49 protein-coding genes and 1 tRNA gene are annotated in these 57671 nt (G+C 37.3%); 20 read left to right on the plus strand and 30 right to left on the minus strand.

Annotated features, from left to right (window positions below):
• Positions 1-245: 245 nt before the first annotated feature.
• The 8 genes from ACFSQJ_RS15205 to ACFSQJ_RS15240 all read right to left on the minus strand — a co-directional run bounded on the left by ACFSQJ_RS15205 (position 246) and on the right by ACFSQJ_RS15240 (position 9313).
• Positions 246-683, minus strand: coding sequence for an SMI1/KNR4 family protein (locus ACFSQJ_RS15205; RefSeq protein ID WP_377767815.1), 438 nt, complete (start codon positions 681-683; stop codon positions 246-248).
• 9 nt (positions 684-692) lie between these two features.
• A complete protein-coding gene (locus ACFSQJ_RS15210) occupies positions 693-1085 on the minus strand; it encodes a hypothetical protein (protein WP_377767816.1) in 393 nt (130 codons plus the stop codon).
• Between the two features lie 99 nt (positions 1086-1184).
• Positions 1185-2477: an amidohydrolase family protein gene (locus ACFSQJ_RS15215; RefSeq protein ID WP_377767817.1), complete on the minus strand. Its 1293-nt coding sequence runs from the start codon at positions 2475-2477 to the stop codon at positions 1185-1187.
• Between the two features lie 44 nt (positions 2478-2521).
• A complete protein-coding gene (locus tag ACFSQJ_RS15220; protein WP_377767818.1) occupies positions 2522-5476 on the minus strand; it encodes an amidohydrolase family protein in 2955 nt (984 codons plus the stop codon).
• Between the two features lie 45 nt (positions 5477-5521).
• The gene (locus ACFSQJ_RS15225) at positions 5522-6625 is read right to left on the minus strand and encodes a DUF3810 domain-containing protein (protein ID WP_377767819.1); all 1104 of its coding nucleotides are present in this window, start codon (positions 6623-6625) and stop codon (positions 5522-5524) included.
• Positions 6626-6630: 5 nt separating this feature from the next.
• Positions 6631-7740, minus strand: coding sequence for a peptidylprolyl isomerase (locus ACFSQJ_RS15230; protein WP_377767820.1), 1110 nt, complete (start codon positions 7738-7740; stop codon positions 6631-6633).
• Positions 7741-7745: 5 nt separating this feature from the next.
• Entirely contained in the window at positions 7746-8300 is a 555-nt protein-coding gene (gene gldI, locus ACFSQJ_RS15235; RefSeq protein WP_377767821.1) for a gliding motility-associated peptidyl-prolyl isomerase GldI, read from the minus strand.
• Entirely contained in the window at positions 8300-9313 is a 1014-nt protein-coding gene (locus tag ACFSQJ_RS15240) for a DHH family phosphoesterase (RefSeq protein ID WP_377767822.1), read from the minus strand. The genes gldI and ACFSQJ_RS15240 overlap by 1 nt, the downstream gene beginning before the upstream one ends.
• A 247-nt stretch (positions 9314-9560) precedes the next feature.
• On the opposite strand from ACFSQJ_RS15240, the gene ACFSQJ_RS15245 reads away from it, so the two are divergent.
• Positions 9561-9980, plus strand: a complete 420-nt coding sequence (locus ACFSQJ_RS15245; protein ID WP_377767823.1) for a nucleoside-diphosphate kinase — start codon at positions 9561-9563, stop codon at positions 9978-9980.
• Between the two features lie 54 nt (positions 9981-10034).
• Here ACFSQJ_RS15245 and ACFSQJ_RS15250 read toward each other — a convergent pair whose 3' ends face one another.
• The 3 genes from ACFSQJ_RS15250 to recF are packed head-to-tail and all read right to left on the minus strand — an operon-like array spanning position 10035 to position 11828.
• The gene (locus ACFSQJ_RS15250) at positions 10035-10331 is read right to left on the minus strand and encodes a DUF721 domain-containing protein (protein WP_377767824.1); all 297 of its coding nucleotides are present in this window, start codon (positions 10329-10331) and stop codon (positions 10035-10037) included.
• The gene (locus ACFSQJ_RS15255; RefSeq protein ID WP_377767825.1) at positions 10331-10747 is read right to left on the minus strand and encodes a hypothetical protein; all 417 of its coding nucleotides are present in this window, start codon (positions 10745-10747) and stop codon (positions 10331-10333) included. Before ACFSQJ_RS15255 ends, ACFSQJ_RS15250 begins: the two co-directional genes overlap by 1 nt.
• Before the next feature lies 1 nt (position 10748).
• A complete protein-coding gene (gene recF / locus ACFSQJ_RS15260; RefSeq protein WP_377767826.1) occupies positions 10749-11828 on the minus strand; it encodes a DNA replication/repair protein RecF in 1080 nt (359 codons plus the stop codon).
• Positions 11829-11942: 114 nt separating this feature from the next.
• Here recF and ACFSQJ_RS15265 point away from each other — a divergent pair, with 114 nt between their 5' ends.
• The 7 genes from ACFSQJ_RS15265 to ACFSQJ_RS15295 all read left to right on the plus strand — a co-directional run bounded on the left by ACFSQJ_RS15265 (position 11943) and on the right by ACFSQJ_RS15295 (position 18054).
• A complete protein-coding gene (locus tag ACFSQJ_RS15265) occupies positions 11943-12704 on the plus strand; it encodes a tetratricopeptide repeat protein (protein WP_377767827.1) in 762 nt (253 codons plus the stop codon).
• 3 nt (positions 12705-12707) lie between these two features.
• Positions 12708-13190 (plus strand): 6,7-dimethyl-8-ribityllumazine synthase, encoded by a 483-nt coding sequence (gene ribH, locus ACFSQJ_RS15270; RefSeq protein ID WP_377767828.1) that lies wholly within the window; start codon positions 12708-12710, stop codon positions 13188-13190.
• Between the two features lie 105 nt (positions 13191-13295).
• On the plus strand, positions 13296-13580 hold the full coding sequence (locus ACFSQJ_RS15275) for a riboflavin synthase subunit beta (RefSeq protein ID WP_377767829.1): 285 nt from the start codon (positions 13296-13298) through the stop codon (positions 13578-13580).
• Positions 13580-15412, plus strand: coding sequence for a DNA mismatch repair endonuclease MutL (gene mutL / locus ACFSQJ_RS15280; RefSeq protein WP_377767830.1), 1833 nt, complete (start codon positions 13580-13582; stop codon positions 15410-15412). The genes ACFSQJ_RS15275 and mutL overlap by 1 nt, the downstream gene beginning before the upstream one ends.
• Positions 15413-16147, plus strand: a complete 735-nt coding sequence (locus ACFSQJ_RS15285) for a rhomboid family intramembrane serine protease (RefSeq protein WP_377767831.1) — start codon at positions 15413-15415, stop codon at positions 16145-16147.
• Position 16148: 1 nt separating this feature from the next.
• The gene (locus tag ACFSQJ_RS15290; RefSeq protein ID WP_377767832.1) at positions 16149-17024 is read left to right on the plus strand and encodes a rhomboid family intramembrane serine protease; all 876 of its coding nucleotides are present in this window, start codon (positions 16149-16151) and stop codon (positions 17022-17024) included.
• A gap of 4 nt (positions 17025-17028) precedes the next feature.
• A complete protein-coding gene (locus ACFSQJ_RS15295) occupies positions 17029-18054 on the plus strand; it encodes an endonuclease/exonuclease/phosphatase family protein (protein ID WP_377767833.1) in 1026 nt (341 codons plus the stop codon).
• A gap of 7 nt (positions 18055-18061) precedes the next feature.
• Here ACFSQJ_RS15295 and ACFSQJ_RS15300 read toward each other — a convergent pair whose 3' ends face one another.
• From ACFSQJ_RS15300 to udk, 8 genes are all read right to left on the minus strand, one after another.
• On the minus strand, positions 18062-18685 hold the full coding sequence (locus ACFSQJ_RS15300; RefSeq protein WP_377767834.1) for a WbqC family protein: 624 nt from the start codon (positions 18683-18685) through the stop codon (positions 18062-18064).
• 2 nt (positions 18686-18687) lie between these two features.
• A complete protein-coding gene (gene lepB, locus ACFSQJ_RS15305; RefSeq protein WP_377767835.1) occupies positions 18688-20391 on the minus strand; it encodes a signal peptidase I in 1704 nt (567 codons plus the stop codon).
• A gap of 109 nt (positions 20392-20500) precedes the next feature.
• Entirely contained in the window at positions 20501-21202 is a 702-nt protein-coding gene (gene dapB, locus ACFSQJ_RS15310; RefSeq protein WP_377767836.1) for a 4-hydroxy-tetrahydrodipicolinate reductase, read from the minus strand.
• Between the two features lie 3 nt (positions 21203-21205).
• On the minus strand, positions 21206-21820 hold the full coding sequence (locus ACFSQJ_RS15315; RefSeq protein WP_377767837.1) for a DUF5683 domain-containing protein: 615 nt from the start codon (positions 21818-21820) through the stop codon (positions 21206-21208).
• Positions 21813-22721, minus strand: coding sequence for a ParB/RepB/Spo0J family partition protein (locus ACFSQJ_RS15320; protein WP_377767838.1), 909 nt, complete (start codon positions 22719-22721; stop codon positions 21813-21815). Before ACFSQJ_RS15320 ends, ACFSQJ_RS15315 begins: the two co-directional genes overlap by 8 nt.
• Positions 22722-23495 (minus strand): ParA family protein, encoded by a 774-nt coding sequence (locus ACFSQJ_RS15325; RefSeq protein WP_377767839.1) that lies wholly within the window; start codon positions 23493-23495, stop codon positions 22722-22724.
• A 174-nt stretch (positions 23496-23669) separates the two neighbouring features.
• On the minus strand, positions 23670-23999 hold the full coding sequence (locus tag ACFSQJ_RS15330) for an FtsB family cell division protein (RefSeq protein WP_377767840.1): 330 nt from the start codon (positions 23997-23999) through the stop codon (positions 23670-23672).
• A gap of 3 nt (positions 24000-24002) precedes the next feature.
• Positions 24003-24611 carry a uridine kinase gene (udk, locus tag ACFSQJ_RS15335; RefSeq protein WP_377767841.1) on the minus strand — a complete coding sequence of 203 codons (609 nt, stop codon included), beginning with the start codon at positions 24609-24611 and terminating at the stop codon, positions 24003-24005.
• Between the two features lie 137 nt (positions 24612-24748).
• Here udk and ACFSQJ_RS15340 point away from each other — a divergent pair, with 137 nt between their 5' ends.
• Positions 24749-25948, plus strand: coding sequence for a multidrug effflux MFS transporter (locus ACFSQJ_RS15340; protein WP_377767842.1), 1200 nt, complete (start codon positions 24749-24751; stop codon positions 25946-25948).
• On the opposite strand, the gene ACFSQJ_RS15345 is transcribed toward ACFSQJ_RS15340, so the two are convergent.
• Genes ACFSQJ_RS15345 through nagB form a run of 3 tightly spaced genes read right to left on the minus strand, consistent with a single transcriptional unit; the run spans position 25949 to position 30165 of the window.
• Complete coding sequence (locus ACFSQJ_RS15345) at positions 25949-27034, minus strand: anhydro-N-acetylmuramic acid kinase (RefSeq protein WP_377767843.1); 1086 nt, start codon at positions 27032-27034, stop codon at positions 25949-25951.
• Positions 27035-27038: 4 nt separating this feature from the next.
• Complete coding sequence (locus ACFSQJ_RS15350) at positions 27039-28196, minus strand: glycoside hydrolase family 3 protein (RefSeq protein ID WP_377767844.1); 1158 nt, start codon at positions 28194-28196, stop codon at positions 27039-27041.
• Between the two features lie 28 nt (positions 28197-28224).
• Positions 28225-30165: a glucosamine-6-phosphate deaminase gene (gene nagB / locus ACFSQJ_RS15355; RefSeq protein ID WP_377767845.1), complete on the minus strand. Its 1941-nt coding sequence runs from the start codon at positions 30163-30165 to the stop codon at positions 28225-28227.
• A 181-nt stretch (positions 30166-30346) separates the two neighbouring features.
• Here nagB and ACFSQJ_RS15360 point away from each other — a divergent pair, with 181 nt between their 5' ends.
• Positions 30347-31096, plus strand: a complete 750-nt coding sequence (locus ACFSQJ_RS15360) for a DeoR/GlpR family DNA-binding transcription regulator (RefSeq protein WP_377767846.1) — start codon at positions 30347-30349, stop codon at positions 31094-31096.
• Between the two features lies 1 nt (position 31097).
• A complete protein-coding gene (gene murQ / locus ACFSQJ_RS15365) occupies positions 31098-31910 on the plus strand; it encodes an N-acetylmuramic acid 6-phosphate etherase (RefSeq protein WP_377767847.1) in 813 nt (270 codons plus the stop codon).
• On the opposite strand, the gene ACFSQJ_RS15370 is transcribed toward murQ, so the two are convergent.
• Complete coding sequence (locus ACFSQJ_RS15370) at positions 31907-32302, minus strand: c-type cytochrome (RefSeq protein ID WP_377767848.1); 396 nt, start codon at positions 32300-32302, stop codon at positions 31907-31909. The genes murQ and ACFSQJ_RS15370 overlap by 4 nt on opposite strands.
• Complete coding sequence (locus ACFSQJ_RS15375) at positions 32299-33423, minus strand: PQQ-dependent sugar dehydrogenase (RefSeq protein WP_377767849.1); 1125 nt, start codon at positions 33421-33423, stop codon at positions 32299-32301. The genes ACFSQJ_RS15370 and ACFSQJ_RS15375 overlap by 4 nt, the downstream gene beginning before the upstream one ends.
• Before the next feature lie 160 nt (positions 33424-33583).
• Between ACFSQJ_RS15375 and ACFSQJ_RS15380 the strand changes: the two genes are divergently transcribed.
• Positions 33584-42070, plus strand: coding sequence for a T9SS type B sorting domain-containing protein (locus ACFSQJ_RS15380; protein WP_377767850.1), 8487 nt, complete (start codon positions 33584-33586; stop codon positions 42068-42070).
• 131 nt (positions 42071-42201) lie between these two features.
• On the opposite strand, the gene ACFSQJ_RS15385 is transcribed toward ACFSQJ_RS15380, so the two are convergent.
• A complete protein-coding gene (locus tag ACFSQJ_RS15385) occupies positions 42202-42417 on the minus strand; it encodes a hypothetical protein (RefSeq protein WP_377767851.1) in 216 nt (71 codons plus the stop codon).
• A gap of 293 nt (positions 42418-42710) precedes the next feature.
• On the opposite strand from ACFSQJ_RS15385, the gene ACFSQJ_RS15390 reads away from it, so the two are divergent.
• The 3 genes from ACFSQJ_RS15390 (at position 42711) to ACFSQJ_RS15400 (ending at position 44936) form a co-directional block, all read left to right on the plus strand.
• Positions 42711-42785 (plus strand) — tRNA-Pro (locus ACFSQJ_RS15390).
• Positions 42786-43012: 227 nt separating this feature from the next.
• Positions 43013-44260 (plus strand): site-specific integrase, encoded by a 1248-nt coding sequence (locus ACFSQJ_RS15395; protein WP_377767852.1) that lies wholly within the window; start codon positions 43013-43015, stop codon positions 44258-44260.
• A gap of 217 nt (positions 44261-44477) precedes the next feature.
• Positions 44478-44936: a ParB N-terminal domain-containing protein gene (locus tag ACFSQJ_RS15400; protein WP_377767853.1), complete on the plus strand. Its 459-nt coding sequence runs from the start codon at positions 44478-44480 to the stop codon at positions 44934-44936.
• Between the two features lie 53 nt (positions 44937-44989).
• Here ACFSQJ_RS15400 and ACFSQJ_RS15405 read toward each other — a convergent pair whose 3' ends face one another.
• Positions 44990-45193, minus strand: coding sequence for a hypothetical protein (locus ACFSQJ_RS15405; protein ID WP_377767854.1), 204 nt, complete (start codon positions 45191-45193; stop codon positions 44990-44992).
• 403 nt (positions 45194-45596) lie between these two features.
• On the opposite strand from ACFSQJ_RS15405, the gene ACFSQJ_RS15410 reads away from it, so the two are divergent.
• The gene (locus ACFSQJ_RS15410) at positions 45597-49307 is read left to right on the plus strand and encodes an nSTAND3 domain-containing NTPase (protein WP_377767855.1); all 3711 of its coding nucleotides are present in this window, start codon (positions 45597-45599) and stop codon (positions 49305-49307) included.
• A gap of 276 nt (positions 49308-49583) precedes the next feature.
• Here ACFSQJ_RS15410 and ACFSQJ_RS15415 read toward each other — a convergent pair whose 3' ends face one another.
• On the minus strand, positions 49584-50396 hold the full coding sequence (locus ACFSQJ_RS15415; RefSeq protein ID WP_377767856.1) for a hypothetical protein: 813 nt from the start codon (positions 50394-50396) through the stop codon (positions 49584-49586).
• A gap of 1035 nt (positions 50397-51431) precedes the next feature.
• On the opposite strand from ACFSQJ_RS15415, the gene ACFSQJ_RS15420 reads away from it, so the two are divergent.
• From ACFSQJ_RS15420 to ACFSQJ_RS15435, 4 genes are all read left to right on the plus strand, one after another.
• A complete protein-coding gene (locus ACFSQJ_RS15420) occupies positions 51432-51758 on the plus strand; it encodes a helix-turn-helix transcriptional regulator (protein ID WP_377767857.1) in 327 nt (108 codons plus the stop codon).
• Positions 51759-51907: 149 nt separating this feature from the next.
• On the plus strand, positions 51908-52204 hold the full coding sequence (mbpA, locus tag ACFSQJ_RS15425) for a mobilization protein MbpA (RefSeq protein WP_377767858.1): 297 nt from the start codon (positions 51908-51910) through the stop codon (positions 52202-52204).
• Positions 52201-53070 carry a relaxase/mobilization nuclease domain-containing protein gene (locus tag ACFSQJ_RS15430; protein ID WP_377767859.1) on the plus strand — a complete coding sequence of 290 codons (870 nt, stop codon included), beginning with the start codon at positions 52201-52203 and terminating at the stop codon, positions 53068-53070. Before mbpA ends, ACFSQJ_RS15430 begins: the two co-directional genes overlap by 4 nt.
• A gap of 19 nt (positions 53071-53089) precedes the next feature.
• Entirely contained in the window at positions 53090-53557 is a 468-nt protein-coding gene (locus tag ACFSQJ_RS15435) for a DUF6730 family protein (protein ID WP_377767860.1), read from the plus strand.
• A 126-nt stretch (positions 53558-53683) separates the two neighbouring features.
• Here ACFSQJ_RS15435 and ACFSQJ_RS15440 read toward each other — a convergent pair whose 3' ends face one another.
• The 3 genes from ACFSQJ_RS15440 to ACFSQJ_RS15450 form a co-directional block, all read right to left on the minus strand.
• A complete protein-coding gene (locus ACFSQJ_RS15440; protein ID WP_377767861.1) occupies positions 53684-54586 on the minus strand; it encodes a nucleotidyl transferase AbiEii/AbiGii toxin family protein in 903 nt (300 codons plus the stop codon).
• Positions 54573-55346, minus strand: coding sequence for a type IV toxin-antitoxin system AbiEi family antitoxin (locus ACFSQJ_RS15445; RefSeq protein WP_377767862.1), 774 nt, complete (start codon positions 55344-55346; stop codon positions 54573-54575). The genes ACFSQJ_RS15440 and ACFSQJ_RS15445 overlap by 14 nt, the downstream gene beginning before the upstream one ends.
• Positions 55347-55901: 555 nt before the next feature.
• On the minus strand, positions 55902-57515 hold the full coding sequence (locus tag ACFSQJ_RS15450) for a carboxypeptidase-like regulatory domain-containing protein (protein ID WP_377767863.1): 1614 nt from the start codon (positions 57513-57515) through the stop codon (positions 55902-55904).
• Positions 57516-57671 lie beyond the last annotated feature (156 nt).

The following is a 57671-nucleotide window of genomic DNA, read 5'->3' on the forward strand; positions in this document are numbered from 1 at the left end:
TGCCGAGTTTGAAATAAAAAAGCAGCAAAAGCATGAAGCCCTTGCTGCGCGGGATAACAAATTGATTACTCAACTTGTTTCCTAATATTTTAAAGAAAAAACTTGTTTTTTGACACAGTACCTATGAACAGTTGCGTGGGTTAGCACGGACTTTTGCAAGTACACGACAAGCTGAAAATTCCGCAGAAATTTTCAGGACAAGCCTGTAATAGCAATTGTTTATAGCCAATGTTGTGCATAGTTTTTTAGTTAAATTTTAATTTTATTTTACTCCAGAATGAGTCTTTTTCAACGTAAAGTTTATTAATGGATTCAGCTATTTTTTCCACCTGTCTTGTCTCGTGATTCCAGAAGTATAATTCATCAGTTAAATTTCCATTTCCGTTATGAGTCAAGATTAGTTGATTTCCGTATCCGTCCGCTCCAATTGCGATACCATTGTTAGGAAACCCATTCCATTCACGAGCGTTTTTTGTTTCAAGCCCGATGTGATTACAAGTCCGACTTATTCTTTTTCGGTCACTCTTATCGAAAAATGGATACAGTTCGAATTCAAACTCGTCCGAAATCAATAATTCTCCGCCATTTGATTTTATCATTCGATTTTTAAATTCAGACGGAAATTTCACGTTCAATTCCGATTCAGTTTCTGTTATATATTTTTTATCTAAAGGAAAAGGCATTTTCTTTTTTTATTCTTTTACTACTCCGATGAACATTAAATATTCAATTTCAGTATTATAGATTTCCATTAACTCTTCTTTTGTTAAGTCAATTTTCTCCTCATTTAGAGCATATTTTACCATTTCATTAATGTCCATTTCTACATTCGATTCCGTTTCGCTTTCTGTATTTGGGTTTTCGGAAATCAGTCCGATTTTATTCATATAGTTTTCTTCCGCAACCAGAGCACTACGAATCAAATTCAAGTGCGATTTTTCCTTATTAAGCTTCAATGCAATGAAACAAGTCGCTTCGTCCAAATCATAAATTTCTTTTCCAGCGTTATTTTCATTTACAGTACAGATTGGTTCGTTTTTACAACCGAAAAATGAGAGTAGAGTCAAGATGAATATTTTTTTCACGTTTTTGTTTGGTTAAATTATGCACAACTTGTTTATATGAATGTAAAATATGCTTATATACAGCCATATAGGTTATTTAACTTACATAAAAACAAAGTTTTATTCCCCCTCATACTTCCCTAGATAGCGCTTCCAGAGTTTGGTTTGGTGGGTTTCTAATGAAATGTTTCTGCCATCTATAAAAGCATGGGTCAACTGATTGCCTCTCATATCTAAAGCATCGCCTTCCGAAATAAATAAAGTAGCACTTTTGCCTACTTCTAGGGTGCCGTAGTCATCTGCTATCCCTAATATTTCTGCCGTATTACCTGTAATCAATTGCAAGGCTTTTTCTTTATCTAGCCCTTGCTGACCTACTTGCCCAGCGTAAAAAGGCAGGTTCCTTGTCTGAAAATTGGAGGCGTTTGTGTTCTGTATGCCCACCAATAGACCACCATCTACCAAAAGTTTAGGCAGTTTAAATGGTAAATCATAATCCTCGTCATCAAATACCGGATTGTTATGGGTAAACTGCACAAGCACAGGAATGTTATTTTTCTTTAGAAAATCAGTAATCTTATAGGCATGGTATCCACCTACAAGTACAACTTCCTTAGCCCCATTTGCTTTTGTAGTATTAACGGCATCAATAATTTCTTTTTCGCCATCAGCATAGATATATAACTTCTGGGTTCCATTGAAAATTCCCTGCATTGCCGCGAATGCCGGATTCACCTCCTTTGTAGTACTCTTGCCATAGGCCATGGCATTTTTCATAAAACTTACCACATCATCTAGCTGTTTTTGATACTCTTTATTAGGTCTATATCCCCGGTCTTCTCCCATCCACCATCTTCCTTGCCTAAAGCTTCTCGGCCAGTTTAAATGCACCCCATCATCTGTTTTTATGGCTGCGTCTTCCCAGTTCCATGCATCAAACTGAACGATGGATGAGGTACCTGAAATGCGTCCTCCAGTAGGTGCTATTTGACCCAATAAAACTCCGTTGGGCCGCATACTTTCCACCACTTTGGACTCTGCGTTATAGGCAATGATGCTGCGCACATGTGGTATAATATCCCCAATTTCATCTTGATCGTTACTGGCACGTACCGCATTGATTTCAATAAGCCCCAAAGTTTTGGCAGGAGCTATAAAACCTGGATAGATATGTTTGCCCCCTGCATTTACAACTTTTCCTTTTCTGGCAATTTTGTTCGTGGCACTACCTACAAAAGTAAGTTTGCCATTTTCGAAAATTACCAAAGAATTTTCTATAAGTTCCCCATTACCCAAATGCGCGGTCGCCCCTTCTATAGTAATGGCTTCAGTCTGAGCAGGAGCTGGTGTTTGTTGTGCTTGAAGCCCAATAAAAAAAGCAAATGCTATAATTGAAAATAATTTCGTTTTCATTGTATTCGTTTTAAATACCTTGTTTTCTTTTAGATTTTTCATACTTACAAAGTTTCACAAGTGAAATTCTTTTTTACACTCTGCTTAGGACCTTTCATTTTGCCACCCCCAGATTTTTCTTTGAGCATCATGTCTATCAACTCGGTCCGTTCTTTTTTAATGGCCAACCGTTTCTGTCTGTCCTGTTCCAAATCAAAATAAGTAGCACCTTCAATCAAGGTTTTTTCGGCTTTGCTATAAATGGACATGGGGTGACCTGACCAAAGCACAACATCTGCATCTTTTCCTTCTTTGATGCTACCGACCCTATCATCTAAATGTAAAAGTTTAGCAGGGTTTATGGTTACCATTTTCCAAGCTTCTTGTTCCGTCATACCACCATATTTTACTGTTTTTGCCGCTTCTTGGTTCAATCTTCGAATCATTTCCCTGTCATCGCTGTTTATGGCAACGGTAACCCCTTGTTTTTGCATAATTGCCGCATTGTAGGGTATGGCATCGTTTACTTCGTATTTGTAGGCCCACCAATCACTAAATGTTCCCGCGCCGGCACCATGGGCCGCCATTTTATCCGCTACTTTGTAACCTTCCAAGATATGAGTGAAGGTATTTAATCGAAACCCAAACTTTTCGGCAACTTTCATCATCATATTGATTTCACTTTGCACATAAGAGTGACAGCTGATGAAACGCTCACCGTTTAAAATTTCCGCCAGTACTTCCATTTCTTCATCGTAACGGTAGGGTTGACCTGCCTTTTTCTTAGCATCATATTCTTTGGCTCTTTGAAAGTAGTTCATAAAAACCTGTTCCACACCCATTCTGGTTTGCGGGAATCGTGAAAAACTTTGCCAGTTGGATTGCTTGACGTTTTCACCAAGGGCGAACTTGATGAACTTCGGAGAATTATCGTAAATGAGTCCGTCCGCTTCCTCTCCCCATTTTAATTTTATAATCGCGGACCTTCCTCCGATAGGATTTGCCGAACCATGAAGTAGTTGTAAAGAAGTAACCCCGCCAGCTAAAGAGCGATAGATTTTTATATCTTCAGCATCGACTACATCTTCCATTTTTACTTCTGCGGTACTATTGTGTCCAGCTTCATTAACGGCTAGGGCCGCAATATGGCTATGTTCGTCTATGATTCCTGCAGTCAAGTGTTTGCCTGTCGCATCGACTACTTTGGCACTTCCTGAACTTAGATCCTTCCCAATTTTAGCAATCTTACCATTTTTAATGAGCACGTCGGTATTTTCAAGAATACCGTCATCTTCGCTCGTCCAGACTGTAGTATTTTTAAATAATATATTTTCAGGTTTTGGTTTTTGAGCGTATCCATAACCTAAATTAGGGTAGGTAACAGGCATTATTTTTGGTGCTTGTAAGGCATCCTTATTTTGGTCTTTCTTTTCTTCAAAATCCGATTTTTTAATTGCCGTAAATGAACTTTCTGTGCCATCTGGCAATATCAGCCTTCCACTCAGGTTGTCGGAGGCTGCCGTAACAGGGGCGGTCATACGATAAATTTCAGCCTTTTCTTTTGTGGTAATGCTTAAATCTAACCAATTGGAATTATACGCTATTTTTGAAGTTAATTTAAGGGTATCTTGTTTTACCTCAACTTTTGGTTCGTCATTTTTACCAGATATATCAAGAGTATATGTTTTTCCCTGTACGGCTAAATCATAAATCCCTCTAATATCCTTTATGTCTTTATCCTCAATAACATTTTTGTTGCCCTGCACCCAATTTTCATAAAGGGTGGTAGATTTTTCAAAAATATCTCCTGAAGTAATTAAAAAGTTAGCGTACGCCCCAGGTTTTAAGCTTCCTAAGCTATTGCCTTTGCCAAGTATCTGGGCCGGTACAGTGGTTAAGGCTTCTAAAGCTTTACTTTTTGGTAGGCCATATTGTATGGCTTTCAATACCATTTCTTTAAAGGCGCCAGGCGATTTTAAACTGTAAGGGGTCAGGGAAAAAGTTACACCATTCTCCGCCAATACTTTTGGATTGCTTGGGGCTTGATTCCATTTACGCATATCTGCAAGTGAAACATAGCCCGCTTGATAAGGGTTGGAAACATCGTATGCTTTCGGGAAATTAACGGGAATTACCAGTTTGGCATTGGTAGCTTTTATTTCAGCGATACGCTCATATTCATTCCCTCCTCCTAAAATTACATATTGTATACCGTTTGCGTCACCAATTTTATCGGCCCTTAGCACATGTCCTTTGTCTTTTGCCTCAAAAAATTGTACTAATCCCTTATTTTCTAACAAAGCCTCAATGGAGCGGTCTTTGGTATCTGAATTGCCTTGTGCATACCAATCGGCATCTTTATAAAATTGCCTCATCAAGGCCAGAGCACCCATTAGCGAAGTTGGGTAAGACTGTCTTTTGGTAACACTTTTGGTAAGTGAAAAAAACTGGCCTGACTTATCATCTAAAATACGGTTCGCGTCCGTGCCTTCACCATTTAGAGCTATTAAAACTCCGGTTCCACGAGCGATACCATCATGAATATGAGAATTTACAACTCCAAAGCCTGCTTTACGTAGTTCTTTGGCCGATTTATCATCATATTTAAAACTAGCTATTGCCGCATTTTCTGGCATTATATGGTCATTCCAATAAAAACCATCCCGTTCAGCTTCATATTGGGGAGAACGTCCTCCTCCAGGTTTTCGTTTAGGTTGTTCAACGCCAAATTTGGAATAGACATCGATGAAAGAGGGATAGATGGATTTACCATCTAAATTTTCTACTACGGCATTTTTGGGTATTGATACCGAACTGCCTGCTTGAACTACTTTTCCGTTTTGGATAAGTAAAGTCCCATTTTGGATAACCTGTGTTGGCGTTACATAAATTTTAGCATTAGTGAACGCATAGTAATTGTCGTTCTTTGATTTTACACCATCATTTTCGGGGAAGTAGTCTTGTGCAAACAGGGTCGCGCCACACCAAAGTAGGGCAAGCGTCAGAAGTCGCATTTTCATATTGTATTAGATTGAATTAGTTCCCCCTAAGGTAGCAGAACGTGCTCACTTCTGCAAATAGGATTCATTCCGATAAAGGGTATACCAATAATTTTTATCGGTATTGATCAATAAGCCTACCACGGCGTTGTAGCTTTGAATTCCTTCTTCTTGATTGTTGGCTTTTAAAAAAGTATTGAAAATAGATTTAAAAATTGGCTCCGTTGGGTTTTGATATTGTTCCCAAAAGGCAGTCAGTTCTCGATAGTTTTTCTTGACACCTTCATTAAGTTTGGTCATCACCATTTCAAATGCTGCTTCATCTTTTTCTTTTAAATCTGAAAGACAGTAGGCAAGTATGTGTGTAAGCGCTGCATATTTGAAATACCGGTCGGGATTGCTATAAGTCACTACAAGCCCTATGAAATTTGTTGAGCTCTCTGAAGAATAACCCAATTGGTGACCGACTTCATGACCACTTACAGAAGGTAATCTGAGCTTAGGTATGAGTGCATTTACTTGTGCTTCATTGGTAAAAGGATTTAAATAGCCACCATAGCCCATATAGGTTAATGGAGTTGAATAGAGAGAGGATTTTAAGCTAGGAGTCTCGTATTCAAAATTCGGAAATGCTTTTTTAGTAGCAGCTTCATAACTTTCTAAGGTTTTATGATAGATTTCTTTATTTGAATAAGGGATGTTGACAGGCTGCAGGCTATCTTTAGAAATCTGCATCTGTAAATGGTTTGTAAAACTAATCATGCCCAAACTAAAATTAACCAACTCTTCTTTAGTATATTCAACTTCAAATCCTAATTTTTCATTAACCGGTAGTCTATAATAATTCATGCCCCAAAACAAATGAAATATGAAATAGGCAATGGATAGTGTGTAGCCAAGATGGAGCAATAATCTTTTTGGCTTCTTTCGGAACGATTTCGCTTTTAAATAAATATATCTAATAATCGCTACACCTATCAGGGTATAAAAAATATCGCCCATAGAAAAAGGAACCCAACCGAAAAGTAGTCTCAGAAATTTTGAGATAATCGGATAGATTCCTTCGCTATAATATTTTTCGACCAATTCTGGATAAGCCCCAAACCACTTCACAAAAATTATTTGAGGAATGATGGAAAGCGCTAATCCAGTTTTGGCATTTAGTTTCACAAGCTTTATTCTGCTATGCCCGTTATCTCTAAATCGAATACCAGAGTAGAGCCACCGGGGATTGGTCCGTAATCTCTATCACCATAACCTAAATGTGGGGGTATAAACAGGCGTATTTTATCACCAACCTTCATTGTTAACAATCCTTCTCTAAAACCTGCGGCTAAACGGGCTTCAGGGCTATAGTCCATTGGTGTAGGCCCGTACATGCCTTGGTCTCTTCGCCCTGGATTAAGTATTCCAAACTTTTCTGCCAATTCCATATCACTGGTATCGAACAACGTACCATCTTTCATTAAATACCCAGCATAAGAAACTAGTACTTTTTGGCCGATTTTAGGTTTTTGACCATCACCTATCTCTTTTGGTAAAATCATAAGCCCAGAATCTGTTAATTCAGCTTTGGCTTCTTCAGCTTTGAATTCAGCGGCCAAATCGGATTTCATTTTCTCAAAAGCGGCCACTGCGGCCTCATCTTCTTTGAAATAATCTGTCATTACCTGAACGGCGTCGAATTTTTTGGCTTCTTTACCGTTTCTGATAATTTCAACCTTATTCATAACGACGTCAACTTCTGGTTTGTTCGCCGCTAACACTTTTACATTAGCAATAGAATCGACTACTTCAATACCTTTTACAACTTCACCAAAAACAGTGTGCTTACCATCTAACCAAGGTGTAGGTTTGTGTGTGATAAAAAATTGGCTTCCGTTTGTTTTAGGTCCGCCATTGGCCATAGAAAGCAAACCTTTTTGCGAATGTTTAAGTGAGTCTACAAACTCATCTTTAAATTTATACCCTGGATTTCCCCTACCTGTTCCAAGGGGGTCTCCGCCTTGAATCATAAAGTCTTTCATGACCCTATGAAAAATTAGACCGTCATAATATTTTTTACCTTTTAAGCTGTCTGTCACGAAAGGACTATTGCCTTCTGCTAGCGATACAAAATTAGCTACTGTAACTGGCGTTGCATTATGGTATAGTTTGACCACAATGTCACCTTGTGTTGTTTGTATATCCGCATAAATACCATCCGTTAAATCTGCATACTTGCTAGATTTACAGGCGTTAAATGCTAGTGCTACCAGAAATACACCGAGAACTATTTTTTTCATTATTCTTAATTTAAATTTAGACTGTCTTTATTTTTTTTAATTCTAATTAGCTGTACACTTGTTTTTATGGGAGTGTTGGGTCCAATTTTATTGCCATCACCTTTGTAGCCATAGCCTTGTGAAGATGGAAACAAAAAAGTGATTTTATCTAATTCTTTCATCAATTTTAAGCCGTTTCTTAAACCGGGAAATAATTGTGATTTATCGATAGCGTGCTGCACCACTCCAATGTCTTCTGCTTTATAAATGGTATCATTCGCTAAATTCATCACTGTGTAAGCAAAAACGACTTCATCATCAGTCTTAGGAGTGTAATCGTTGTTTTGACCCTCAACTTCATAGAAATACGAAAATCCATACGAACTTGTGATGTATGTTCTAGTCGAATCTTTTTTGATGATATTTTTAATCAACTCTTCTTCTTTGGCCAATAATTTTTTACTCCGTTCAATAGACTCCTTGTAAAAGCTTGTCGATTTTACTTGAACAGGTTTTCTTGGTTTAGGACCTTCACAGCCCAATAATATTAGTAAAACTAATATGAAACTTAAATATTTCATTATTGAAGTTGTAATTTGTAGTTCTCTAAAAGCGATTCGAAATATTTTGTGGTCTCAGCAATAGAAACCTCACTTCTTCCTCCCGAAGCATTAGTATGCCCTCCTCCGTTAAAATGGTTTCGAGCAAATTCGTTTACAGAAAACTCCCCAATAGATCTAAATGATATTTTTATGATACCTTCTTCTTTATTTTCAATAAAAATAACGGCAAAATTAATGCCCTCTAAAGTAAGTCCGTAATTAACGAAACCTTCTGTGTCGCCCTTACTGTAATTGTGCTTGTCCAGCTCTTCTTGGCTTAGTGTAATGTATGCGGTGTTGTATTCTTCAAGAATCTTTAAGTTGTTTAAAGCAACTCCTAGCAAATGCAATCTTGCCGGTGAATTAGTATCAAAAACTTGCTGATGAATTGTCATGTTCTCAGCACCCTTATCAATTAAATTGGCAACTACACGATGTGTTTTGCTGGTGGTGGAATAGTATTTGAACGAGCCCGTATCGGTCATAATACCGGTGTACAAACAAGTGGCAATATCTTTTGAAATTTTATCGGTACCGTCAAGTGCCTCAATAAAATTATAGACCATTTCACAGGTAGAACTCATGTTTACGTCAGAATAGGTAACTCTGGCGTAAGTATCTGGTTGTTGGTGGTGGTCAATCATTATAAAGTCCGCTTTTGAAGCTGCTAAAAGCGGTTCTAATTGCCCGGTTCTAGAGAAATGATTAAAATCTAGGGTAAAAATTAAGGTCGCTTCTTCAATAAGCTTTTTTGATTGTGAATTTTGATGTTCAAAATTGTAAATAAGATTATCGCTGGGCAACCATTTTAAAAATTTTGGGTAATCGTTCGGCGCTATTACCATCGGATTTTGACCGGTTGCCTTTAAAAAATGGGCTAAGGCCAAACAGGAACCAATGGCATCTCCATCAGGATTTTTATGTGGTATTATTACAATTTTTTGGGGCTTCGCAAGAAGGGACTTAACAGTAGCGATATCTGTCGAATTCATGCGGGCAAAGATACAATAATATAACAGAGTGTTTACTTTTGATAAGCTATTTTGTCACCATTAGATAGCCCAGAAAATGCAACTGCACTATGTTGTTTTCTTGCAATTGGTTTTAGCTGGAGGAATAAAATAGACCATTAAATAATTCATTTAAATGTCAATGAACATATCTTTTATGAGCTAAAACAAAGCTCATTAATCTTGCATGGCAAACGAAAAAGCGTAATTTTGCGCAAAATTTTAGAAAATGACAGGAAACAGAACGTTTACCATGATTAAACCAGATGCCGTTGAAAACGGACATATTGGTGCGATATTAGAAAAAATTACAGCTGCAGGTTTTAAAATTGTGGCTATGAAATATACCCAACTTAGTTTAAGAGATGCAAAAGCCTTTTACGCCGTGCATAGTGAGCGTCCATTTTTTGGAGAGCTTGTAGAGTTTATGACAAGAGGCCCAATAGTTGCCGCTATATTGGAAAAAGATAACGCGGTCGAAGATTTTCGTGCATTAATCGGTGCTACCAACCCTGCCGAAGCTGCAGAAGGTACTATCCGTAAATTGTTTGCTACCAGTATCGGTGAAAATGCGGTGCATGGTTCAGATAGTGATGAAAATGCCGCTATAGAAGGTTCTTTTCACTTTGCGGGAAGAGAAGTATACTAATACAGTTCTCTTGATAGATATAAAAAGCCATTCTAAAACGGAATGGTTTTTTTATTAGCGTAAGACCAATTTTTTAATCAAGTCTTTTCCTAGTTCTTCGTTTAAAAGGGTGATAATTTTAGAAGTTCCCATGCTGAGCTCTTGCCGAAGCACAGACGAAGAAAGCGATACAAATAGTGTTTCGTTTCGTAACTCTACCTGTGTAGTGTAATTATTGACGCCATTGCCCATTAATTTCGCCCAAGCTTCACGGGCATCTACCTTATCTATTCCTTTTTGAAGTTTGTTTTGTTGAATGAACTCATTTAAGGCTTCACCCAAATTCATATGTGAATTGTATCGTTTGGCCATTATTCTATTTTTATAGGTTCGTACCTTTTGTACGTATAGGTGATATCATTTTCGTTAGTGATAGAAAATTGATTTTCTTCTAATACGATTAATCTTTCATGCCATTCACTTAGGTCGTTTTTGTAATAAAAAGTGAAAACACCATCCTTTTCGACCAAGGTGAAAAGTTCTGCATCATTAGACGTGTCATAAGTGCCATCAAATTTAGGATGCACCTTTTTTTTGAATCCCTTCATTTCCTTCAGTTCGATATAGTCTACGCTAGGGTTGACCTTGTAAGTTTTCTTTTGACCATCTGCAAATTCAACCTCTGTAATTTCCCAATAACCATTTAGGCTATTCAGCTTTTCTTTCGCTATCGGCGGGGTGCATCCGGTAATTAGGGTTATAAAAATCAAAAAAGCAAAATATCTCATATTACAAGTTAAATATTTTGTAACTCTGGTTGATGGTTTTCACCACTTTTTCAGTTCTATCTGCGTGGGTGTCGCTAATGAACAGTTGTCCGAATTCATCATTATTTACCAAAGCCACTATTTGAGCGACCCGGGTTTCATCTAATTTATCAAAAATATCATCAAGCAATAAAATCGGTGTGGTTTTGGCCTGCTCTTTTATGAAATGAAATTGCGCCAGCTTTAAAGCAATTAAAAAAGATTTTTGCTGCCCTTGACTACCGAATTTTTTAATGGGATAGCCATCGATGGTAAAATCGAGGTCATCTTTATGAATACCGACACTAGTATATTGCAACGCACGGTCTTTTTCTAAGGAATTGGTTAGCAAGTCACTTAAACTATTTTCTAAAAGTTTGCTTTGATAGGCCAATAATACACCTTCTTCTTTTTTAGAAATATTCGCATACTGTTCTTGGAAGATTGGAATAAAACTTTCTAAAAATTGTGAACGTTTTTTAAATATTTCAGTTCCGAAGGTATGTAACTGCTCATCGTAGACAGATAAGGCATCTTTATCAAAAGTTCTATTGACGGAAAAGTATTTTAGTAGCGAATTACGCTGGGTTAGTATTTTAGTATATTTTATTAGGGTTTGAAGATAGGCCTTGTCCGATTGTGATATTACGCCATCTATAAACTTTCTTCGCGTATCGCTTCCTTCAACAATAAGGTCTCTATCGGCCGGAGATATAATAACCAAGGGAAGAAAACCAATATGCTCTGAAAACTTATCATAAGCCTTGCCATTACGTTTAATGACCTTCTTCATTCCCTTTTTAAAGCTGCAAACAATCTTTTCTTCACGGTCATTTTTTTCGAATTCTCCGTCGATCATAAAAAATTCGGTACCGTGCTTAATATTTTGTGTTGCAACGGGGTTGAAGTAGCTTTTACCGAAACAAAGGTGGTAGATAGCATCTAGAATATTGGTTTTGCCGATTCCATTTTTACCCACTAAACAGTTGATGGTAGGGTCAAAATCTAAGTTTTTTGAATCAAAATTTTTATAGTTTACTAAGGATAAGCGTTTTAAAAACATAGGTGGTTCGAAAATCTTACGATTTTAAATGATAGCAGCTAGCAAAAATAACGAATAATTTGCCTTTCGGTTTTGGATAAAACCTTTATTTTTGCGCGATTAATAAAATGAAGAATGGCGACATATAAAAAGCGCGGCTTTAAGCCAAAGAATAAAGCGGAAGAAATAGTAATCGATGAACAGAACAGTACTACTGCAGAGGTTTTTAGTACACTTGATGAAAGTGCATCTAAAACTGAAGCATGGGTTTCTAAAAATCAGAACTATATCTTGGGTGTTATAGGTGCTGTGGCTCTTGGTGTTTTGGGGTATTTGGCCTATACACAATTTGTGCAGACACCAAAAGAAGCAAATGCGGCAAACGAGCTTTACTATCCGCAACAATATTTTGACCGGGCAATGGTAGATGAAAACGCAAAGGATTCACTGCTTAACTTAGCTCTTAACGGGGCAGAGGGTAAATATGGTTTTCTAGATATTATCGATGAGTATAAAGGTACTAAAGCAGCAAACTTGGCGACGTACTCGGCGGGAATGGCATATCTAAATCAGCAGAACTACCAAGAAGCGATTTCTTATCTCGAAAACTTTTCTTCTGATGATGCAATTCTTGGAGCATTGGCAAAAGGAGGAATAGGGGATGCTTTTGCGCAGCTTGAACAACCTGAAGAAGCTTTGGATTACTATGAAAAAGCGGTAGCGCATGATAGTAATGATTATACTACACCACGTTTTCTTTACAAAGCTGGTGTTATAGCAACAGATTTGGGCTATACCGATAAAGCTTTGCAGTACTTTACACGTATCAAAGACGAATTTTCAAAAGCTCCTGAAGCTAATAATATAGATGCTTTAATAGGCTTCGCAAAGAAGTAGCATATGGCTACCGAGATAAAAAACTTATCGGTTTACAATAAGGACGAAATCCCAAATGCGAAAAATCTTCGGTTTGGGATTGTTGTTTCTGCATGGAACGATAATATCACTGAACAGCTTTTCAAAGGGGCGTTTGCTGCCCTAATTGATTGTGGAGCTACTGAAAAAAATATTGTCCGTTGGAATGTTCCTGGAAGTTTCGAATTGGTGTTCGGAAGTAAAAAAATCATTCAGACCCAAAATGTAGATGCCGTAATCGCAATAGGAAGTGTGATAAGAGGTGAAACTAGTCACTTCGATTATGTTTGCGGAGCGACCGCTCAGGGAATTAAAGATTTGAACGTAAAGTTCGATGTACCGGTGATATTTTGTGTGCTTACTGACGATACACTACAACAGTCGATTGATCGCAGTGGAGGTAAACATGGTAATAAGGGCATAGAAGCTGCCATTGCCGCCATACAAATGGCCACTTTAGGCAAATAATTTCAGAATCTTATAAAAGTACTTTCTGTTAACATTTTTTGTGAACGGGCGGTCATACGTTTTTTCTATTTTAAGTACCTTTGAGTATATACGGAAAAGGAGTTTATGCGCAAGTTTCTACGACTTAGAGGAAATAAAAGTTTTAACTATACCCCACGCTATTACAAGGGTGAGGGTAATCCGTATAAAATTGAACACAAACTTGATAAATTTCGAAGTACGGCAAGTACTACAAGAGGATTAAAAAATAAATTTTCATCTGCCTTTCAAGACTTAAAAACGGAAGGTGACAGGAACGTAAAAACTCGTTTTCTGGTCATCTTAGGGGTGCTGATTTTAATCTTTCTTTTTATCATCGATTTCGATTTATCCATATTTTATATGCCCTAATGGCGGACATCATTAAACTTTTACCGGATCATGTGGCGAACCAAATTGCTGCAGGTGAAGTGGTGCAGCGGCCAGCATCGGTTGTAAAGGAGTTATTGGAGAATGCTATTGATGCTGGGGCAAGCGAGATAAAGCTTATTGTAAAAGATGGTGGTAAAGCGCTTATTCAAGTTGTCGATAATGGAATCGGAATGAGCGAAACGGATGCCCGACTCTCATTTGAACGGCATGCCACTTCAAAAATTTCTTCGGCCGAAGACTTATTTAATTTAAGAACAAAAGGATTTAGAGGTGAAGCTTTGGCTTCAATAGCGGCGATTGCGCATGTAGACTTGCAGACTCGAACGAAAAACAAAGAAACGGGTACACATATTAAGATAGAAGGCAGTAATGTAGTATCACAAGAAGTCGCGGTTACTCCAAAGGGAAGTTCGATATCGGTTAAGAACCTATTCTTTAATATTCCTGCAAGACGTAATTTTTTAAAGTCGAACCAAGTAGAACTCAGGCATATTACAGATGAGTTCCATAAAGTCGCCTTGGTACATCCATCCGTTGCGTTTCGGTATTATAATAATGGTTCTGAATTGTTCAATCTTCCTTCAGAAAATTTCCGCCAACGCATTGTTCATGTTTTTGGAGCTCGAATTAATGAGCGTTTGGTGCCGGTTGAAGAGGAAACTGAAATTATTAAGATCTCCGGATTTATAAGTAAGCCAGAGTTTGCGAAAAAGAGTAGGGGAGAACAATTCTTTTTTGCCAATGGAAGGTTTATAAAAAGCCCCTACTTGCATCATGCCGTTGTTGCGGCTTTTGAAGGTTTGCTTAAAAAGGATGTTCATCCGGGTTACTTTTTAAATTTAGAGGTAGACCCTTCATCAATAGACATCAATATTCATCCAACAAAAACCGAAGTGAAGTTTGATGACGAGAATACCTTATACGCGATTTTACGTTCTACAGTCAAACATAGTTTAGGGCAATTTAGCGTGGCCCCGGTTTTAGATTTTGAACGTGATCGAAATCTAGACACTCCATATGCTTACCAGCAAAAAGAAGCAGTGTTGCCAAAAGTGGTTGTAGATAATAGTTTTAATCCTTTTGCAGAGGTTAAAACTATAAGTAAGCAAGGTTCTTCTTATAGCAAAAAAAGTGTAGAAGGTTGGGAAAATTTATACGGTGATATTAATTCCGATAGCTTTAGCAGTATTGAATTTGAGTCGGATGGAAACACTCCTGAGATTTTTGAAAGTAAAGATGATACCGCCCACGGGCAACAAGTTACTTTTCAATTAAAACGAAAGTATGTTGTAACAACAATTAAGTCAGGTATGGTGGTAATAGATCAGAGTAGGGCCCATCAGCGCGTGCTCTATGAAAAATTTCTTCAAGACATTACTGTTAAAGAAGCCGTTAGCCAACAATTACTTTTTCCGATAGAACTTAACTTTACGAAAAAAGAGATTTCCGTATTAGAAAATATAAAGGACAGTTTATCCAGTTTAGGATTTATGTTGAGTATTGGTCAAGATACTATCAAAGTCACAGGAATACCGAGTTTAATGACCGAGAGTGGCATAGATTTAGTTTTACATGAGTTGTTGCGAGATTTCTCTGAAGGTTACCAAAGAGAGGGCTATTCGCAGGCAGAACAAATGGCAAGAACCCTTTGTAAAAGTTTGTCCATTAAGACAGGTCAATCATTAGAACAAGATTCTCAAATTGCGTTGGTAAATGATTTGTTCGGGTGTAAAGAACCGAACTTAAGTCCATTTCAAAAACAAACATTCATTACACTTTCTTCAGATGAAATTGATACTAAATTTAATTAAATGGGAAGATTAACAGAAGCTATTAAACATCTTATCATAATTAATGTAATATTCTTTATTGCTACGCAATTATATGGTGATCAGTTGTATCTGTGGTTCTCACTGTATTTTCCGGAAAACGAAAATTTTCAACTTTGGCAGGTAGTTAGCCATATGTTTATGCACGGTGGATTAATGCATATTGCATTTAATATGTACGGGCTTTGGGCTTTTGGTTCTCCGTTAGAAAGAGCTTGGGGTAAGAACAAGTTTTTATTCTTTTATTTTTCTGCTGGTTTGGGTGCAGCGGCACTTCACTTGGCATCCAACTATTACTTTTTTAATGATGGTTTAACTGCTCTGGTAGAGGCAGGGGTCTCCAAGAATGAAGTCTTGGATATCATTTCTCGAGGAAAATATAGTCCAGATTGGTATAATATAACTTCTCAAAGTTCTGTTGACAGTATGATTGCAGCCTTTAGTACACCAGCTGTAGGGGCCTCAGGGGCGGTTTATGGCGTATTGGTCGCTTTTGCCTTTATGTACCCTAATTCGGAACTTATGATGATATTTTTGCCGATACCGATTAAAGCGAAGTACTTTGTACCCTTAATTATATTTGGAGATTTAATTTTTGGAGTTACAAATACAGGTACAGGTATTGCTCATTTTGCCCATATTGGAGGAGCGCTCGTCGGTTTTATAATGATGTGGTATTGGAAGAAGAATCAGTTTAATAAAAACCGTTGGAACTAATATGGTGAATGGAGGTATAAAATATCAATTTGCTAGATTAAATATTGCCGAGAAGCTTATCGCTATAAACGTTTTGGTTTTTTTGCTAAACGGCCTTTCAATTGCTTTATTGGGGTTTTCTAGTCAGGGAATTGTAAAATGGTTTGAGTTGCCCGAAGATTTTATCACTTTCTTCACCCAGCCATGGTCTTTAGTAACCTATTCTTTTTTTCATGCTGGTATTGGACATCTTTTTTGGAATATGCTTATGCTCTATTTTACAGGCAAAATATTCTTGAATTTATTTGACAATAAACGTTTTACCAATGTTTATTTCTTAGGAGTAATATTAGGTGGCCTGCTTTTTATGTTAAGTTATAATGTCTTTCCGACCCTTACGACCACCAATACCGCGTTGATAGGAGCTTCTGCAGGAGTTACGGCGGTTCTTATTTTTATCTGCGGCTATATACCTAATCAAGAGGTACGCGTTATTTTTTTTAATGTGAAACTATGGTATGTAGGCCTGTTCTTTGTCTTGGTAGATTTGGTCCAGATTTCTTCAGGACAAAATATAGGAGGAAGAATTGCCCATCTTGGAGGAGCAGTTTTAGGATATCTTTACGCAAGACAATTATTAAAAGGCAATGATATCGGTATTGGTTTCACGAAATTGTTGGATAGTTTGTCGAATATTTTTAAACCAAAAGAAAAGAAAGCACCTCTAAAAACCGTTTATAGAAAAGCGAACCAAAAAGGAGCAAATAAAGCCGATTATGACAAGCAGGCAAACCAACGAAAAATAGATGCTATTTTAGATAAAATAAGCAAGTCTGGTTACGAAAGTTTATCAAAAAAAGAAAAGGATTTTTTATTTAAAGCAGGTAAAGAAAATTAATATTTTGAAAAAACTTTCTCTCTTTAGTAGAATTGTTTTTGTTCTAAATGTCTTTTTTGCATTGACACTTTTGTTCATAGGCTTTACCTCTTATTCTCAAGAAAATAGCTTTCCTCCATTGCTTTTATTAAGCTTATTTGTTCCGTTACTTTTTGTTGTTAACCTGTTTTTTTGTCTTTACTGGTTTATTAGAAGAAAAAAACATTTCTGGTTATCTTTTGTAACTATTCTTATTGGATATTTTGTTTTCGGTGTTTTTTATATGGCCACCAAACAGAAAAAGGAAATTGATTTCAATAATAGTTTAAATATTATTTCCTATAATTCACGTGGTTTCAATATTTATGAGAATATAAAAAGAAAAGATGTTGGAGACCAGATTGTTAGATTTATAAGTTCCGAAAACCCTGATATTGTGTGTTTTCAAGAGGTAAATTATGCATATTTAAAGCACTTTGATAGTTACCCTTATAGATACCGAAGTGTCAAGAGTGGCTCTGGAAAATCGAAGTTAGCAATACTTTCTAAATACCCAATAATAAGTAATGCTACAATAAGCTTTCCAAACTCAAGTAATGATGCTGTTTACGCTGACATTGTATTTAAAAAAGATACGATTCGAATTTATAATGTGCATTTACAATCTTATAAAATTGTCCCATCATCTCAGACTCTAACGGAAGGCCAATCTGAACGGACTTACAGAAAATTACGTAATACATTTGATAAGCAATTAGAGCAAGCAAAAATTTTTAGAGAGCATCTTAAAAAGAGTCCGTTTAAAACAATAATCTCAGGTGATTTTAACAATACTCAGTTTTCTAATATTTACAGGATGGTCAAAGGAGATTTTCAGGATTCTTTTTTAGAAGCAGGTCAAGGCTTTGGCCGCACCTATGATTTAAAAGGATTACCAATGCGAATAGACTATATTTTGGCAGATGATTCTTTTGAAATTCTGGAACATCAAAACTATGATGTTAAACTGTCCGATCATTATCCTATAAAAGCAACATTAGGCATAAAGTAGTGATATTCTAGATTTGGTGGTTTAATTGCCGCAAGTAAGAAAGGGAATTGGGGCCTTCGTTAAAAAGTAAGTCTACTATGCTAACATTTTCTATAAAACCGTGTCGGTCGCCAAAAACCTGATTATAGGTTGGCTGTTTAAATTGTATTTTTTGTTTGGCACTAACAAAATGTCTTAGATCTGTATCCTTTTCAATTGAAACATTATAAGTTAACGTTTTATTATTTTGATTTTCTACCCCCAAACTGTCACTTAAAAAATCAATGGTCTTGAAATTAAGATCTAATAAGTATGTAGCGGGTTTTTCAAAAATTGGCGCCAAATCATCCTCATAAAATTCGAAAAAAGGTGACGTGCGATAAGCGGTTTGCAATGTTCTCCAATGCTGAAGCTGCCAGTTTGACGAATTATCTAATTTTACATCTCTGTATTTTTGTCTACCCTGGTTTCCGCCCACATGTTGAATAGGTATTGTGAGCATATGTTTACCTTGATCCGTACAGATGTAACATCTGTTTCTATAGGTTTGCTTTTGAAAGTTGTCATTCACTTCCCATACAATATCACTGTCAACTACGATGGCCATAGTTGCGATATTAGGAAAATAGACTGGATGAAGAATATTTTTCAATATTATTCAGCTTTAGACTTTCTTCTTTTTCTAAAGAAATCAAAAACGAACCATCCACCTAAAAGAATTAGAAAATATTTGAAATAAGATTTTGGCTCGCCACTTCCACCGACAGTAGTAAAAATTCTATCCCATCTAAACTTCCAATTCGATATTCCTTCATCAAAATTGTCAAAACTCATCCAGATAAAAACTGGTTTTCCAACAATATGATCCTCAGCAACATAACCCCAGGCACGGCTATCTTCAGAATGGTCTCTATTGTCTCCCATCATCCAATAATAATCTTGTTTAAAGGTGTAAGAGTTAGCTTCCTTACCGTTTATAAAGACTTTATTTCCCGTTACTTTTACCTCATTACGTTCGTAATCGCGTATGATTTTCTTGTAAAAAGGAATGGTTTTAGCATTTATTTCTACAGTGGCACATTCTTCAGGAATGTAAATGGGACCAAAATTATCAACGTTCCATTTGTAATACGGACTTTGAGGAAAAACGTTATAACCAGCTTGCCCTTTGGGGATGACTTCCATAACAATGGAATCAATATTTTGATTTTTTTTCAACTCTTTGACCATGTCTTGGGTCATATTGGCCATTCTTGCTCTAGGAGTTTCTTCTTTTAAAGAAAGGCGTAGCTGTCTAATAATCTCAGGGGAAATTCCCTTTTTATCAGTGTATATGATAGGCCTATTATTTTCATCGGCACCAACTTGAAAACCGCTTTGACGAAGCAGATTCAACTGATTTTGATTAATGCTGGAGGCGATATATTTTCGACTGTAATCGTCGGCACCAACTTCTTCTAATAAACGGCTAGAGACCCCTTTTTGAGCATAAATGGTATAATCGCTCATTACCTTTGCACGATCTGATAAAACAAGTTTCTTACCATTTATATGCACAAAGCCATCAATGATTTCAAGAGAATCGCCTGGGGTGCCAACACAACGTTTTACGTAATTGGACTTTTTGTCTATAGGCTTTTTAACTCCTTTAGACTTTACGAAAAATTGCTTTACGGTATCTGCCGGCCAACTAAATACAACAATATCATTCTTCTTAGGGGTTTGAAAACCGGGCAACCTCATATAAGGTAGCTGAGGTTTATTTAAATACGACCTTTTTTTAATTACTGGAATGGTGTCATGAACCATAGGTGCCGCAACAGCGGTCATCGGCACTCTTGCTCCAAAATGAAACTTACTGACAAACAAGAAATCACCAACACGGAGTGTGCGTTCTAAAGAACCCGTGGGTATTACATAAGGTTGAATAAAATAAGTGTGCACCAAAGTTGCTGCTACTATTGCAAAAACAATAGAGCTAACCCATTCACCAAGACCTGACCTAGGTTTTAGGCTTCTGTCTTCAATATAATTTACATTCTCTGCATAATTAATATAGTAGATATAAAAGCCTAATGTTAGAATTACCAACCACGTATCCAATAACTTGTTTTTTCCAAAACTCCTAATAGTTTCTACCCAAACTACGGGAAACATCAGTAAATTGATTATAGGAATAAAAAGTAAAATCACCCACCATTTTGGGCGATTGATAATTTGCATCAAAACAATAGCATTGTAAACAGGAATAGCAGCTTCCCACGCTTTTCTGCCCGCTTTTACATATAACTTCCAGGTTCCTAGAAAATGAATTACTTGTATGATAAGGATAAAAAGAATCCACTGTGTACCGTTCATAAAAAAACTTTTAACTCGATTCTCGAGATTTAAATATTTTAAACCCTGACTTGGGGCTTTACACCTGAGTGCTCATTTTTAGACTAACAAAGATAGGTTTTGTTACGATTTAACTTAGATTTAGCACATCTTTCATCGTAAAGATTCCCGTTTTATCAACCAACCATTCCGCAGCGATAATGGCTCCAAGAGCAAAGCCTTCTCTACCATGTGCTGTATGTTTGATTTCTATACTATCCACTGCACTATCATAGTTTATTGTATGCGTACCAGGTGTTTTTCCTATTCTTTTCGCCGTAATCGGAATGGTATTTTCTTGATTATTTTCCATCTTCCAGTTCGTATACTCAGAATTTTCAATAATTCCTTCCGCAAGTGTTATTGCAGTTCCGCTAGGGGCATCCAATTTTTGTGTATGGTGTATTTCTTCCATAGCAATTGAATAATCTTTAAGACCTGCCATCATTTTAGCCAATTGTTTATTTAACTCAAAAAAAATGTTTACTCCTAAACTAAAGTTTGAAGCATAAATAAAAGCACCATTATTTTCAGCACACTGGGCTATTGCGTCATCAAATTTTGAGAGCCAGCCAGTAGTTCCAGAGATAACAGGCACACTATTCTCAAAGCAACTTGTGATGTTGCCATAAGCAGCGTCAGGAGTGCTGAAATCAATGGCTATATCAATTTTGTTGAAGTCAATAGCCTTTGTGCCCACATCTATTTTGGCTACGATAGAATGTCCACGCGATACGGCTATTTGCTCTAGCATTTTCCCCATTTTACCATAACCGAACAGAGCAATTCGCATATTTTAAAATTTAATAACCAGCGCCATTCCATAATTGGGTTGGGCCGTGATTTGATTGTAGTCTAAAAAAGGTTTAAAATCCATTGATAAGCGGTCGTCAACATTAAATTGTTTTAAATGCGCATCGACATTTGCATCTACAACGTTTAAGGTATATAGTAAAATAGTCACAAGTAGGGCCAAATCTCGCTGTTCTTGAAATCGATTTTGGGCATCTTCTAAATCTCCGTTGTCCAGTGCATCAAATCTTGTATCACCTTCCAGACCTGCTTGCCTAAGTTTAAATTCATCCCTAAAACTATTGTATTGTGTGTTGTTAAATGAGTATACAGCTATACTTGTTCCTAACGCTCCCCACACTAAGGGAGCTTTCCAATACCGTTTATTATACATCTGACCCAAACCCGGTAGAATGGCAGATAAAAAGGCCGCTTTGCTCGGCGCAAGTGGATTAATTTGTTTTTGATAAGTTACTTCTTCTACAACAATTCCCTTTCCTTTAAGCTCTGTGGATAAGGAGTCTGCCTTTTGGGTTGCAATCGAATCCTTTGCGGTTTGCTGCGAAAAAATAAGACACGGCATCAAACAAAGAACAAATATGATTAGGTATTTACCCACCAGTAAGTATTTTTTTCAAGCGTTGAAATTCTTCTTTAGAGTGAAAAGGAATCACAATTTTACCTTTACCATTTGGCGAAGATGTAATGTCCACCTTTACCGCAAGGTTTTTGGTAATACTATCTATGTTTTTACTGATGTAACTGGGGAGTTCTTTTTTTGTAGTGGTCTTATTAATTGAAGATTCCCCTCTGTTGTTTTTGAATGCTTTTACCAGTTGTTCCGTTTCGCGAACCGATAACCCTTCTGCAACTATTTTTTCATAAATGGCAATTTGATCTTTCTTTTTGTCAATATTGACCAAAGCCCTACCATGGCCCATTGAAACAAATCCGTCTCGCATACCGGTTTGAATAATGGGATCCAATTTGAGAAGACGCATATAATTTGTGATAGTCGAACGTTTTTTTCCTACACGCTCACTTAATTTTTCTTGTGTAATCTGAATTTCGTCGGTAAGTCTTTGATATGAAAGCGCAATTTCTATTGGGTCTAAATCTTGACGTTGAATATTTTCGACCAAGGCCATTTCTAAAGACTCCTGATCATTGGCAATTCTTATATACGCGGGTATGGTTTCTAGGCCAACTAATTTTGAGGCTCTAAATCTTCTTTCCCCAGAAACTAATTGAAACTTATTAAAATCTAACTTTCTGACTGTAATAGGTTGAATGATGCCCAATTCACGAATGGAGCTGGCCAATTCTTCGAGTGTTTCATCATTAAAATTAGAACGTGGCTGAAAAGGGTTTACCTCTATAGAATTGATATCCAATTCTACCACATTGCCAATTACTTTATCCGCGTTTTTATCGGATACGGACTGAATATCATTGTCCGGGTCTTTTAAAAGAGCGGACAAGCCTCTGCCAAGAGCTTGTTTTTTTGTTGCTTTCGCCATTTAAACTTTCTCCTTGTTTTTACTCAATATCTCATTGGCCAAGTTCAAGTAGTTAGATGCCCCTTTACTGCTGGCATCGTACTTTATAATACTTTCACCATAACTTGGCGCTTCACTCAATTTTACATTTCGCTGAATGATGGTATCAAAGACCATATTGGCAAAATGCTTCTTTACTTCTTCTACGACTTGATTTGATAACCGCAAGCGAGAATCATACATAGTTAGTAACATACCCTCAATATCTAAATCCGCATTATGTATTTTTTGCACACTTTTTACCGTATTTAATAGTTTTCCTAGGCCTTCTAAAGCATAGTATTCACATTGAATAGGTATCATTACGGAATCTGCTGCCGTCAAGGCATTCAGGGTAAGTAGACCTAAAGAAGGTGCACAATCTATTAAAATATAATCATATGAATCACGAAGGTCTTTTATGGCCTCTTTCATCATATATTCTCGGTTATCTTTATCTACCAATTCAATCTCAATGGCAACCAAATCGATATGTGAAGGAATTAAATCAACATTAGGAGAATTGGTTGTAACTATTGTTTCTGAAGCCTCAAGGGTGTGCTCCAATAACTGGTAAGTACCACTTTCAACACTATCAACATCAATACCAAGTCCTGATGTTGCGTTGGCTTGAGGGTCAGCATCAATTAAAAGCACTTTTTTTTCTAAAACACCTAGTGACGCAGCTAAGTTAACCGTGGTGGTGGTTTTACCAACCCCACCTTTTTGGTTTGCAATAGCAATAATTTTACCCATTAGTTAAGTAAGTTAGGGGTTAAAAATACAATTATTTAGCGTGCCAAAAAATGTATTTTGTTAACACCAAGTGAATAAACAGCAAGTATGACGTTAAAGAAAGTTAAACAAATGATTATTAATGGCACACAAGTTTTTTGAGCCTTAAAACGCGCAGTTTTAGCCTTGATTAAATTAGTCGTTCTTAGTTTTTAAACTGTCTTCATATTCAATAAGAAAAATTTCCTCATTATCTTTCTTCATGTAATATTTTTCCCTCGCGAATTTTTCTAACTCCTCAGGGGTAGATAGTTCTTTGAGTACTTTCTTATCTTTTGTAATTTCATTTTGCAGAAACTCTTTTTGTTGTTCGAGCTTCTTAATCTCTCCTTGTAATTCTAAATGAATAAGTAATGAATTGGTATCGAAAAAAACCATCCAAATAACAAATATGGTAAGTACCAATACATACATATTGGTAAGTAGTTTGAACCATTTTTTTTGTTTTAACGCGGCAAAACCCATAAATCAATTTAGTTTGTCATTGATAATAGTCTTTACGATATCGACAGCTACTGTATTGTAGTGATTATTTGGTATAATGATGTCGGCAAACTCTTTTGAGGGTTCGATAAACTGATTATGCATTGGTTTTACTGCAGTTTGATAGCGATGTAAAACCTTTTCTAGATTATGGCCACGTTCTTTTATGTCACGTTGTAACCTTCTAATTAGTCGCTCGTCAGAATCGGCGTGAACGAAAATTTTAATGTCGAACAACTCTCGTATTTTAGGGTTGCTTAAAACAAGGATGCCTTCAACAATCATTACTTTTCTTGGCTCCGTAAGAATAGTCTTTTCTAATCGGGTTTCTTCAACAAAGGAATAAACCGGTTTTTGAATCGATTTATTTTGCTTTAATTGATTTAGATGTTCAATCAAAAGTTCAAAATCAATTGAATTCGGATGGTCAAAATTCACTTGACTTCGCTCTTCTTTCGTCATATGTGATAAATCATTGTAATACGAATCTTGAGAGATTACCCCAACGACGTTATCGGGTAATTCATTTACAATTTGATTTACAACAGTGGTCTTACCGCATCCTGTTCCGCCAGCTATACCAATTATAAGCATTCAAAAGAAGTTTGTTCAAAAGTAATAATTTGAATGTAGACAGACTTCTTGTTCCAACAAATAATAAACAAACAATTTAGGGACAAATACATGCATTTACAACGTTTGATTGGGTATCATATAACTACTTTTGCCGAATGCAATCTGAAAACCAAAAACCTAATTTTGAATTTGTAGCTCTTATGGCGTCTTTGATGTCAATAGTTGCTTTGGCAATTGATGCCCTATTGCCCGCAATTTCTGATATAGGAATTGCCATTAAAAGCAAAGACCCAACGGTGAATCAACTGTTGATTACCATGATTTTTTTAGGTTTGGGAATCGGCCAGTTATTTTTTGGACCACTTTCAGATTCCTATGGTAGAAAGCCAATTGTATATCTGGGTTTCATTGTATTTGCCATTGCTAGCGTTATCTGTTTATTTGCTCCAAATATTGAAATAATGGTAGTGGGGCGTATTTTTCAGGGTATCGGTCTTTCGGCACCACGAACAATTACGATATCGATTATTCGAGATTCATATAAAGGTGATTACATGGCAAAAGTCATGTCTTTTGTTGTGGCGTTTTTTATTCTTATCCCAGTTGTGGCACCTGCCATCGGAAAACTTATCTTAGATGAATTTGGGTGGGAAGCTATTTTTTATGTCCAACTATTTTTTGGGTTGTTAGTGGCCATCTGGTTTTGGAAAAGGCAGAAAGAAACCCTCAAACGAGAATATAAAATTCCTTTTTCGGTTCGTGTTTTTATAGATGGTACAAAAGAGTTTTTGAAGTACAAAGAGACCATCGCTTTTACTATGATTTCTGGATTGGTAACTGGTGCTTTTTTAGTCTATTTAAGTGCTTCACAACATATTTTTGAGAATCAATATGAGCTAAAAGAAGCATTTCCGTATATCTTCGCTGGGTTGGCAGTTTCTATCGGTCTGTCTACCTTTCTAAACGGAACTTTAGTGCTCCGTTTCGGTATGCGTAAGCTATCCTTTATGGCGCTTTGTACGTTTTGCATCATTGCATTGCTCTATGTTATAATTTTTTGGGGGACCCCCAACCCGAGTATCTATATTTTAGTGACTTTTCTTTTTGCGCAGTTTTTCTGTTTAGGTTTTATGTGGGGCAACTTTCGTTCCATAGCCATGGAACCTATCGGCCATATTGCCGGTATTGGCGCAGCAATAAATGGTTTTGTCTCTACCTTGCTATCTATACCCATTGCAACCTTGATCGGTTATTTTGTAGATGACACGGTTTGGCCGATGTTTTTAGGATTGGCGTTGTGTGGATTAGGGTCTTTTATAATTTTTATGATATCAAAAAAATTAAAACCCAGTTAATCATTTAGAGGGAAAGAAAACTACACCACTACAAGAATCGTTTGATGCCCCTGTTACCGAAGACAATACATTAGTTTTGTCTTCCATTTTTAAAACACCCATTAGGCCAAAAACCAACGCCTCTTTAAAATTAATGAGTTGTTTTGATGGAATAATCACTTCAGTATGGGGAAGTAATTTTTCACGAAGTGTTTCAATAAAAAAGTCGTTTAAGGCACCCCCACCGCAAACCAATAAGGTATTGACCTTCTTTTCCATATTTTCAGTGATAGCCAAGGCTATTTTGGAGGTATTATGCTGTATAAAAGTGTGCAACAAGTCTTCGATACTAGCCTTGGATTCCTCAATTAAAGGGATTATCTCTTTACTAAACCATTCATATCCAGTAGATTTTGGGAATGGAAGTTTATAGTATTCTAGTTTATCTAATTGAGAATGAAGACCTTCATTAAGCTCTCCAGAGGCAGCTAACGTACCACCTTTATCATATTCCAGGTTTGTTTTTTGCGTAATGTAATTCAGCGGCATGTTGGCTAGGCCGATATCGTAGGCTACTCGTTTTCCATCTTTTTGAAATGAAATATTACTAATACCGCCTAGATTGAGGCAGAAATCATAGTCGCTGAACAACAGTTCATCACCTATCGGAACCAACGGCGCTCCTTGACCTCCTAGTTTCACATCTAAAGATCTAAAATCGCAAACCACTTTTTGTCTCGAACTGTTGGCAAGCTCTTGCCCATTTCCGAGTTGAAAGGTGTATTCTTCTTCCGGTCTATGATGTGAAGTATGTCCATGACTGGCTATAAAATCAACATCTAAATTGTTCTTCTGAATGAATGCCTTTGCTTGCTCGCCCAGCCATATACCATAAGCTTTATCTAAATCTTCGTGTGCTGAATCTGAAAGATATATCGCATTTTTAAGCTGCAATTTCCAAGCTGGGGAATAGGAAATAGTTTCGGCATCTAGAATTTTGAAGCTCCAAAAAGTCTCAGTTTCTTGCCAAATATGACAATAAGCAATGTCTAAACCATCTAATGAGGTTCCGGACATTAAACCAAGCACCTTATAAATCGTATTCATTGTATTAAAGACTTTTCTTTAATTCTAAAATACGTTGATAACTTTCATCAATTCGTTCCTCAGAAACTTTACCATCCTCAACCAATTTTAAAATATGATTAATTGCTCTTTTCGCAATCTCCGGTTCAAAAGGAATTTCAACACAATCCGATATATTTTCCGCACATGGGGCCGCGTTATTCGAAAACAATAACATATCTACACCGGCAAGAATCGCTTTTTCAATAGCTGTTTCAAAGTCGTAAAAATTGGAAATTGCTCGCATTTGCATATCATCTGAAATGATTACCCCTTTAAATCCGAAATCTTTTCGCAGAAGGTTATCAATAATTTTCGGAGATAGTGTAGCGGGTAGGGTATCTAAGTTTTCATTATATACATGTGAGGTCATTATAAAATTGATATCCTTATCACTTACCAGTGTTTTAAATGGAATTAGTTCTTTTTCTGACCAGGTATGGGTTACATCTGCCAAACCTTTGTGCGAATCTTTATCTGAACTTCCATGACCAGGAAAATGCTTTGGAACACAAATGATATTTTCTTTTGCATGTTCTTGTATGAACACTCTAGCGTTAGAGATTACAAGATTCAAACTATCTGAAAAACTGCGCTCTCTGGCCCCAATTATTGGATTTAACGGATTAACGTTGATATCGATTACAGGGCCAAAATTCATGTTTATCCCTAATTCGGATAATTCTGAAGCCATGTTAGCTGCCCACAGTCTTGTAGAATCTAAATTATTTAGGTTGCCAATAGCCTGGTGTGACTTGTGATACTGGAAACCATCCTTGATGCTTAACCTAGTTACAAAACCACCTTCTTCGTCTATTGCAATCAGCAATTTACTGGTATTAATTGCCTGCAAATCGGTATTGAGATTTTTTAATTGAGATGGAGCAATTACGTTTCGTTTTACCGATTCTTTAGAGGGTAAGTCCCTACTGTAAAGTACAACTCCCCCAATATGATATTCGGCAACCATTTTATATATGGGGTCGCTCTTAGTAAGCTCGGTTCCTCTAAACCCAACCATTATCATTTGCCCAACTTTCTCTTCCAGCGTAATATTTGAATTGGACTGAATACTTTCTTTTTTTTCAACACAAGAAAATAAAAATAAAAGCAAAATGGATACGAATATTGGGGTACGGTTCATTTTAAAAGTTTGGCTAAAAATATAACTTTTAGTTGAAGTGATAACGCACAAAACCCTCCATAGCTTCATATTCTGCCATGCCCAAAGCATTATATTTATGGGCTGTTTCTTTATTACGTTGCTCTGCCCGCTGCCAAAACTCACGCTCATCGTTCCCTGGAAACATAGCTGCATCTTTTTGCGACTGGTGCTTAAAAATGGCGCTTATTTTTCTTGCCATGTCTTTAGGTCCGATAGGCACGGTCATTTCCATATCGGAAATATCCCATTCTTGCCATGCCCCGCGATAAAGCCAAACATAGCAATCCTTAATCCAGTCCACTTTATCTTCTACTAATCTATCCAAAGCTTTAAAGATAACTTGTAAACAAACCCTATGTGTGCCGTGCGGATCTGATAAATCACCTGCAGCAAAGATTTGATGTGGTTGTATTTGATTGAGCAAATCGTAGGTGATTTTAATATCTTCTTCAGAATGTGGTTTTTTCTTGACCGCTCCGGTTTCATAAAAAGGCAAGTTCAGAAAATGGGCGTTTTCTTCAGGAACACCGCAGTAGCGACATGCTGCCAGTGCTTCTCCTTTTCGTATCAAACCTTTGAACTCCTGTATTTCGGGGCTGTCAATTTGCCCTGGTGACTTATTACTTAAAAACTGACGCACATTTCTAAAACGTTCTTGCAACTGTTTATCGTCTTTTTCTATACCCGTGGCAAAATCTAAAAAACGAATCACTTCATCATCAAAGACCGCAATGTTGCCCGAGGTCTGATATGCAACATGCACCTCATGTTTTTGGTCCACTAAACGCAAGAGCGTGCCGCCCATTGAAATAACGTCATCGTCAGGGTGTGGACTAAAAATTAAAGAGCGTTTTTGGTGTGGTAATTCACGCTCTGGGCGTTGACTATTGTCAGCATTTGGTTTGCCTCCCGGCCATCCGGTTATGGTTCGCTGTAATTGGTTGAAGACCTTCAGGTTTATCTGTTCTGCCGAACCTATTTCTGCAACTAGACTGCCCATTCCGTATTCGTTATAATCCTCATTGGTAAGTTTTAGAATGGCTTTCCCTAGTTTTTCCGATAACCAAATTGCAGCTTTTTTGATAAGCTTCTCATTCCATTCACAATCGCCAACTAACCACGGTGTCTTTACTCTGGTAAGAAAAGACGCAGAAGCTTCATCTAAAATAAAATCACAGTTGTTATGGTGTTGTAAAAAAGTAGCCGGCACAGATTCACGTATTTCACCTTCAACAGCTTCTTGTACAATTTGGGCCTTTCCCTCGCCCCAAGCCATTAAGATAATACGCTTTGCGTTCATAATGGTGCCGACCCCCATGGTCAAGGCCCTTGAGGGCACGTTTTCTTGACCAAAGAAATCACTGGCAGCGTCTAGTTTTGTGACACGGTCTAATCTAACCAGTCTAGTTTTACTATGCATCGAAGAACCTGGTTCATTAAAACCAATATGACCTGTCCTTCCAATCCCCAAAATCTGAATATCCAATCCTCCAGCATTAAGGATTTTCTTCTCATAATTTTCGCAATATGTCTTTACCTCTTCTTTTGATACCGTACCGTCAGGAATATTTGCATTTTCTTTTTTAATATCAATATGGTCGAACAGATGCTCATTCATAAATCGTACATAGCTATGAATAGAATCGGGTTGCATGGGGTAATACTCGTCCAAATTAAAACAAATGACATTTTTAAAACTTAAACCTTCTTTACGATGAAACTTTACAAGAAAATCATAAACCTTAGTTGGGGTAGAACCTGTTGCCAAACCTAGAACAGCCATTTTACCTTGTTTTTGTCGTTGTCTGATTAATGATGCTATCTCTTGTGCCACATAAAGCGATGCATTTTCTGAATTACTATGCATCAGTGTATTTACTTTTTCAAACTTTTTTTGCTTTTCATTGGGTTTGACTACTGGATCTTTAGATGAGGTCTTTTGTGCCATTTTTTGATGTTTTTGAAATTGAAAACAGCACAAAATTACATAATTTTTCTATATTTTGCTGTTTTAGGTCATTTTATTTGCTGTTTTTTACTGTTTTAAAGAAATTTATAGCGTATATCAGGATAAAAACAGCATGTAATTCAAATTACTATCTTTGACTTTTAATTCTTATTTGGGATAAATGCTAAAGGAAGAACGTCAACGGGTTATCCTTAATGAAGTTGAACTTCATAATCGTGTGCAGTTAATCGATATTGCAGAAAAGCTCAATGTTTCTATTGATACTGTGAGAAGAGATGTAAAGGAGTTGGATGCAGAAAGTCGACTTAGAAAAGTTCATGGCGGCGCAATTTCTTTAGGCTTTGCTGCCTACAGTCCCAAAAGAAACAGTGTTTATGCCTTAGATGAAAAAATTGTTATTGCTGAAAAAGCAGCTACACTCTTAAAAGAGAACAGTGTAGTTCTAATTGATGGAGGAACTACTTGTTTAGAATTAGCCCGACTTTTACCGCCAAAGTTAAAATTAACCTGTTTTACTCTAAGCCTACAAGTTGCCATGGAGTTGCTGAACAAGCCAAATGTTGAAATAATTTTTATTGGAGGAAAACTGTCTTCTGATGCACAAATAAGCTATGGAGGTAACACAATAAATAATTTGGCAGAGATAAAAGTGGACTATAGCTTTATCGGTACTGGCTATGTGGATACCGAATTTGGACTTACAGAATTTGATTGGGATATCGTACAGACCAAGAAAGCGGTTATCAAAGCTTCAAAAAAGACCGTTTTACTTTGCATATCTGAGAAATTGGACTCTCAACATCGATTTAAGACATGTTCTTTAAATTTAATTGATACAATGGTTACTGAATTAGAACCAGATCATTTATTATTGAAAAATTTTAGGAACCAAGACATACAGCTTTTATAATATGGGTGAATACCAAAAGATAACAGAAAGCGCTTCTTTATATGATAATCTTGAAAGCATGAATTCGGAAGATCTATTGCAAAAGATAAATCAGGAAGATAAAAAAGTGGCTGATGCCGTACAAGATGTCATACCTCAAATCACCAAATTGGTAGACGCTTTGGTAGTACGTTTTGAAAAAGGGGGGAGGCTTTTCTACATAGGCGCCGGTACTAGTGGTCGATTGGGCATTTTAGATGCTTCTGAAATTCCACCGACCTTTGGTATGCCGCATGACAAGGTGATTGGTATCATTGCTGGTGGTGACGGAGCAATTAGAAAAGCGGTTGAATTCGCAGAAGATAACACTTTACAAGCTTGGAAAGATCTTCAAAAGTTTGATATAAATGAAAATGACACCTTGGTCGGGATAGCTGCATCTGGCACGACACCCTATGTTTTAGGAGGGATTAAAGATGCCAAAGCAAACGGATTGTTAACGGCAGGTATTACCAATAATCCTGGGTCACCTCTGGCCAACGACACTGACATACCAATTGCTATAAATGTTGGCCCTGAGTTCGTTACAGGTAGTACAAGAATGAAAAGCGGGACTAGTCAAAAACTAGTCTTAAATATGATTTCTACCGCCTTAATGATTAAAATAGGTAGGGTTGAAGGAAATAAGATGGTAGATATGCAGTTGAGCAATAATAAGCTCGTAGATAGAGGCACCCGGTACTTGGTAGAGGCTTTGAATATGCCTTATAAAGATGCTGAAAAAGCATTGAAAAAGCATGGTTCTGTGAGAGCAGCAATTGCAGCAATTGGTTAATGCTTAGTTCTTATTTTTGCAACAGCCTCTTTTGTGACGCTCTTTTTGTTTTTATTGCCCCACGAGTTTTGAATGAAGTTCATTACATTAGCAACTTCAAGGTCGGATAGTTTTACTGCTTTCATTTTACGGTTATAGTTAACCCCATTTACAGTGATTTCCCCTTTTAGACCGAATAAAATACCGCGTATACTTGATTCTTGATTGTTTGTTAAGTAATCAGAATTTGCTAAGGGCGGAATACGTTTTTCTTTCCCTAAACCACTTTTTCCATGGCAGGTGGCGCATTTTCTGAGGTATATTTTTTCGCCTAAGACCACGCTATTTTTTAAACTCGATTGTGCGTAAAGATGTGAACATCCAAATAATAATAGAACCAATAACAGTTTCATTGATTTTTCGGGATAAGCTTGTAAATACCTTTTCCTTCAACACTCACATAGATAAAACCATCAGGCCCTTGTCTTACGTTTCTGACCCTTCCCAAACCATCTAGCAACTTTTCTCTATAGACTACCTTGTTGTTTCTTAGTTCCAACCTTTCCAAATATTGAAAGGCCAAAGAACCGACCAATAGGCTTCCTTTCCAACCTTTGTATTTTTCAGATGTTACAAATGTCATACCGCTCGGGGCTATGGATGGGGTCCATTGGTACAGTGGTTGTTCCATTCCGGGTCTAGAGGTCTCATCTGTTATTTTTGTCCCAACGTAGTTGATTCCGTAGGTAATAATTGGCCAACCATAATTTCTACCTTTTTTGATAATATTTATTTCATCACCACCCCTAGGGCCGTGTTCGTGGTTCCAAATGTCTCCGGTTATAGGATTTTTAACCAAGCCTTGCGGATTTCGGTGCCCATAACTGTAAATAGCTTTTTTTGCCCCCTTTTCGCCTATGAATGGATTGTCGTTTGGAATTCGACCATCATCATGAATTCGGTATATTTTGCCGCCGTCTCTGGTAATATCCTGAGGGTTTACATCCCTGTTGCCCCTGTCCCCAATTGAAAAATAGAGAAAACCGGCATCATCAAACTCTAGCCGAGAGCCCCAATGCTGCCCTTTAGTAGTATTGGGTACTCCTTTATAGAGTATTTCTTTAGCAACCAGTTCATTGTTTTTTAGCTTGGCACGCATGATGGCTGTATTTCCACCATTCCCATCGCCATCAGATGAAGAATACGAAAAGTAGATCCATCCATTATTCTCATAATCTGGATGTAGTTCAATATCTAAAAATCCACCTTGACCACGCTCGTAAATATTCGGTAACCCCTGAATTTGTGTCTTTTCTCCATCTTTAACCAAAATGAGCTTTCCACTCTTTTCTGTGATTAAAATGCTATTTTTTGAAGGAAATACCATACCCCATGGGTTTTGTATTCCTTCAATGATTAATTCCTCTGAAAATGAGTTAGTTACGGGGTTTTTAATGGTTTTATCCGTTGTCTGAGCACAAGATTGAGTGAGCAGTACAACGAAAAAATAGAGACAAATTGGGTGGTTTTTCATAATTTTAACGTTCTATGGATACTTTTTATAGTTAAAACGTAGTTATAAAGGTACCAAACTAGTGACTAATTGTATAAAATAGATTTTATTGTTTAGAAAATTATAAACTAAGAATGTAAGATCCCAAATCTAACTATTCTACCTTAACCTAAATTGACCTATGCTGCCCCAAACCACAAGGCGTCTTTTGTATGCCGTGCTATTGATACTGTTATCGGTAGGCACCATTTCTGCGGTTGCAAAAAACAATATCCCCACATTTTTTGATGCATTAACTTCTAAAGTTGAAAAAACTGAAGAACAGTCTGTAGCATTAGAGAGAGCTACAACTTATTATAAGTCTGAAGTTAGTACTGCGTCTGCTCCAATGTTTACTACTATTGTTCAAGGAGCTGATGAAGAAGTAGCCTGTAGTAACAATGGTTTTACCATAGCCCGTTTTAACTTATGTGGTGATTCAGATGATAGAACGATATCACTTTCAGGAGGACCTTATGGTTCGGTAGAATGGCAAATTTTAGGAGGTTCGTGTTCACCTGATATCAATGAAGATTGCCCGAATACAACGACCTCTTGTTATTCAACCGTTAGCACATCTCAAACTTTTAATATCGATGCAAGTTCGATTCCTGCTGCTTCTGGCGCAGAGTTTCGAGTTATTGCCGACGGAGCACAATACTTTTTTAAAGTGAAGAAAAGTACTATTACCCAAACTCATGTTAAAAGAGATTTTATTTGCGGAGTAGACGGACGAATACAGATAACAAACCTTTCTAGTTCATACGAATACAGTATTGATGGAGGCGCCAATTGGCAGACTTCACCAATATTTGATGGTTTAGCTCCCGCCACCTACAATATTACAGCACGTTTACAGAATACACCCAACACTTGTGAATACCCGTATGACCCAATAGTTATTGAACAGTTGGATATTAGTATGGACGTCGAGTTCGTTGATGCACAATGTTTTGGAGATACAGGTAGTATTACGGTAATGGTTAATGATGTGCCAGGCCCTTATAAGTATACCTTATTAGACGAAAATGGGGTTCCTCAAGAATTCACCACCTTCATTACGACCAATCCATATACTTTTAGTGCTGTTGGTTTTGGCACTTATAGTGTACAGGTTGAAACTCAACAATGTATGGGTGACCCTGGAAATGGAATACCGCCACCTAGGCAAAATTTAGATATTAATGGCAATCCTATCAGTATTGGTGATGGTATAACGCCATTATCGGCTTCAACCGAGGTTAACGAAAGTTTAAGCGCTGAACCTTCATGCGGAGCGACGAGTGTAGCTATAATTGTTCGGGCATCTGGTGGTTCTGCTCCATATACGTTCACTGTAAGTGATGGTGGTACTTCTGCAGGATCCTTTACAACTGAGACGACATATACCGTAAACACTGCGGGTAGTTATGATTTCGAAATCACTGACGCTAATGGTTGTACCATAGATGCTTCCGCAAATGTTGTTGAACTAACCCCACCTGATGTTACTGCTAGTGGAATAGACGGCACTTGTACTAACGGAGGTGCTAAATTGGATATTAACGTAGTTGATGGAAAAGGATATAATCTATCATTTAGGGCTACCCCAACAGACCCTTGGAGTACTGATCCTTTATTGACTGTTCCTGCAGGTACGTATGCAAATATTGAAGTAAGATACCAACAAGGTAGTTTCGATTGTATTTATACGATACCGACTTCTGTAACCGTGAATTCCGTAGGTACAATTAGCGGTAACGCAGTTAAAATAGCTGATAGAACTTGTGATGGAAGTGGTGGAACAGTAGGTGGAATAATTGAGTTTCAAGGTCCTTTTTCAGGAGGCTCCGGTAGTGGTTATACGTTTAGTATTTCTGGTGATAGCCCATCGAACTTTACAACCCAAACGCTTTACAATAATTTAGCCCCGGGTACGTACACGCCAATAATTAGAGATGGTGGGGGCTGCCGCTTAGAGTTGACACCGATTACAATATTAGATATTGATCCTCCAACGGCGTTGGCTTTCGTGCAAAGTGATACCAACTGTTCGGCCGGAACATCTGATGTGCAGCTAACGGCAACAAGCACGAATCCTATTGTGAGATATGAAATTATAAGCCCAGCTTATTTGGATAATGGAACAAACGATACGTTTGATGATATAAATGTGAACACTGCCTATGAATTTAGGGTAACAGATGACCAAGGTTGTACCTATACGGACAGTTTCACACCAGCTGTAATCAGTTCTATCCGCGCTAGGGTTAAATCTGGCGGAGATTTAAATGTTTGCACCGGGGCGGCTGATGGTGATGGTACTTTTATCATCGACGGTTTTGCGAATAATTATACCTTTAATATTGATGGTGGTACCGAGAGTGCCCCCCAAAGTGATTTGGAGGTTGATTTAAATGGCTTGGCCGCCGGCAGCTACGTAATTACCGTAACTGATGCTGATACAGGTTGTCAAGATATGGCAACACTAACGGTTCAAGAGCCTACAACTCCCTTAACGCTAACAGGTAATGTAACACCAATGAGTTGTGCAAATGGCAATATTGGTCGAGTTATTGCTAGTGCAACAGGTGGTTGGGGAAGCTATAATTATACATTGACTTACCCATTAGGAACTGTTGTTGGACCGCAATCTGGAGTTACTTTTGGAGGTTTAACCGAAACAGGTACCTATACTTTGGATGTTGAGGATGCTGAAGGATGTGCGGATACATTTACATTTGATTTAACTCCTTTAGATGCCCCCGTAATAGATTATGATGCAACAGCTTCAGATTTATGTTTTGAACCAGTAGCAGGAGCTACTCTTGGTGTACAAGTAACTACTGATGGTACTGCCGGTGCACCTTATGAATATCGAATAAATGGAGGAGCGTGGCAACCAAGTCCAGTTTTTTCAGGACTTTCTCCTGGTAATTACATTGTTGAGGTAAGAGATGCTAATAATTGTGGTGATACGATAAGCCTTAGTGTAAATCCTCAACTGCGGGTAAGTGCGAGTTTAGTGGCAGAAATACCTTGTGGAGGAGGAGATGGTACAATTCAAGTACAAGTGAATGGAGGTTATACAACCGGGGCTGGAATAAAACAATATGAAGTAAGTGCTGATAACGGTGCCACATTTGGAACGCCCATTCCATTGACCGCAACAAGTTTTACTTATGATACGAATGCACCCGGAACATATATTTTTAGAGTTACTGATAACGAAGGATGTGTTGCTGAGTCCAATCCGTTTGTACTAGAACCACCCGTCAATATTGATCCTGCTTCAGCAGAAGTTTTTCCACCGGTTTGTGGAGAGACAAACAGTGGTAGGGCTATTATTACCCCAGATGCTACAAGTGGCGTAGCACCGTATGAAATCAGTTTTGATGGTGGCGCTTTTTCAAGTCAAACAAACTTTTCAAATTTAAATCAAGGGCAGACTTACAGCTATATAGTAAGAGATGCAAGAGGGTGTGAAACGATACCTCAAAATTTAACCATTCCGAATGCAGGAACTGCTCCTGATGCCACCGTTGGCGTTATTGATGCAGTCTGTAATGCTGCCACGGATGTTATTGGAGGACAGATAGATGTTACCGCGGTAACCGGTGGCTCACCAGACTTCACCTATGTATTACAAGATCAGTTTGGGGTAGAAATAGAAAGAATAGGACCGACATCTAGCACAACGCCCAGCTTTACAAATGTTCCTGTTGGTTCATATACTGTTTTTACCATTGATAGAAACGGTTGTATCGACCAAGATCAAGTAACGGTTGATGATGGCGATTTAGATGTTATACCAGATGCGATAACTCCAATAACATGTGACCCAGGTGGTTTTACAAATACGGTTACCATTGTCGGCGGTGTTGGGCCATTCGATATCAGATTGGTTACTGATCCGCCTAGTACTTTTGTTCCGGTTAATCTTCCCCCCGATAGGCATACTTTTACTGGATTGCAATATGGGGTATCTTATACAGTAGAGGTTTTTGATAATGGCACGGGTTGTACACATATAGAAACTATAGACCCAATTGACGGACCTTCACCACTTGATGTTACCGCGGTTTCAACTCCTGGTTTCTGTGATGCTTCACGAAATGGACAATTGGAATATACCATTACTGGGTTTGCCCCCGGTGATGATTTACTGATTGAAGTTTATAATGTAGATGACGGTAGTCTGTTAACTTCTGAGAACCCGACAAATGTGACCACCATTCCATATGTAAATACTTTTGATACGCTGCCAGGCAATTATCAGGTGATTGTGACCAACCAAACCGATAATTGTAATGATGGAGCTTTAGTAACAATTGATAGAAATTTACCTGCTATATTTATCTTATCCGAAGAGCCTGCGAACTGTAATGCAGACGGACAGATAACCGTAGTTGGTTCTGGCGGGGCCGGTGGACCATATGAATTTGCCTTTGGTGCGACAGGTTTTGATCCAACAGGTTTATATTCGAGCACTACAACATATACCGGAGCGGCAGGAAGCTATGATATTTACGTTAGAGATGCTGCCGGTTGTACTTCATTTGATATCGCAACCATAATTCAGCAGCAGGCTGCCCCTGTACTTAATACTCCAGTGGTAGACAACCAATGCGATGTAACCGCAACAGTCTTCCAAATTACTGTTAGTACACCAAATACAACGGATACCCCTCGTTTCACAATTAACGGTACAACCCAACTTGGTACTTTAAACGGAGCGGTTTATGAGGCAACATTTACGGTCAATACGCCAGGAGATTATAATGTGTTTTTAGAAGATGCCGACGGATGTTCAAGTACCGGTATCGCCCAAGTATTTGAATTTTTATCCGCATCGGGCGGTTTTTCGGTAGAACCTTCTTGTAATAATACAGACGGTACAATAACAGTTACCACAAATGGTGGTAGTGGTAACTTTACCTATGAATTAAGAGATGGTGCAAGCAATCCGACCGGAAATACAACGGGAGCCATAACGGGTATTTTTACTGGTGTAGGTCCTGGAGATTATGAAGTTATGGTAACCGATGATATTGCTAACGACGGAAGTATATTTTGTCCGTTTTTAGTAGACGGAATTACTTTGGAGGCAGCGACACCTCCAGTTATTGCCTCAATCATTGAAGAAGATATTACCTGTAATGGCGATGATAACGGAAGTATTGATGTTATTCTTGCTGCTGGAACCGATGTTGATAATCCTATTACATACACTTTATATGAAACTGGTACAGCAACTGTTGTACAGCAGAATAATTCAGGGTCATTCTCAGGTTTGGTGCCCGATAGCTATGATGTAGAAATAGTTACGGCAAGAAATTGCGCTACAAGACAAAATAACATCGAAATAGAAGAGCCACCTACATTTTCTATTACAGCAAGTGCTCCAGATTTCAATTGCGAGCCAGGTACAAATACCTATAGTTCTACCATTATTACCGCCACCATAGTAAATCCGGGTACGGCTACAGGCGGATACCAGTATAGTATTACTGGTTTTGAGAACTACCAGGCCAGTAATACATTTGAAATAATTGATAATGGTTCGCCACAGAACATTACGGTATATGCTATAGATGGCAATGGATGTCAAACGACTTTTACCTTGCCCACAATTAATCCGCCTACCGATGTAGTACCATCCTTAAGTGTAGAAAGTGTCTTGGATTGTGCTAATCCGGAAAGGGTTAGAATAGATGTTACGGGCACTACTAATTTTACCATTGTGACCAATTCGGTGACATCGGTAGCAAATGTAGATGTAGTTGGTGCATCATTTGGTTTTGTTGATTTACCTGATGCAGGAGATTATCTGATTGAGATTATTGATAATATCGGCGGTTGTACCTATCCGTTACCTAAGCATGAAGTTGAAAATCCAATTATACCTTCAATTCTAATTGCTGAAGCCCAACCCGTACGTTGTGCTGTGCCAGGTAATGATGGTGAAATGTCAATCGAAGTTACCGACTACACCGGAACATATGCTTATGAAGTATTCGCTGTAGATAATCTTGGAAACGAGACTACTACCGGTATAACAGGTAATTTAGATACAACTAATAATCCAGAAACAATAACAGGGCTTACAGGTGGTAATTTTGTAGTAAGAATAACTTCAACCCAAGATCCATTTTGTACTAATGTCAGTAATTTGACTACGATCAGAACGCCTAATGGACCTTTAGTACCCAGTGCCATAGAAATTGGAAATGTTAGTTGTGCCGATAATGCAGGTAAGATAGAGGCAAACTTGACTGGAGGTTGGGATGTTTCTCCATATGCATACCGCCTTTTATTGGATTCAGATAATGACACGACCTATGAAACCGAGGTATTCACTTGGGGTACGGTCAACGAATTTGAAAATTTAGCTAGTGGTAATTATCGTGTAGAATATAGAGATATCGAAAGTTGTGATGCCTTTTTTGATATTACTTTGGATGCGATCCTACCGATTCAAGCAGGTATACGCGAACCACAAGCTTTGGTATGTCCAGATGGTAATAATGCGGTTTTAGAAGCTTTTGACCCAACAACCGGTGATGTGCTGACTGCATTGGCCGGTGCCACTGGTGGAGTACCAGGTGCAGGTTACAAATATCAACTGATTTATTTAGGCAGTAATGATATCACCGATGAGATTTCACGTAGCGGATTGCAAGATTCACCAACTTTTACTGGAGCTGGAGGAGGTTTTATAAGTCAAGGATGGTATGCCATAGAGGTATCCTCGAGTTTCGGATGCGCCGGAGTAACCATTCCTTATTATGTTGATCCGCCGCCGCCGATTATTCCAAATTTAGTTCAGGTTCAAGCCCCGGGATGTGGTGGCCTAGGTCAGATGCGTTTGACCATCGAAAACCCAGAAGCAGGTTTTGAGTATGAATATAGACTCACAGATATTGCTGGCGGAAACATAGCCGATCCTTTTATTCGAATGGAAGATTCAGCAGGTAATGCTGCTACTTTTGTCATAATCGATGGCGGGCCAAGTTTCTATCAGTATGAGGTTAGAAAAATTAACGCTACCAATACCTGTGGAGTAATCAATTCAAACGGATTAACACTAGTTGATGCGCAGGATATTGATTTGGTCGTGAATCAACCAGATGATATTTCATGTGCTTCCGAAACCGATGGACGTATAGAATCTTTCTCTTCCGGAGGAGTAGGAAACAACACCTATACGCTTTATCTAGGTGACCCGGTGGATGCATTTAACCCGTCAGCATCAGCGACTATAGTAGCTTCTAATGATTTTGGTACTTTTGAGGGACTTTCAGATGCTACCAACTACTACCTTGCCGTTACCAGTGGAACTACATGTCAAGATATTGAAGGGCCTTACGCGGTAACAAGACCGGCCCCAATTGTTTTTCAGGCCAACGCTACTTCAATAAGCTGTAGTGGTGAAAATGATGGTACGATAACCGTTGAGGTTACTAGTGGCGGAGAAGGTTTGCTACAATTTGCAATTGGCCCCAATTTTAATGAATTTTTTAGTGACCCAGACAATCCTACTACATATACTTTTGAGGATTTGGAAGGTGACGCAAACGGAAGAGAATATACTGTCCTAATACAAGACTCTCAGGGTTGCTCTGAATTAACAACAGTGATGGTCTATGAACCAGATGAGCTACAGATTTCTTCGGTAGAGACTCCTGAAATTTGTCTTGGTTTTGCCGATGGAACAGCCCAGTTGACCATAACAGGAGGTACACCTTTTGTTGATGCCAATGGAGTGACATATTACGAAACGAGTTTAAACTCAAATGACGATGCCGATTTCGTGCGTAATGACAGTCTTCTCTTTGAGAACCTTTCAGGAGGTGAGACCTATGTGGTATTTGTGCGTGATGCGAATGGTTGTGCCGATAATATTGTAATACCTATTGAAATAGGGGTTGATATTATGGCAGAAGCTATTGTTGAATATGGCTGTGATGGAATTTTCCCGAATAGCACGGCGCGAGTAGAAATGCAAAATCAAGCTGCATTGGCAGAGGTATTATTTTCATTAGATGTCGATGATGTATCAGTAGCTTCTACTGAAAGAATGTGGGGTGATTTGCCGGCCGGTGACCATACCGTATATATCTATCATCCAAACGGTTGTACGACCATGGTAGAATTTACAATCGATTTCTATGAACCTTTGATGCTTGAAGTTCAAAAAACAGGTCCAGATGAAATTACGGCAATCGCCACTGGTGGTTTCGGCGGATACGAATATTTCTTCCAGGGCGAATCGATGGGATCGGATAATATATTTAACGTGAACATAGATACAACAATCAATGTTAGGGTTATTGATGAAAGAGGCTGTGTAGTTGAAATGGTCTTTCCTTTTGATTTTGATGGTATGGTAGATATACCTGGTTTCTTTACCCCGGATGGAGATGGTTTAAACGACTCGTGGTATCCAAGAAATCGCGAATTCTTCCCGAACATAGAGGTAATCATCTACGACCGTTATGGTAGGGTAGTGGCAACACTAGATCAAGTTGATAAGTGGGATGGAAATTATGACGGAGCACCATTACCTACAGGAGACTACTGGTATGTTGTTAATGCCAACGATAACGAAAAACAACAGTATGTAGGTCATTTCACATTATATAGATAATTCTTTAAATGAAGTAACAATACAAGGTTTTAAAATTACCGTTTAAGTGATATTTTATACATTTCATATAAAAACTTAACTGTTGTCTAATACTTTTGATTTATTTTGTAGGACAATACCTATAAATTAATTTAGCGACAATCTGCTTTAATGAAAAATAACTTATCCAAAGCCTCGCCTTCATTCTTGTTTGAAGAAAATACCAAAGTTTGTAAAGATTCATTGATTACACTTAATTTAATCCTCAATGGATTGGCTAGTGAAAAAAACCATATCAAATTAATTACCATACCCTTTTGATGAGTTATTCGCTTTGGCAAGGCACCGACCTTGATGAATTTTGTCATAAACAAGCATTAAGTTATTTTTTATTTCATCCTCAAAACGATTCTGAAGTTGCCCGAGAAGCGCTTTTTATTGAAATAAGGGAATTTCTTGCTGGGTTTTCGAAAGTATAGAAACCGAACTATTCTTTCTATAATTTTATCAATAAAGGTTTCACTTTAAATAGTTATTTTTGCCTTCTTAATTTTGGAAAGTGGCCACTTGATTTTATTCAAGATAAACTGCACCACAGTGCATTCGGGGTGAGTTTAAAAGCCGCAGCACTTAACTTTGTTAAGTGATATTTAATTTATTTCGGGATGTGGCGCAGTCCGGTTAGCGTACACGGCTGGGGGCCGTGTGGTCGCAGGTTCAAATCCTGTCATCCCGACTTGACTATTTTCATATAGTTGCAGAACGTTGCAAATCACCTGATTTGCAACGTTTTATGTTTTTAGGGGTATCAAATGAAACCCAAAGAAAGCATAAGAAAACACCGCGTTGGTGTCCTAATCGGGAATTGCAACCCATCTAATTTTTTGTACATTGAAGTAGCTTTAGAAGGTATTTTACTTTGTGTTTTTTACCATTTTATTTATGAACTAAAAGCTATGTATTATGTTGGAAAACAGTAGATTATCAGTTGTATTTGTCGTTAGAAAACTTACTTCAAAAACAGATACTATCAAGGTGTATGCTCGTGTTACCGTTGATGGTAAAAGAGCCGAATTCAGTTTAAATCGGGAATTGGCGGTGTCCCTTTGGGATGAAAAACGGAAGCGGGGCAAAGGCCATTCGAAGTATGTAATCTCCCTCAATAAGTACTTAGACCAAGTGTTTACAGGGCTTCACGAAGCCCATCGTCAACTTTTACAGGAAGATATTGACATAAGTTCAAAGGCGGTAAAAGCCCGATTCTTAAAAGAAGACGATCGGGGAAAGACGTTATTGGACTTAATTTCATACCATAACAGTACCATGTCAACGACCCTGAGACCAGGTACAATGAAAAACTATTATAGTAGTAAACGTTGCATTAAAAAATTTCTTAATGATGAACTTGGTATCGAGGATATACTCCTTAAGAAGCTCAATTATGGCTTTATTGTGGACTATGAACAGTATGTTAGGAAGTACAAACCGGCAACTCGAAATAATTGCACCAATAACGGTGCAATGAAACATATGGAACGCTTGAAAAAGATGTCAAGGCTGGCAGTTCGTTTAGAATGGTTGGACAAAGACCCTTTTATCAATTATAAATTGAAGTTCAAAAAAACGGAACGTCAGTTTTTAACGGAACGAGAAATAAGGCTAATCGAAGAGACTTCATTTCAAGTCCCCAGTTATCGCAAGATAAAAGACCTATTCATTTTTGCCTGTTACACGGGACTTTCCTATGTGGATGTTCGAGAATTAAAGGCTAACCATCTCGTAAAGGGTATGGATGGAAATGATTGGTTGTACACGAAGCGAACAAAAACAGATGAACCTTTAAAGATTCCCTTATTGCCCAAGGCAAAGGAAATCATAGAAAAGTATAAAGATGACCCAGACATCATTGCAAGTGAAAGACTACTGCCTATTTATACTAATCATATGATTAATCGTACGCTGAAAGATATTGCAGATGCTTGTGGTATTCGAAAGAGAGTGACATTCCACGTAGCACGGCATACATTTGCCACCGCTGTTACCCTATCCAATGGAGTGCCTATAGAAACGGTTTCTAAGTTATTAGGGCATACCAAACTTTCAACAACGCAAATTTATGCTAGGGTGGTTGAAAAGAAGGTTGGGGAGGATATGCAGAACCTGATGGCGACTATGAAACAAAAGAGATATAAGGCTGAGGAAGTTTCTTAGGTTGTTTTATAATGTGCAGCGTTATATAACTTGAGCTTTGATAAAAGAGAAAGTTGGTACCGCACTTTATGAAAAAGTTCTTCTAAATTATTCTTTTAAAAAGTAATGGAATACGGTTTTGCCGAACCCGCAGAGTGGGGAGGTGAAAGTGTATGGAATGGACAGTAGATTTATAGCACTCTAGTTTTTCATATATTATGATTAAATTTTTCGAATTATGAAATTGGATTTAAATGACTTTGACAAGGATGAACTTAAAAGGTATAATAGAATCAAAAATTTACAAGCCAAGGAACTGCAAGAAATAACACCACGGTGGGCCGTTGATGAACATGTTGACAAATGTTCACATCCAGATTTTCTGCCTAACAGCGATTATATAATGGTTAATCTAAACTTGCCTAAGTTAATCTCTTCATCACAATTTGGTGAACTCAATCCCTCAAAGTTAATAACTGATGATATAAACGATTGGAGGTATGTTGAAATAATAGAAAGATGGGGAAAAGGAAAGTTCATAGACCCACCAACCATTACACCCCATAATAAAACTAAACAAATCACTTACATTGATGGGCGCCACAGAACTATCGCTGCCTATCTTACTGGGGCGCAAACTATCCCAGTGGCAGTTCACAAGACTTTCCCTATTGAAAACTTGGATTACCTAAAATAGTTTGTCAAGTCCATTCTTATTTTTCGCAACTCGATTTACTTTTTTCGACCTGATTAGATTTCCATTATTGCTTCTTTGAGTTCCATTAAAACATGACAGCAATTTTGTCTCTCGAAATCAGTAAAGATATCCTCTGCAAGAAAGTGAAGCATAAAAATGGTTTTATCCAAGGTTTGGGTAAGAGATAGCAGGTCGCCCTCGTGACATTTTTCTATGTATTTTAGGATAGGGGATAGGTCAAGATTTTTGGACTCCATAATCTTTTACCTACTAGATACGATTGATTCAATAAAACAGTATCATATTTTCTTACAAATTGACTCTTTAAAACGAACATTTATCGATTTATTCTTTGTTTAGGTTAAAGCGAAAGCTTACCAGGAATCTCCAAAAAATTTCTTCTAAAAGCTTCCCTTAAAAAGGTAATGGCACACTTTATACACGACCCGAGGTAGGAGGGGAGTGGAATGTGTGTGGAATGAGTTGAATTTAACTCATTTAAAACTACGTATTTTCGCAACTAAAAACTTACCGAAATTTCCTATATTAAGGCTCTGTCCTTTGAGAATAAAAATCACCTAGCAATAATATTGATTTTGTGTAGCAGTACAATTATTGTACGTTAACCTAATTAGTTATTAGCTAACAAATTATTTTTATATGATTACTAAAATCGAAGCTGCTCTTAAAGAATGCAACGGTGATGTATTTGCCAATTTAAGTAGACAATATCTTGTTTATCGTTATTCTCACGTATTCCCGACAGGTTTTGTCTTAGGTAAGGAAAAGTCCAAAATTGGCACTCCAGATAATTTCATTCCGATAGATGACTACTTTATTTACAATGAGATTACTACAAAAGCGGATAATGTTATATCAAAATTAAAAGCAGACATTAAGCATTGTTTTGAACAGACTGATGTTCCTAAAAACAAGATTATAAAGATTATTTTGATTTGCAATTCAGTCATAGATTCATCCAATTACAATGTCTTAAAAGAACATCTTTCTACTTATTCGAAGGAAGCTAAACTTGAGGTATTGAGCTTAAAAAATTTTGCGAATCAAATATTCAAAAACTACCCTTCACTAGCTCGAAAGCTTGGATTACCAATTGATTCATGGCAAATCCTTGAAATGCCTGAGTTTATAGAAGAATATCAAAAATCAAAGTTTGCTACTACTCTCTCAAACAAGTTTTATAACAGAGAAATGGAGCTTTCCGAGGGGCTAGAAAGCCTCAATACAGAAGACTTCATACTTTTGACGGGTGCGGCAGGTACTGGAAAGACTAAGTTTGCGATAGAATTAGTACGCAGCTTTTTAACCCAGCATGAACATTACAACCCAAAGGTTATTCGTGCAAATGGTGTATTGAATCTTTGGGACGATCTGCAAACTTTCCTACTACCGGATGTTGATTATATCATATTAGTTGATGATGCCAATAGATTAAAATCAAACCTCGATTACCTAATCAACTTTAAAAACAAAAGGACTGGTGCGGGGCAGTTAAAAATAATTCTTACCATAAGGAACTACGTTCTTCATGAAATTGAGCATTTGCTTGACAAGCCAAAAACACTTTATTTCAAGGCTTTCCAAAGGGAAGAACTTAAAAAAATTCTTCAATCCAAGGATTTCAACATCAATGATCATTGGGCTGACAAAATTTGGGAGATTTCCAAAGGCAATCCAAGACTTGCAATAATGGCTGCCGAAGCGGGTAAAAATGGAGAACTGGAAAAGCTTAACAATCCTGCACAGATATTGCATGAGTATTTTTCTTCTGTTAGGGAAACTGTGGACAAATTTGAAGATGGAGAATTATTAAAGGTAATGGGTGTTTTAGCCCTCTTTAGAACTATAGATTTTTCTAATGTTGACCAAATAAAAGAGATTGAACATTACTTTGGAATAGATGGAGAAAAACTTCAAATTCATTTAAAAACTTTATTCAAAATTGAAATAGCCGATGAATTATTTAATGCATATAAAATAGCAGACCAAATTCTTGGTGAATACCTGATTTTTCTAATTTTCTTAAAAGAAAAAACAATCCCATTCACAAAGTTACTGGAGATTTATTTTCACAAAGACGCTGGATTTGGTCTCGGGTGGATTATGATTCAACAAATAAACAATTTCAACTTTCAAGAAGTTTTCAGTCTAGTTCAAAATGACATTAAGGAGGCTTGGAAAAATAGAGGAAGTAATAGAATTGCCTTGCCCTTTATCAAAGACTTCTACTACTTTATACCTATTGAGACACTTTCTTTCATTTCAGAAGTTATTGAAAAAGACCCGAAAATAGATTATTCAGGTTTTTCCCTCGAAATATGGAATAAAAATCACCTTAATTCCTATGGCGACAATCAGATTGACTTATTACTAAAATTTCAAAATTTAAAAAAAGAACACTTCAGACTCTCGTTGAATGTCTTATTTGAGTATTGCATAAGAACTGAACAACGATTTCAAAAATTCTTAAAGGCATGTGTACAAGGCCTTGTCATGTCTAAAAACTCGTTTTATAATGATTATTCAACACAGACTGAACTTTTTAGTTTTTTATTCAAAAAGCTAAAAGACAATGAGGTTTTCATCTCTAAAATCATTCTTTTTATTGCTCCTTCTTTTCTAAAAGATACTTTTAGGGCGACAACAAATTATGGAAAAGAAATAAGCATTGGAACTTATGCTGTTGTCCTTTCCGATGAACAAATAAAACTTAGAAATAATCTCTGGGAATTTATTTTTAGCAAGTATTCGAACGATTCATTAAAATCCAATGTACAAACGTGTATCCTAGAATACACACAAAACTTCAGTTATCATGAAAGAAACGAAGATATAATTCTTCATGATAGAGATTTGATACTAACCTTTTTTGATAATGAGTTAGACAAGGATGGTTTTGTGGATAACGTTCTAATCGAAAAATATATCGGTAAACTTCAATGGTTAGGGCTTAAAGTTGATAATGGACTTTTGAAAACGCTTAACAACTCAGCGTTTGTTCTCTATAATACCATCGCGGATGGGTCTTTTTCAAGAAAAGAGATTTATTTGGAATACGATAAATACGAAAAGTACCTCAACAACAAGTTTAAAGCTCTTTTGAGAGGGTGGGAATTAGAAAATTTGACAGGAATCTTTAATGATTATAGCATCATTTTTGACAATAGAGACTTTGTATCTAATGATTTTTATAAGGTAACAGAATCAGTCTCTAAATTACTGGTTTTTATGGGTAATAGGGATTTTGACCAGTTCCTAATATTGTATCAAAAGTTTGTCCGAAGTAAATATGACTCAAATATACCAAGGAAGTTCTTCACTAAGTTAAGGATGGGGTTTGAGAAGGTGGAAAAGTTTCGTGCTATTCTTAATAGCAGAGAGTTTATCTATGACTTACCAACTCTTCATGTCAATATTTCCAATACCAATCTAAGGCGAAAGGATTTCGACCATTTCTTAACGTATTTGGGGAGCAATCGGATTAAGAACTTTTGGTTTATCACCAAACTACTCCAGCGATTCGAAACATATTTCACTGAAGTTGACGATGTAATAGTCAATGTACTTAATACTATATCCAAAAGAGCTGAAAAATCCACGGTATACATACCCAAAGAGTTCTTTGAATATATATACTCAAATTATCCAGAAACATATAGAAGTGAATTTGAAACAATCTGCGATTTATATCTTAAAATAGATAGCTATGAGAGACACTTTGATTATTCTTTAGAGGTACTAAAATCAATATTGGAAATCGAACCCGATTTCATTGTAAAGCTAATGGATTCACATTTTGACAAGTTGCATTATTTGTCACACTCTGCACTACTTGAGAATGATTTTAGGAAACTTTGGGCAATGGAAAAACATTCTGAAGTTTTCACGCTGATACTCAATTACACCAACAAATTTCATCGAACTTCCGATAGTCCCGATGCAATAGCAAAGATTTTTCAACCTGATGATGTGCTGCAGTTAGCCTTCTTAAAAGATTACTTAAATAAAAATGCTGATGAAAGTTCAATCTTTACTGTCTTCAATATTGTCGTATCCATTTTCAGAAATAATCGTTTTGAGTTTTTGGACTTAATATTGGATAAGGGAATTGATGTTGAAACATTCAGGAAATTGGACTTTGTTGTGTCGAGCATAACTTATTCAGGAAGTATAATTCCTAGGTACCAAGGTAGAATTGAGGAATTAAAGGGCTATGGTGACCATCTAAAAGCAAAAGGAGATATGAAATTACTACCCTACATTCAAATAATAGATGATCACGTAAACTACTATGAACGAAGTATAGAGATTGCACGAAAAAGAGAATTTCTATCCGATTGGGGAATTTAAAATAACTATCACTTTGAAAAATTTTAGGAACGCTGCTTTATGATAAGCAAGGGCAGTGGCTTGAAGAAAAAGCGGGCGAGTAGGGGAGTGAATTTTTGGCTTCACACAGAGAGCCATTGCCCTGGGCTTTGTGTTTGGGCGTGAAACGCCCAGATAGCGAAGCTATGGAGACATAAAGGGCGCGCAGAAGCATATTTTCTTCTTGAATTTTTGTTTCTTTTGTTTCAAGACAAAAGAAAAGATTGAACTAATAGGTTTTCATTGTATTATTAATATTTACGAAGCATTTTGGCCGTCATCGGGATAACCAATGTGGTTTATATCCGCAATACACGGCATCAAATTTTCAATAATCTTTTTCAACTTAATTGAGATATCCAAGTATATGTCCCTGCTTTTTGTGCCTCTCTGTTCGAAGACTTCGCCATTTCTAAACCTAAATTCAGCGCCTTGAAATTCATATAAATACTCATTACCGTAATAGACTCCATTTGTATGTATTAGACAGTTTCGCATTTTATTGGTGAAGTTTAAAAATTCCCTATCAGAAGAAACGTCACCAACATACAATTCAGGATTTCTTTTAACGATGAAATTGAATTTTCTTAGTAACGGGATAAAGGAGGTTTTTATTAGGGTTTTGGTGATTACTGATTGCTTGTCTTCAGGTAGTGTTTCAATTGATCTGAAAATCTTCCTATTCATGCTTTTGATTATTTCAATTGTGTTTTCCTCGGTGGCCAAATAATCAAAAACCAAAGAAATTGTAGTTTCAAAAGATGTCCAAACCGTATAGGTTATTTGCCTGTTTAGATTTCCATAATAGCCATCTGAAAGTTTCCCAATATGTTGAATCTCATAAAGCCTATGCGCATGTTCACGAAAATGATAAATTTCTTCATCAAACTTGACATTTCCAGTTCCGATATACTCACATATTTGATATGCAGTTCTACCTATATAGTAGTCATATATTCCTGAATACACGAGGCCAAAAAAACTTTTTCTTACGTCATCGGAATGCAATTCCATTTGAAGAATCTCCTGTTTAAAAGATTCTGTAAATTCTAACAGAGAATCTAAGGTCATTTTGAGGTATTATATTGTTAAAGAGTATGCTAGCAAGTGCTAAGAAATTTATGCTTTGCTAAATTTTTAGCTTTTGCGACAAGTTAACGAAAAGCTTATGAAATTTTTCTTCTCCAAATTTTCAAGTGAACCAAAAGTTTCAATAAATGAGAAAAGCTGAGCTTTTAATGGCGCTGGCCAAGCGGCTGAGAATTGCGTACAAGAATAAATGCAAGGGCATTTACTTTTTATTAAAGCAATATGCTGTTGGCCGATCGGCTATTTTACATAACGGCAAATTATGAGTACAGACGCGAGGTTTGTCGCTGGGGTTTCTAAGAATTTGAAATTTTCTAAAATTTTTTTTCTGAGTTGAAATATTGAAGCCACGTGAATTAAACAGGCTGATGACCCTGTTAGTAATTCTAATAAAAGCTACAAATGCGAGGGATATTTTACATAATAGAATTATGACTTACGTTTTTCATGTAACCTTTATGGTATTTTGGCAGCCGCATCATCTTTCTTGATTATTACTTCAGCCACTGGCTAAACCAATAATACAAAATGTATCATAATTTTGTTATGTAAAACTAGACAGGGGCTAATCCAAGTGTTAGTCCCAAGCCCCTGCGGAAGTCGGCAAACCCTTCCACTGCGATTCTCCCCGTGCGGACACGCTTCGCCGATCCGCTCGGGAAGTCTTTCCGTTCCAGTTTTTCCCGACCCCCTCGGTGCCGCGCAAAGCACAAGCGGCGAAAGGGCCGCTTAAGCTTTTCTCCCCCAGCCACATATTGGCGTGTTGCACTATTCTTAGCATTTTATGGAATCCGTTCAACTTTTTGAAAATTTACAATGGTAACCGCGTTAAAATTTCTTTCGCTTCCCTTTGGTCATATCTGACTATCTAATTTGACCCTAAACTAAAATATCGGCATTTCAAATTTCATATTGGACCCAAAAAGATTTCAACTTTTAAAGGGTTTTCAGTATTCAATTTGTTCGGAGAATTCAGAGAGCAAACTTAGGCAATACAACTACTAAAAAAATAAAATCATGGAAGAAGAAAAAAATCTCGTTGAACTGTTAAAGGACATCAAAGGTCTACTGGCCCACACCAAAAAAGTAATGAACGTGGACGACCTTGTGAAGTACACGGGGCTGTCAAAAAGTAAGATTTACAAGCTGACCCAATTGAAGTTGATTCCGATGGGCAACAACAAACATATTCGGCAAAAATTTTTCGACAAGGAAACAATCGATGCTTGGCTATTGGGAGAACCAAATCTATCGGAAAAGCATTTGGAAGAGGAGTTCGACAAACAACTTTTTGGGAATAAAAAGTATCGATTCAATCAGGAGGATACCAATATAAAAAGCTGATGATAATTAAACTTTGTTCGTTGATAGGGAAAATAGAGTGCAACGGATGCTGGTATGTTCTAATGCTATTGCGTAAGCAATTCAAGATGTGTCATTGTCATGACAATCTTGCTTTTGCTCCCGAAGGTCGCAAAAGAAAAAGGTAAAAAATGAAAAGGGAGTTCATACAATTTCGGTGTAGTATCTATGAAAAAAAGATGCTGAAACTAAAGGCCAAAAAGGCAGGGCTTTCGCTATCCGAATATTGTAGGAGCTCCGCTTTTGAAAATAGTATTATCGAAAGACTTACAGAAGAGCAGTTAGCGCATTATAGAATGCTAGTGAAATACAAGAACAACTTTACAAGAATTAGCAACATGTTCAAAAAACGTAATCCACGTTTGGCCAAGGAAGTAGAACAACTTGCTTCTGAAATACGGATGCATCTTTACAACTTCAAGAAATGATAGGCAAGGGAAAATCCATATCGCATACAGGAGCCTCCATGGCGTATGGGTGGAACCAAGAGAAGAATGCTGAAATCGTGTACAGCCAACATTTGGCGGGTGATGACCCGAAAGAGGTTACGGAAGAGTTTAAAATAATCCAGGAACAGAACGAACGAACCAAAAACAATACTTTGAGTTTTGTACTAAGTCCGACAGTAGAAGATGGGAGGATGCTATCCAAAAAACAGCTCAAAGAATTGACCGGAAAATTCATTACCGAAATGAAACTAAAAGAACGGCAAGCAATTGCCTTTGTGCACAAGGACAAACAACATACCCATATTCACTTATATGTCAACAGAATCGGTTTTGACGGAAGGGCCTATAAGGACAACTTTATCGGCAAAAGAAGCCAGCACGCTGCTGAAAGAGTGGCCATGGACATGGGACTCACTACGGTACGGGAAGTACAGTTGGAAAAACTGAACGAACAGAAAAGGGTACGTGCCGTAATCAGACAGACCCACGAAAAAGTAATGGCCGAAATGAAGCCTAGGGATTTCGATAGCTATATCGGATACATGAAAAAGAATAGAGTCAAGGTCATACCAAGTATCAATAAACAGAAAAAGTTACAGGGATTTCGGTTCGAGTACAAAGGACATAATCTGAAGGGAAGCGAGGTGCACCGTTCGATGTCCGGAGGAAAGCTGGCCATTCAAATAGCGAACAATTCCGAAAGGGGAATACAACTTCAAAAAGCCAACAGTATCCAATTATCGGGAAAAGCGATCGACCTTGGGGCCAATCTTGCCGCAAGTATTGCAAAAAGGGCACTAAAAATGGTCATTAAAAGAGCCTTGGACCAAGGAATAGGAATGTAAAATGTAAAAAACGGACACGATGAAAAAGATGGAAGCAATGATGGAACTATTGACCGATGAGATTGAAGGTTTCAATAAATCGATACGTAAGCTGGAAGGCCTATCGGAGAATTTCAAGAACCTCAAAGTAAAGGCCGACACTTCAAATATTAAATATTACGTAAATGAGTTTTTGAGAAAACAGGAGCAAGTCATTGAAATCAATAAAGAACAAGTAACCGAAATAAAGCAAGGAATAAAATCGGCAAGAGTAACCCCGAATTGGCTGGCAACTTTGTTTTGTATAGCAGTATCGATACAAATCCTTTCCTTGAGCTATTTCGCCCATCACTTTATCCAATTTGAAATAAGAAAAGAGGAAGCTTTTTTACACGGAAGAAAAGAGGTTGTTTCCGAGCTACGGGGGTACTTCGATAATCACCCGATTATCTATAAGGATTTCCAAAAATGGGTCAGAAAGCGAGATAGCGTTTCAAATCAAAAGTAGGGGTGCGCCCTATGGAATTTCTTCTTTTCGCTTATCTACCGGAACGCGGAAGAAATTCCACAGGATCCAAGCGCAAAGTTTTGAGGTAAGAATTTGGGACAGGAGGCTCCCAAAAGCCATTAATGATTAGGTATTATTTTGAAAAGTGCTTTTTAATTTTTCGATTTGCTCGCTATGTTTGTCTGCGTTAAATTCCTTTAATTTTAATATGTTTTGCAACTTCCATTGTGCGGATGGAAAGGCTTCAAAATCATATAAACTCCAATCAGGAGTGCCATTTTCAAAACTTAAGAGAAATTCTTTATTCGAGTCGGTCAGGTTTTCATGGATGGTTTGGATAAGTAGATTTCGTGTAGTTTCAAAATCGTCATAAGTAAAAGGTTTATCGCTCATTCCCTCAAATTGATTGATCATCGCTGTACGTTGGTCAAGCAAATGGGGATTTAGCATTTCATTGATAGGACGTTTACTGCTCAGCAGACCAAAGACAACCCCTTTTTTTATTACGTCGGTAAATCCTTCATTCTCCAAAAGGTATTTCACATCGAATAAATCCCTTGGATGCTGGCGGTCTAAAGCTGCGCAAATCTTTCCACCATATAATTGTCCCACAGGTACGACCTGTATTTCACAGAATGCATCAAAGGCCTCTTGTGCGGTTTCGCACAGTTGCATCTTGGTTGTTTCGTCAATAATGCCACGAATACCTTGATTAACTTCCAGTTTTATTTGAGCCTGTCCATTTGAAATTTGCAGCTTGAGTTCGTTTGGTTTGGGTATTACTTTAGTATTAGGTACAATGGCTTCAATACTACTCTTTATTCGTGCTAGTGCCTTATTTATGTTTTGGAATGCTATTGCCCTATCCTCTAGCGGAATATAGGTTAAGTCAATATCCACAGAGAGTCTAGGCATTTCACGCACGAACAAGTTAATGGCAGTACCGCCATGAAGCGCAAAACATTCTTCCTTAGCTACCTCTGGTAGCACATTCAATAAGAGGGCTACCTGAGATTTATAGTTCGCCATTTTCAAATTCTTTCGGTAGGGTTAGTTTGTATTTTGAATTATAAACACCATTCTTTACGATACTGCGTTTGCCTTTTCCTAAATCTATTTTAGTAACATCAAGATGTTGGAACCAAGAGTGATTTGCTTTTTCGGCCAAGTAAAGGAACAGGCGTTTGACTTTTATGGAGGAACAGGCTTCCAAAAGTTGTTGCACCTGATTGGGTCTTAGATTGTTCAACCCTTCCATGAGATGATAGCATTCCGATAGTTCCTGATGTTTTGGAGCTAAGTATAGACATTCCATCAATGCGCGGGATGCATTGGAAACTTTTATAGAGAATGTTTTTAATTCAACATCGACAAGCCCCATATCAGCAGGTAAAAAAGAAGAGCGATGATAATCTAATGTAACTCCCCAATCATGCTTTAAACACCATGTGGGCAACTTTTCTTTTGTTCCGCCAAACAGGATAACTTTTTTTGGTGAAAGTTCCAGATAATGCGACTTTCCCAATAAAGAGAGAGCCGTTTTGCCCGCTGGATGTATATATAGTCCTGCTTGTTGTTGGAGGGCAAATATTGCTCCTTCATAACTAACGTCATCCCCGGAACGTATCATAGCCCCCGTGCCTATTGAGGTAAACCAGTCACTATTACGATATCTCTTCTGCAAATCAAGGCTATACCCATGCTTTACCAACCAAGAAGTTAGATAAACAATACCTGATGGATAAGTACTTAATAATTGGTTTATTTTTGTTTGTTTAACGGTACTCATAGTACCAATATATTACTTATTTTAAACTTTTCAAAATATTTGGTTTAAAATAATTTTATTTTGGGTACTTATAGTACCTATAATTAGATTTTTATAAACCTTACGCAAGCCATAAGGCCTAACTACCGTAGGAAGTTTTTCAATTATGTCGATAAAAGCCTAAAATTTCGACATACTTAAAATATATGTCGATAGTGTGGACATCTCAACTAACTAGTCTGTTTCGGTCGTTTCAAAAAAGGTCAATTTTTTAAACTAGTAAAAAGGGCTATACTTGGTACACTAAAATCCCTATGTCAAACTTTTCCCAAAATGTTTCGTGAAACAGCCGATTAATTATATACGTTGAACCGCGTACAAAATTCAGAAAAATTGTCATAGGAGCTCAGAAAATAATTCATTTATTGGTTTAGACAATGATTTAGGGATAATTCTAGCTTTCTAGTTATTAGCTTAAACTATCCCAGTTCTAACCTTTATCTAACTCCGCACTCATACTATAGAATCCTAAAAAACCATGTAAAGTAACAATAAATGCCGTTAACATTGGTCTTTTCAATTATCGATAACTTTTAAAGGCGTATTCATCCAATAGTTTTCCAATTCATCTTTTTCCTGTACGGGCTGCCCCTCGAAAACCGGGCTGTTCATTTTCATTAAAAAGGATGAATCCAGCTTTTCAAAACCTTGGAGGACTTCTTGAGTGAAAAATTCCCTGAATTGCTGGTACTCCTTGTAATCATATATTTTATCCACTAAATTCCCATGGATATCTGTTATATTCATAACGTAGCAACGTAGTTTTGCACCTGCTTCTTTATTGGTTTTGTAATTTGCAAAATAGTTGAAGAAATCACGTTCTTTCATCCCATCTTTGAATTCGAGGTATAGCAAAACAGTACGAGGATTTGCTACATCCAAAGAAACCTCTTTTATGGTCAACGGCTCACCAAAGAACTTTAGTTCATAATTGGAAATGATATTCGTTTTTTGTTCATCCACAGGATTGTTGAATGTCAACGACAACCTTCGAGTGGCCACGTTGACAAGTAGCTCTTCTATAAAAAAACGAGGAGGTTCCGGCAAAATAAAGCTATTGTTGAATGTAATATAGTTTAAAAACATTTTGTCCTTGAAAGGGCGATATTCACTTAGAACCTCAAAAATTAAATCTTTTTCTTCCCCATTGATACTTTCAACCGATTTACTGTCAGTGTCTTTAAAATATAAGGAGTAGTTCAGTTTATAAATGGAGAAGTTATCTTTATCAATCAAAAGTTGACCAAACGCCTCATATCCATTTTTTGATTTGGTAACAGTGATGTTATAAAAAGGAAGGTCATCAAGAAAAATATCCTTCGCACGCTCAAAACTATGGCCGTTCAAGAATTGACTTTTTAACCTATAGATAAAGGCATACGAGGAAACCTCATAATTCCTTATAGCATCATGTACTCTAAGTATCCGTAACTCATTCCCACCATGTGAGTCTAGAATCGCATTGTTTATGACCTTATTTCTATTTTCATAATCATAAGGTTTATTCGATATGGAGTCCCTAGGAAAATTTTTGTTAGCCAAGATGCTATGTAAGGCAAATTGTGTTGATTGACTATCCTTACTTTCAAACCCTTGATCATATACGCTAAGTATGGCTTCGTTAAGGTTGAGATAGTCATCCTCATGCCATTGGTAATCCCTATAGTACCCTGTTAAACTAAAAGGTTGGTTTGGAAAGTTGTCAGGTATGGCACGAATCGCTTTTCTGACGATGGCCTTTGCACTAAGTTTTCTTTTTCTAGCTTGCGCATATACAATTGTTTCTTCTAATCCATAGACATGCGGATTTAAAAAGATGACATTGGATTTCTTGGCCATCATTTGTTGTATTGAAACTACTTTGGTCTCATATCCCATGGATGTAACGACCAAAGTATCGTTTAATTCTGAAAACTTCTCTGGAACTCTAAAACTTCCGTTTCTATTGGTTACAACTCCTTTTGCCCATCCTTTGACTTTTATGGTAGCAAATGGGATAGGCTCTTTTTCTTTGGCATCATAGATATAACCCTCAACGTAACGCTGGCGGCTTTCTATCTGTGCTGATGCTCCTGTAGAAAATATAATAAAGAGAACAGAAAACGCTACTTTTAAACGGGGATTCTCCATGACTACAATATTATTTACAGTAAATTACACAAAGGTTGTATAAGAACCTAGCAACACCAATTTATTTTTGGTTACGAAGAAAAGTTCAGATTTTTAGGATTAATTTTTGAATTGAAATAGATTAGCCAAGCAAAACTATTTAGAAGAGAAATGCCA

The organism is Croceitalea marina, assembly GCF_042684265.1.
GTDB lineage: Bacteria > Bacteroidota > Bacteroidia > Flavobacteriales > Flavobacteriaceae > Croceitalea > Croceitalea marina.

Bases quoted from the DNA above. Each gene is read 5' to 3' on its own strand.
- ACFSQJ_RS15205 (WP_377767815.1), bottom strand. From the start codon at position 683: ATGCCTTTTCCTTTAGATAAAAAATATATAACAGAAACTGAATCGGAA.
- ACFSQJ_RS15215 (WP_377767817.1), bottom strand. From the start codon at position 2,477: ATGAAAACGAAATTATTTTCAATTATAGCATTTGCTTTTTTTATTGGG.
- ACFSQJ_RS15220 (WP_377767818.1), bottom strand. From the start codon at position 5,476: ATGAAAATGCGACTTCTGACGCTTGCCCTACTTTGGTGTGGCGCGACC.
- ACFSQJ_RS15230 (WP_377767820.1), bottom strand. From the start codon at position 7,740: ATGAAAAAAATAGTTCTCGGTGTATTTCTGGTAGCACTAGCATTTAAC.
- gldI (WP_377767821.1), bottom strand. From the start codon at position 8,300: ATGAAATATTTAAGTTTCATATTAGTTTTACTAATATTATTGGGCTGT.
- ACFSQJ_RS15240 (WP_377767822.1), bottom strand. From the start codon at position 9,313: ATGAATTCGACAGATATCGCTACTGTTAAGTCCCTTCTTGCGAAGCCC.
- ACFSQJ_RS15245 (WP_377767823.1), top strand. From the start codon at position 9,561: ATGACAGGAAACAGAACGTTTACCATGATTAAACCAGATGCCGTTGAA.
- ACFSQJ_RS15250 (WP_377767824.1), bottom strand. From the start codon at position 10,331: ATGGCCAAACGATACAATTCACATATGAATTTGGGTGAAGCCTTAAAT.
- ACFSQJ_RS15255 (WP_377767825.1), bottom strand. From the start codon at position 10,747: ATGAGATATTTTGCTTTTTTGATTTTTATAACCCTAATTACCGGATGC.
- recF (WP_377767826.1), bottom strand. From the start codon at position 11,828: ATGTTTTTAAAACGCTTATCCTTAGTAAACTATAAAAATTTTGATTCA.
- ACFSQJ_RS15265 (WP_377767827.1), top strand. From the start codon at position 11,943: ATGGCGACATATAAAAAGCGCGGCTTTAAGCCAAAGAATAAAGCGGAA.
- ribH (WP_377767828.1), top strand. From the start codon at position 12,708: ATGGCTACCGAGATAAAAAACTTATCGGTTTACAATAAGGACGAAATC.
- ACFSQJ_RS15275 (WP_377767829.1), top strand. From the start codon at position 13,296: ATGCGCAAGTTTCTACGACTTAGAGGAAATAAAAGTTTTAACTATACC.
- mutL (WP_377767830.1), top strand. From the start codon at position 13,580: ATGGCGGACATCATTAAACTTTTACCGGATCATGTGGCGAACCAAATT.
- ACFSQJ_RS15285 (WP_377767831.1), top strand. From the start codon at position 15,413: ATGGGAAGATTAACAGAAGCTATTAAACATCTTATCATAATTAATGTA.
- ACFSQJ_RS15290 (WP_377767832.1), top strand. From the start codon at position 16,149: ATGGTGAATGGAGGTATAAAATATCAATTTGCTAGATTAAATATTGCC.
- lepB (WP_377767835.1), bottom strand. From the start codon at position 20,391: ATGAACGGTACACAGTGGATTCTTTTTATCCTTATCATACAAGTAATT.
- dapB (WP_377767836.1), bottom strand. From the start codon at position 21,202: ATGCGAATTGCTCTGTTCGGTTATGGTAAAATGGGGAAAATGCTAGAG.
- ACFSQJ_RS15320 (WP_377767838.1), bottom strand. From the start codon at position 22,721: ATGGCGAAAGCAACAAAAAAACAAGCTCTTGGCAGAGGCTTGTCCGCT.
- ACFSQJ_RS15325 (WP_377767839.1), bottom strand. From the start codon at position 23,495: ATGGGTAAAATTATTGCTATTGCAAACCAAAAAGGTGGGGTTGGTAAA.
- ACFSQJ_RS15330 (WP_377767840.1), bottom strand. From the start codon at position 23,999: ATGGGTTTTGCCGCGTTAAAACAAAAAAAATGGTTCAAACTACTTACC.
- udk (WP_377767841.1), bottom strand. From the start codon at position 24,611: ATGCTTATAATTGGTATAGCTGGCGGAACAGGATGCGGTAAGACCACT.
- ACFSQJ_RS15340 (WP_377767842.1), top strand. From the start codon at position 24,749: ATGCAATCTGAAAACCAAAAACCTAATTTTGAATTTGTAGCTCTTATG.
- ACFSQJ_RS15345 (WP_377767843.1), bottom strand. From the start codon at position 27,034: ATGAATACGATTTATAAGGTGCTTGGTTTAATGTCCGGAACCTCATTA.
- ACFSQJ_RS15350 (WP_377767844.1), bottom strand. From the start codon at position 28,196: ATGAACCGTACCCCAATATTCGTATCCATTTTGCTTTTATTTTTATTT.
- nagB (WP_377767845.1), bottom strand. From the start codon at position 30,165: ATGGCACAAAAGACCTCATCTAAAGATCCAGTAGTCAAACCCAATGAA.
- ACFSQJ_RS15360 (WP_377767846.1), top strand. From the start codon at position 30,347: ATGCTAAAGGAAGAACGTCAACGGGTTATCCTTAATGAAGTTGAACTT.
- murQ (WP_377767847.1), top strand. From the start codon at position 31,098: ATGGGTGAATACCAAAAGATAACAGAAAGCGCTTCTTTATATGATAAT.
- ACFSQJ_RS15370 (WP_377767848.1), bottom strand. From the start codon at position 32,302: ATGAAACTGTTATTGGTTCTATTATTATTTGGATGTTCACATCTTTAC.
- ACFSQJ_RS15375 (WP_377767849.1), bottom strand. From the start codon at position 33,423: ATGAAAAACCACCCAATTTGTCTCTATTTTTTCGTTGTACTGCTCACT.
- ACFSQJ_RS15380 (WP_377767850.1), top strand. From the start codon at position 33,584: ATGCTGCCCCAAACCACAAGGCGTCTTTTGTATGCCGTGCTATTGATA.
- ACFSQJ_RS15385 (WP_377767851.1), bottom strand. From the start codon at position 42,417: ATGACAAAATTCATCAAGGTCGGTGCCTTGCCAAAGCGAATAACTCAT.
- ACFSQJ_RS15395 (WP_377767852.1), top strand. From the start codon at position 43,013: ATGTTGGAAAACAGTAGATTATCAGTTGTATTTGTCGTTAGAAAACTT.
- ACFSQJ_RS15400 (WP_377767853.1), top strand. From the start codon at position 44,478: ATGAAATTGGATTTAAATGACTTTGACAAGGATGAACTTAAAAGGTAT.
- ACFSQJ_RS15405 (WP_377767854.1), bottom strand. From the start codon at position 45,193: ATGGAGTCCAAAAATCTTGACCTATCCCCTATCCTAAAATACATAGAA.
- ACFSQJ_RS15410 (WP_377767855.1), top strand. From the start codon at position 45,597: ATGATTACTAAAATCGAAGCTGCTCTTAAAGAATGCAACGGTGATGTA.
- ACFSQJ_RS15415 (WP_377767856.1), bottom strand. From the start codon at position 50,396: ATGACCTTAGATTCTCTGTTAGAATTTACAGAATCTTTTAAACAGGAG.
- ACFSQJ_RS15420 (WP_377767857.1), top strand. From the start codon at position 51,432: ATGGAAGAAGAAAAAAATCTCGTTGAACTGTTAAAGGACATCAAAGGT.
- mbpA (WP_377767858.1), top strand. From the start codon at position 51,908: ATGAAAAGGGAGTTCATACAATTTCGGTGTAGTATCTATGAAAAAAAG.
- ACFSQJ_RS15430 (WP_377767859.1), top strand. From the start codon at position 52,201: ATGATAGGCAAGGGAAAATCCATATCGCATACAGGAGCCTCCATGGCG.
- ACFSQJ_RS15435 (WP_377767860.1), top strand. From the start codon at position 53,090: ATGAAAAAGATGGAAGCAATGATGGAACTATTGACCGATGAGATTGAA.
- ACFSQJ_RS15440 (WP_377767861.1), bottom strand. From the start codon at position 54,586: ATGGCGAACTATAAATCTCAGGTAGCCCTCTTATTGAATGTGCTACCA.
- ACFSQJ_RS15445 (WP_377767862.1), bottom strand. From the start codon at position 55,346: ATGAGTACCGTTAAACAAACAAAAATAAACCAATTATTAAGTACTTAT.
- ACFSQJ_RS15450 (WP_377767863.1), bottom strand. From the start codon at position 57,515: ATGGAGAATCCCCGTTTAAAAGTAGCGTTTTCTGTTCTCTTTATTATA.